Origin of the sequence: Nonomuraea mesophila, assembly GCF_004352805.1 — a bacterium.
Lineage (GTDB): Bacteria > Actinomycetota > Actinomycetes > Streptosporangiales > Streptosporangiaceae > Nonomuraea > Nonomuraea longispora.
This window is the reverse complement of the sequence record NZ_SMLD01000046.1, coordinates 1-54,489: the sequence shown is the minus strand read 5'-3', so window position 1 is coordinate 54,489 and position 54,489 is coordinate 1. Positions and strand designations below refer to the sequence as shown.

The following is a 54,489-nucleotide window of genomic DNA, read 5'->3' as shown; positions in this document are numbered from 1 at the left end:
CCGCCCCCCAGCGCCCGCCGAGCCGCCGCCCGAGCACCGCGACCAGCACGACCATCGCCACCATCATCGGCAGCGTGGACAGCCGGTAGACCAGCGTCACCGGCTCGATCCCGGTGACCCAGCTCGTGGCCGCCATGTCGGCGTAGACGAACCAGTGGTAGGAGAGCCGCTCGCCCAGCACCGACGGCAGCGTGGGCGGCACGTGGTGCCTGACCTCGCCGACCAGCGCCAGGTGGTAGGGCATGTCGACGTACGCGGTGGAGATCGGGTGGCGGTAGAGCGAGATCACGCACCACGCCACCAGGTAGCCGACCACCCCGGCGAGCGCCCAGGCACACCATCCCGGCATGCGCTCCCGGGCCGGCGCACCCCGCCAGTGCCGCCACAGGCGCGGCACGCAGAGGAACGTGCCCACCACGGCCACGGGCGGCGCCAGCACCAGCAGCGGCTGCCCTGCGGCGCGGGCCGGGATGTAGGCCAGCACCTCGATCGTGTAGCCCAGCGCCAGCCCGGCCGCGACGTCTTCAGCCGTCGTCCGCCCGCCTCCGGTCAGCGCCCGCCACAGCAGCGTGCCCGGCAGCGCCACGCCGGCGCCGACGTAGGCCGCGAAGGCCGCCAGGTCACGGGCGGGCACCCCGCACCACGACAGCGCGGCCACCGTGCCCGCGGCCACCAGCAGGGCCGGCACCCAGCCCAGGCCGGGCCCGCGCCCGGGCGACCCCGGAAGGCCGACGTGCGTGCTGCCGGGTCTCGCCAGCGTCATCGGGTCACGGTCACCAGACGGGTGAACTCGGCGGGCAGGTCGACGCCGTCCCACACCCGGTGGAAGCCGAGCGCGCCGCCGACGGGCACGATCCGGTCGACCCCGCGCCCGGCCAGCCCTCTGGCCAGCTCTTCCAGCTCGGTCCCCGCGAACCCGAAATGGGTCATCGTCTGGTCGCGCCGCTCGACCAGCGCGCCCAGCTCCGCCAGCGCGCCGATCCTGGCATGGGCGAACGTGCCCGCCCCCAGCCACCGCCTGGGCGGCGCGGCGCCCTCGGCCAGCGTCACGTCCGCCAGCGCGTTGCCCCGGAACTCCACCCGCTCCGCCACCCCGTCGGCGGCCAGCCCGTAGGCGGCGACCCGCTTCTCCACGGCCATCGCCGCATCGACCCCCCACCCGCGCTCGCCCAGCACCCGCGCGACGTGGTCGCCGAAGCCGGCCCGCGCCACCTCGCAGTCACCGGGCGTCCCCACCCAGAACACGGTGCCGGGGGACGAGCAGGCCGCCTGGTCGAACCAGTAGGCGTCGTTGACGAACCCCTCGGCCACCCTGACCCGCACCGGCTCGGGAGCGCCCGACCACGCCGCCGCCCGGATCACCGCGAACGACGACCGGTCGGGGAAGACCAGGTCACGGGCGTGCGGGGCGAGCGCGTGCCGGCGCAGCGCGTTGACGGTGGCGTCGCCGCCCCACACCACCCGCAGGTCGCAGGCGGCGCAGAGCGCGGCGGTCACGGTGTCGTCGCGGTCGTAGGAGACGATGCGCTGCGTGCCGGCGATCACCGGGTCGGCCTCGGCCAGCGCCTCGTGCAGGATGTCGAGGATGAGCCCGGCCACCGGGCCGGAGCGCGGCGACAGGCGCACGACGTTGCGGTTGCCCATCAGTGCGGACAACGCCCACGAGTAGACGAAGACGGTGTCGACGTTCGCGGGAGGGACGTGGAAGACCAGGCCGCGCGGGACGCGTACGTGCTCGCCCGCCAGCCCCTCGACCGTGCGGGCCAGCTCGCTGGGCCGCAGGAAGAAGCCGAGCGGGCCGAGCTCGGGATGCCGGCGTGCCGACGCCGGCCGCAGGAGCCGCCTGCCGAACGCGGCGAGGAACGTGCGCACCCGCTCGTCACCCGTCTCCAGCCGGCCCCGCACCTGGCCGAGCAGCACCTCGACGGGCACCCGCCCGGCGGCGGGGAACCTGACCGTCACCTCGGGGCCCGGCATCAGCCGCCCTGCCCGAACGTGTCGCTGCAACCCCGCGCCTCGGCCCGCGGCAACCGGCCCAGCACCTCGAACCTGCGCCCCGGCAGGCACCCGTCGTCGACGCCGCGCACGATGCCGACGTCCTCCGTCAGCAGGACATGCCCCGGATAGGACGTCGGCAGCGTGCTGACCACCTCGATCAGCCCCGGCACGCCGGGCGGCGCCTCCTGCCACGTCTCCGGGTCGCGGATCACGACGTCGGCGAAGTCGGGGCAGTAGAGCCCGTCGCCGTCCGGCCCCTCCAGGAACACGGTGCCGATCTGCTCGACCATGCCGTAGAAGTTGTGCACGCTGCGCAGCCCGCACTCCCGCGCCAGCCCTCGCCGGAACTCGGCGTTGCCGACCGCCTGCTCGGCCAGCCGCTTCCACCCGCCCGAGTGGATGAGCACCCCCTGCGACAGGTCGGCGCCGAGACCGCGCAGGTGGAGCCAGACCATGAACGTGAACCCGAAGACCAGGAAGCGCTCGCCGCCGTGCCGCGCCAGGAACCCCTTGACCGCCTCGGCGTCCACCCGGCCGTGCTCGTCGAGCACGAACGTGTGGTCTCTGCCGAAGGTCATCATGCCGAGCACCCCGGCGCCCCGGGCGCTCAGCGCCGGGTCGCGCACCACTGAGCGGCTGTCGACCACCAGCATCGGCAGCCGCCGCTCGCCCAGCACCCCCCTGAGCGTCGCCGCCAGCATCCGGGTCTGCGCGGCCGCCGCCTCGCGGTCGAGGAACACCCGGCTCGGCCGCTGCCCCGTCGTGCCGCTCGACGTCAGCACCCTGAACACCTGGTCCTCCGCCACGCTGCGCAACTCGTGCGTCTTGAACAGCCGCACGGGCAACCACGGCAGGTCGGCCACCCGCTCGTAGGGGGGCCGCGCACCGATCGCGTCGAGAATCCTCGCGTACGGGGGGCACGCCCGCCGGTGCCGCTCCGTCAGCGCCGCCAGGGCCGGCGCCAGCACCGCCTCCCGTTCGGCCGCGCCCAGCGTGAACACGCTCACCGGCCCCGTGGTGTCAGGGGACGTCATGCGAGGGACTCCAGCGCGCGATAGTCGATCTTGCCGTTGGCCAGGAGGGGAAGCCGGTCGACGCTGCGGACGTCGAACCCGCTCCAGTGCACGCGCAGCTCCGCGCCGAGCCGCCGGGCCAGCCGCGCGCAGCCTGCCGCGTCGAGCCCTTCCGTCCACACCGTGACCCGGTCGTCGCCGCTGGTGGCCGCCGCCGGGCCGGGGCCGGGCAGCAGGCGCTCGACGTCGTCGAGGTTGACCCGCACGCCGAAGATCTTGGCGATGCGCCTGAGCCGGCCGGTGACGTAGAGGAACCCCTCGCTGTCGAGCCGCCCGAGGTCGCCCGTGCGCAGCACCCCGCCGAGGTCGTCGCCCCTGGCCAGGTCGGCGGCGCTCTCCGCGTAGCCCATCATGACGTTGGGCCCGTGGTAGACGACCTGACCGTCGTCGATGGACAGCCGTCCGCCGGGGACGGCGAGCCCGGCCGAGCCGGGCCTGCCGGCCAGCCGGTCGGGAGGCATGACCGCGATGCGGGCCGTGGCCTCGGTCTGCCCGTACATGACGAAGAAGCGGTCGGCCTGGGCGGCGAACTCCTTGGTCAGCTCCTCGCTGAGCCGCCCGCCCGCCTGCGTCAGCGTGGCGAGCGCCGGGTGCTCGGCCCGGTCGTAGCGCAGCCGGCGCAACATTTCGTACTGGTAGGGGACGGCGGCCAGCGACGTGCAGCGGTGGGCGTCGAGGTCGGCCCAGAACGAGCGCTCCAGCAGCCCCGCCTCCGTCAGCACGACGCTCGCCCCGGCCAGCAGGTGGCTGTTGAGCACCGACAGGCCGTAGCTGTAGTGCAGCGGCAGGCTGGTCGGCGCCACCTCGGCGGGCTCGATGGACAGCGCCGTCGCGATGGCGGCGGCGTTGGCGAGCACGGCCCGGCGCGAGAGACGGACGAGCCTGGGGTTGCCGGTCGAGCCCGACGTGGCGAGGAGCACCGCCAGGTCGGGATGCGGCTGCGGCGCGCCGCCTCCACCGCGCGGCGACGCGGCGCGCGGTGACGAGCCGTCGGCCACGTGGGTGAACCCGAGCAGCGCGGCCGGCTGGAAGCGGCCCGCCAGGTCGGCCAGCACGCCGACGGGCAGGTCGGGGTCGAGCAGCGCGATCGGCCGGCCGCAGCGCCAGGCGGCGAGATAGCGCAGCACCGACGCGAGGTTGTTGCGCATCCCGCAGAACAGCGGACCCGGCCGCAGCCGGGCCAGGGCCTCGGCGGTGCGGTCGACGTGGTCGGCGAGCTTCCTGCCCGAGAGCCCCTCGGGGTCGCCCGCGACGACGAGCCGGGCCTGCGGATGCGGGAAGGGCGGCTCCGCGGAAGCGCAGCCGGCGGCCCACACGGCGAGCGAGCCCTCTCCGGCGGGAGGCGGCGGGTTCGGTGTGGTCGGCGGGTCCGGTGGGGCCGGCGGGTCTGTCGTGGTCACAGCACCAGCCCGCCGTCCACCCCGAGGACCTGGCCCGTGATGAAGCCGGCGTCGGAGGAGAGCAGGAACGCGGTGGCGCGGGCGACGTCGGCCGGCCGGCCGATGCGGCCGAGCGGGGTGGCCTCGACCGTGGCCGTGCGGCTGTGCTCGTCGAGCGTGGTGAGCATGTCGGTCTGGATGTAGCCGGGCGCCACGGCGTTGACGCGGATGCCCGTGGGACCCAGCTCCTTGGCGGCCGCCATGGTGAGGCCGATGATCGAGGCCTTGGTGGCGGAGTAGACCGCCTGGCCGGCGCCGCCGGCGCGGCCCATGATCGAGGAGACGAGCACCACGGCGGGGCTGGTGCCCCGGCGCAGCAGCCGGAGCGAGGCCTGCAGGGTGTGGGTGGCGCCGATCGCGTTGACCTCGAAGAGGCGGCCGATGGTGTCGTGGCGGACCATGCCGAGCAGGCCGGCCGCGTGCACGCCGGCATTGATCACCAGGGAGTCGAGCCGGCCGTGCCGCTGGTAGATGCGGCGCATCATGGCCGAGACGAGCCCTGGATCGGCCACGTCGCCGTGGACGGAGTCGGTCAGGCCGCCGGTCTCGGCGGCGACGTCGGCGGCGACCTTCGCGGCCCGCTCCTCGTCGCGGCCGTGCAGCACGACGTCGTGACCGGCGGCGGCCAGCGTGGTCGCGATGGCCCGGCCGATGCCCGTCGTCGAGCCCGTGACCAGGGCGACCCGGGCCTCAGCGGGCGGCAGCGCCGACGCCATGCTTCTCCAGCAGCTCGGCCGCCTTGGCGAACGAACTCATGTCGATCATCTCGTCGGTGTCGATCATGACGGAGAACTCGTCCTCCATCGCGGCGATCAACGCCATGTGGGCCAAGGAGTCCCACTGCGGGATGGCACGGTATTCGAGCCCGTCGACGTCGGTGCCGTCAGGCAGGTTGAGCGCCACGCGGAAGACGGCCCGCAGGCGATCGAGATGACTCATGATCACTCACTCTCTGTCCTCAAGGCGCGACCCAGTGTAGCCACGATCGACAGGTGAGGAGAAACCAAGACCCCGTGCCGGGTAATGGAAGCGTATAACGACACGTGGCGTGTGCGGGGGGCTGGGAATGTCTGCTGGGACACGCCAACCGTACGGGGGAAATGATGGACGAATCCAATCACTGGTACGGGCACTCCCGCATACTCGGCAAATATTGCGGCCTGCCGGATGGGATGCCGAAGCGCATCCAGGGTTTTCTCCAGCACGGATGGAACTATCTCCACGGATTTCCCCCGGATGACCATTGGTGCAGCCCCGGCTACCCGCGTTTCGTCTGGTCGGACACCCTGCGCCGCCGGGGCTGGTCGATGGGCCGCAGGGGGCACTATCTGATCGGGGCGCCCTGGATCTACCTTCTTCACCTCGAGCCGGACTTGGGCGTGGTTCCCGAACGGGAGGGTACGATCTGGTATCCCTTTCATGGATGGGAGAAGTATTCCGTCAGCGGCGACCACGGTCGACTGGCCGATGAAATACGCGATGTCGAGATTGGCCCGGTCACCGTCTGCCTTTACTGGCTAGAGTTCGCAAATCCGGACATTCGGCGGGCGTACGAGTCGAGAGGTTTCCGGGTCATCTGCCATGGCGAGCGCGGATCCCGCTGGGACGGGAAGGGGCGTGACTTCCTGCGCAAGCAGCTGGTCCAGCTGCGGCGGCACCGCAGGGTGGCCTCCAACAGGCTCGGCAGCGCGCTGTTCTACGGCGCGTCCGTGGGGTGCGAGATCGCCGTCTACGGCGATCCGATGCAGTACGAGGACGAACGGCCTGAGTACGGCGGCACGGCCCGCCGCATGAGGCTCTGGCCCGAGCTGCACGGCACGGCCGTCGACCCCGGGCCGGCGGCGGAGGCGGCACGGCAGGAGCTGGGATTCGACTATCAGGCGACACCGGAGGAGCTACGGCGGATGTTCGGATGGAAACGGGTGCGCTGCGGGTCCCCGGCGACCGGGCACGGAGCGAGGGCATGAGCACGCGCATGGACGAGGCACCCGAGAACGTCCGGCTCATCGGCGGGGAGATGCTGCTGTGGTCCGACATGTCCAACATGGGGGGCATCACGGACTGGCGCGGCGCGGCACTGGAACTGATCAGGCGGATGATCCCGGCGAGCGGCCGGGTGCTGCTGGTCGGGCCGCATCCCCAGGCGCTGGTGGACGAGGTCGTCGAGCTGGCCCCCGAGGCGGCGGCGCTCGTGCGCTCCTACCCCGACGCGTGCGCGCTCGGCTCGCGGCACCCGGGGCTGGAGGTGTTCTGCGGGCGGCTGGAGCTGCTCGACTCCGGCGAGTCGTACGACCTGGTGGTCGCGATCGACGGGCTGGCGCGCACGCACTCCGCCGAGGCGCCGGCCTCCGGATGGCAGGAGTCGGTGGCCGCGCTCGCGGCGCTGATCGCGCCCGGCGGGCGGCTGGTGCTCGGCGTCCACAACGACCTGGGCATCGACCGCTTCATCGAGGCCAGGCCCGCCGACCGGGAGGGCGGCGACGACCAGTGGGCGCCGCACGGTTTCGACCCGACCTACCCCAGCGGGCCGCCGGCCGTCGACCGCGGCCTGGAGTGCGCGGGGCTGAGCGTGCTGCGCCGCTACGCGGCCTACCCCGGGCGCCAGGCGCCGCGCGCGCTGCTGGCCGGCGAGGCGCTGGCCGGTGACCTGCCCGACGCGCTCACGTTCCCGCTCAGCGCGCGCGGCGGTGACCGCCTGCTGGCGGCCGACCCGCTGCGGCTGACCCGCGTGGTGTTCCGCCACCGCCTGGGCGAGGAGCTGGCGCCCCTCTGGGTCGCCGTCGCCGCCCGTCCTCCCGTCGCACCCGGCGCCGAGGACGACCTGCCGCTGGGCCTGATCGAGGAGGGCCCGGCCCTGTACGAGTTCACCGGCACGGCCACCAGGCGGCTGCCCGACGGCGAGGAACGCCAGATCCCCACCGGCCGGGTCGTCGAGGAGATCCTCGTCGAGGCCTGCGCCCGCGAGGACGTCAAAGCCGTACGCGACCTGCTCACCCACCTGGCCGGCTGGCTGGAGGGCGGCGGCAGCGTCGTGGGGGCGGCCGACAGCCTCGTCCACGACGGCGTCCGCTTCGCCGCGATCAGCCCGCCGGCCGCGCCGTCCACGCAGCCCGAGCCGCGCGTCGTGCTCTGCCGGATCCTGTGGCGTTTCGCGGTCAGGTTGCTGGCGGCCGGGCACCACCATCCCTGGCCGTGGCCGCTGGAGGCCGACCAGCTCGCGCTGACCCTGTGCGGCATGGCCGGGCGGCCCTGCGACCGGGGCGACCTCGACCGGGCCAGGAAGTTCGACGCCGAGCTCGGCCAGCCCGCCGAACCGGCCGAGCAGGCCCCCACCTACCGCGACCTGCTCGGCGCCCGCGACCGCCTGGCCGACCAGCTGACCGCGGCCCTGGCCAGGATCGCCCGTCTGGAGACCAAGCTGACCTACCGCGAGCGCGAGCTGGTCAGGTCGAAGTCCCGCCTGCGCAGGACGCAGCGCAAGGCCACCGCCTACAGAAGATCCCTCGGATACCGCCTCTCCCGCCGCCTGGCCCGCCCTCGCAAGGTCGCCCGCCGAGTCATCCGCCTGTTGTCCGGTTGACGTAACGATGAGGAGTGCATGTGCCGGTCCTGTCGGTGATCGTGCCGTTCTACAACGTCGAGAAGTACATCGGACCCTGCCTGGACTCCATCGCCGCGCAGACCCTGCACGACCTCGAGGTGATCTGCGTCGACGACGGCAGCGAGGACGGCGGCCCGGCCCTCGTGAGGTCCAGGCAGGCCCGCGACGGCCGGATCCGCCTCATCAGGCAGGACAACCACGGCGTCGGCCGGGCCCGCAACGCCGGTGTGCGCCAGGCGAGCGGCCGTTACCTGGCCTTCGTCGACGGCGACGACACCGTGCCGCGCGACGCGTTCGGCCGCCTGGTGGCCTCGCTGGAGAGCACCGGCTCCGACCTGGCCTGCGGCAACGTCATGCGGCTGCACCGCAACCTGCTCGTGCCCTCGTGGGCGCACCGGCAGGCGTTCGCCAGGCCGCGCAAGGGCACCCACATCACCCGCCACCCGCTGCTGATCCGCGACCGCATGTTGTGGAACAAGGTCTACCGCCGCTCCTTCTGGGACGAGCTGGGCCTGAGCTTCCCGGAGCGCATGTACGAGGACCAGCCCGTCGCCATGGCCGCCCACGTCGGCGCCCGTTCCGTGGACGTGCTGGCCAGGGTCGTCTACCACTGGCGGCAGCGCGACGAGCCGGGCGCCTCGATCACCCAGCGCAGCCTGGAGCCGGGCAACCTGCGCGACCGCCTGCTGTCGGTGGTGCAGACGGCCGACCTGCTCGGCCGTGCGGCGCCGGGGCTCAAGCCCGCCTTCGACCGCGACACGATGGAGATCGACATGGGTGTCGCCGTCGAGGCCGTGGCGACGATGGGCCCGTCGACGGACCCCGGCCTGCTCGACCTGGCCTGCCGCTACCTCGACGGCGTGTCGCCGCAGGCCTGGCAGAGCATCCCGTTCGAGCGCCGCCTGCAGGTCCACCTGCTGCACCGGCGCCGCCTGGAGGAGCTGGCCGACGTGTTCGCCCAGGCCGGTGACAGGCGGCTGCTGCCCGAGGTCGGCCGGGCCGGGCTGCTGCGCAGGCGCTGGCACGGCCGCCACCCGGCGATGCCGGCCCGCCTGTCGGACGTCTCCGGAGAGCTGCGCCTGGCGGGCCGGCTGGTGAGCCTGGAGTGGCGCGACGGCGTGCTGCACGGCGTGGGCAGGGTCTCGCTGGGCAGGTTCGACGCCGCCCGGCTGCGCCGGGTGCGCCTGTGCGTGTGGCTGCAGGAGCGCGGGACGGGCGAGACCGTACGCCTGTCGGACGCGGTCAGCGCGCCCGTCTGGGAGGACTTCGAGCGCGACGACGGCGACCCGGTGGCCGAGCACACCTTCCCGTTCAGGTTCGCCTTCGACCCGCAGACGCTGACGCCCGCCCAGCTGGCCAGGCGCGGGCACTGGGACCTGCGCGCGCGGCTCAGGGGCCACGGGCTGAGACTCGAGGGGCGGGTGGCCGGTCCGCGCTGGTCACGGCCGCTCGTCCCTGAGCCGCTGCGGTTGCCGGGGGTGTGGGTGGTGCCGGTGCGCCTGCCCAAGGGCGCCTGGGGCCTGCGGTTGCGTACGCCCAAGGCGGTCATCGGATCGTGCCGCGTGGACGGCGGCGAGCTGGTGTGCGCCGGGAAGATCTCCGACGCCGGAGACGGCGAGCCCGTGCTGCGGCTGAGACGCAGGAGCGACGGCGAGGAGATGTACTTCCCCATCGCGCTGGAGGGCCGCGAGTTCCACGTCCGGGTGCCGCTGGCCGACATCGACGAGTGCGTCGGCGACGAGGCGTGGTGGGAGGTGCTCATCGACCAGGGCAAGCCGCTGCGCCCGCTGGTGCGTACGGCGGAGCGGCCGGTCGCGACCGTCGCCGACCGGCGCTTCCTCATCGACAGGGACGACGACGGAGGCCTGCTGCTCGCCGAACGCTGATCAGGACATGATGCCGGCCAGCGTCTCCGCGACCCGTTCCTGCTGCACGTCGGACAGGCAGGGGAACAACGGCAGCGACAGCTCCTCGGCGTAGTAGGCCTCGGCCACGGGGCAGAGCCCGCGCCGGTAGCCGAGGTCCTCGAACACCGGATGCAGGTAGGCCGGCAGGTAGTTGACCTGTACGCCGATGCCGGCCGCGCGCATGCGGTCGTAGACCTCCCGCCGGCGGCCGTCGCGCACCCTGATGGGGTAGAGGTGCCAGCTCGGCTCCACGTAGGCGCGCTGCGCGGGCAGGGCCAGGCCCGGCACGTCGCTCAGCATCAGGTGGTAGCGGGCGACCAGCTCGGCGCGGCGCGCGCGGAAGCGGCGCAACCGCCGCAGCTGGCTCAGGCCGAGCGCGCACAGCACGTCGGGCAGCCGGTAGTTCAGGCCGAACGTGTGCACCTCCTGGTGCCAGCCCCCCTCGCCGGGGTGACGCTGCTCGGCGGGGTCGCGTATCAAGCCGTGGTTCATGAACCGGGCGGCCCGCAGGAACCGCTCGGGGTCGGCCGCCGCCACCGCGCCGCCCTCCGCCGTGGTGACGGTCTTGGTCGGGAAGAAGGAGAACGTCGTCAGGTCAGCCAGCGACCCCACCGGCCGCCCCTTGTACGCCGACCCGATCGAGTGGGCCGCGTCGGCCATCAGCAGCGCCCCGGCCCCGTCGGTGACCGTGCGCAGCTCGTCGTAGTCGGCGGGATGGCCCGCGTAGTCGACCGCCGTGACCACCCGCGTGCGCGGCGTGACCAGCGCGGCGGCGCTGCCGGGGTCGAGGTTGCCCGTGTCGGGCTGTACGTCGGCGAAGACCACCCGCGCTCCCAGCATCGCGGCCGTGGCGGCGGTGGCCACGAACGTCAGCGGCGAGGTGACCACCTCGTCGCCCGGCCCCACCCTCGCCGCGGCGTAGGCGACGTGCAGCGCCGCGGTGCCGGACGTCACCGCCACGCACGGCACGCCGCCGGTCCAGCGGGCCAGCTCGGACTCGAACGCGCCGACCGCGGGACCCTTGGTCAGCCAGTCGCCGCGCAGCACCTCCGTGACCGCCTCCACGTCGGACTCGGCGATCGACTGGCGTCCGTAGGGCAACATCAGCCGGTCACCATGCCGCGCAGGTCGTCGACCGACAGCCACTGGTCGTTGGTGTCGGAGCGGTAGGCGAACCCCTCGGGCAGCACCTCGCCCGCCTGCGGGGGCCGGTAGCCCCAGGTCGCGATCGTCGGCTGGAGCACGTAGCGGTCGGCCAGCCGCAGTGTCCTGCGCCCGTCGTCGGGCCCGATCATCTCCTCGTGCAGCTTCTCGCCGGGCCGTATGCCGATCTCGTAGATCGGGCTGTGCGGGGCCAGCGCCTCGGCCAGGTCGGTGATGCGCATGCTGGGGATGCGCGGGACGTAGAGCTCGCCGCCCTGCATGAGGTCGAACGAGTCGACCACGAACCTGACGGCCTGGTCGAGCGTGATCCAGAACCTCGTCATGCGTTTGTCGGTGATCGGCAGGGAATCGCCCTGCCCGGCCAGCCGCTGGAAGAGCGGCACGACCGAGCCGCGGCTGCCGACGACGTTGCCGTAGCGGACGACGGAGAAGCGGGTCTCGTGGGCGGCGGCGTAGTGGTTGGCGGAGACGAACAGCTTGTCGGCGACCAGCTTCGTGGCGCCGTAGAGGTTGATCGGGCCGGACGCCTTGTCGGTGGAGAGGGCGACGACCTTGCGCACGCCGCAGTCGATGGCGGCCTCGACGACGTTCTGGGAGCCGGAGACGTTGGTGCGGACGTATTCGAACGGGTTGTACTCGGCGGTGTCGACCTGCTTGAGTGCCGCCGCGTGGATGACGTGCTCGACGCCGTGCATGGCGCGGGTCAGCCGGTCGCGGTCGCGTACGTCGCCGAGGAACCAGCGCAGCCGCTCGTCGTCGAAGAGCTGCTTGAGCTCGTACTGCTTGAGCTCGTCGCGGGAGAACACGACCAGCCGCCGGACCCCGAGCGAGTCGAGCGCGTGGCGGATGAACGCCTTGCCGAAAGACCCCGTGCCTCCGGTGATCAAGATCGACGATCCGCTGAGAATGCTCACGTGGCCCCCTGAAATCGCGTTTACGCGCTGTCGTCGTATGAGCAGCCGGTAGCATAGCGCGATCGATCGGAGACTCACTGTCACACGGGGGAATGGGGCTTCGGTGCGCATTGTCGGAATTGTCCAGGCTCGGATGGGCTCCACGCGCCTGCCCGGGAAGGTGCTGCGCGACCTGGGAGGCCGCTCGGTGCTGGCCTGGGTCGTACGCGCCGCGCGCGAGGCGGGCGCACTCGACGACCTCGTCGTCGCCACCACGATCGAGCAGGCGGACGACGCCGTGGTCGCCGAGTGCCGCGAGCTCGGCGTGGCCTGCCACCGAGGGCCGGTCGACGACGTGCTGACCAGGTTCGTGCACGCGATGGCGGGGCGGCGGGCCGACGCGGTCATGCGGTTCACGGCCGACTGCCCGCTGCTCGACCCGGCCGTGATCAGGGAGGCGGCGCTGGTCTACCGGGCCGTGCCCGGCCTCGACTACCTGAGCACGAGCCTGGTGCGCACGCTGCCGCGCGGGCTCGACGTGGAGGTCGTGGGCAGGGCGGCGCTGGAGCGGGCCGACCGCGAGGCCGCCGCCTTCCACCGCACCCACGTCACCTCCTACGTCTACGAGCATCCCGGCGACGCGCGGCTGCTCGGGCTGACCTACCGGCCCGCCGCCGACGATCTGCGCGTCACGCTCGACACCGAGGACGACTGGAAGCTGATCTCCCGCGTGGTGGCCGGGTTCGGCGACCGCTACGTGCCGGTCAAGGCGCTGGTGAGCTGGTTGCGGGCCCGGCCCGAGGTGTGCGGGCTCAACGCCCACGTGCGGCAGAAGGCATTGCAGGACGCGTGAGCGGCCGCCTCAGGGTGGGCCTGCGCTGCGACGCCGGGGTGAGCAGCGGGGTCGGCCACCTGGTGCGCTGCGTGGCGCTGGCCGAGGAACTGCGCGCCCGTGGCGTCGAGGTGATCTTCCTCGGGCAGGTGCGCGGCTCGGCGTGGGCGCGGGCGCAGCTCGACGAGCGCGGGCTGCCGCTGTCCGACGCGCCTTCCGACCCCGGCCGCCTGGCGGCCTTGGCCCGCGAGCTGCGGCTGGCCGCCGTCGTGCTCGACTCGTACGCGCTGCCTGCGGCCACGGGGGCGGCGCTCAGGCGGGCCGGCCTGGCGGTGCTGGCCATCGCCGACGGCGACCCCATGGGCCAGCAGGCCGACCTCTATCTCGACCAGAACCTCGGCGCCGAACACCGCCACCTTCAGGGCGAGGGCACGAGCGGGCGGTGGCTGGCGGGAGCACGTTACGTGCTGCTGCGCGACTGCGTGCTTCGGTGCGCGCGCACCCCACGGCCCGGCCGGGTGCCGCACGTGCTCTGCTTCTTCGGCGGCACCGACAGCGCCGGCGTCGCGCCCGCGTGGGCGCGGGCCCTCCTGGCGACCGGCGAGCGGTTCCAGGGCACGGTGGTCAGCCCGGCGCCGTTCGACGCGGGCGGCCCGATCACCGTGATCCCGCCGACGGACCGCCTGCCCGAGCTGATGGCCGGGGCCGACCTCGTGGTCACCGCTGCGGGCTCGGCCGTCTGGGAACTGCTCTACCTCGGCGTGCCCGCGGCGCTCACCTGGGTGGCGGACAACCAGCTCATCGGTTATGAGGAGCTGGTCGGCAGGGGCGTCGCCGCCGGGCTGGGCGGCGAGCCCGGCGAGCGGGCCGTGGCCGCGCTCGCCGGGCTGCTCGCCGACCCCGCCGCCCGCGAGGAACACGGCAGGCGGGGGAGCGGCCTGATCGACGGCAGGGGCAGGAAGCGCGCCGCCGACGCCCTGCTCGCCCTGCTCTAGACGTGGTCCCAGGTCAGCGGCGTGCCGAACGCCACGTCACGGGTGAAACGCCGGCCCATGACCTGCGCGGCGGCCTCGGGAGGCAGCCCGCCCGCCGGCCGGATCGAGCGTACGTTGCCGGGGGTCACCTGCTCGCCGGCCCGCACATCGCGTACGACGTGCAGGGACCGGCGAAAACGCAGCCCCTCGCGCTCGGACGGGCGCGGCCCGATCACCGGGTCGCCCAGCGACCGCCAGGCCCGCTCGCTCTCCACCACCAGCGCCAGCAGCTCGCCCGGCTCCAGCGAGAAGGCCGCGTCGACCCCGCCCTCGGCTCTGGACGTCGTGACGTGCTTCTCGATCAGGCAGGCCCCCAGCGCCACCGCGGCCAGCGCGGCGCCGAGCCCCGGCGTGTGGTCGGAGACGCCGACGACCTCCCCGGTGAGCGCGGCCAGCAGCGGCAGCGCGCGCAGGTTGCTCTCGGCGGGCGAGGCCGGGTAGGACGCCGTGCACGACAACACCGCCAGCTGCGCGCAGCCCGCCTCGCGGGCGGCCGTCACCGCCGCCTCGATCTCCCCGGCCGACGCCATGCCCGTGGAGATGATCAGCGGCTTGCCCGTGCTCGCCGCGAGCCTGATCAACGGCAGGTCCACGATCTCCGAAGAAGCGATCTTGTACGCCGGTGTGCCCAGCTTCTCCAGCAGTTCGACGGCCGTGGGGTCGAAGGGCGAGGAGAAGGCGGTGAGCCCGTGCTCGCGGGCCCGCTCGAAGATCGGCTCGTGCCACTCCCACGGCGTGTGGGCACGCTCGTAGAGCTGGTAGAGGTGCTCGCCGCCCCACAACTCGTGCCCTTCGCCGATCCGGAACGCGGGCCCGTCGCAGTCGACGGTGAGTGTGTCGGCCCGGTAGGTCTGCAGCTTCAGCGCGTGCGCGCCGCTGGCCGCCACCGCGTCCACGATGGCCAGCGCCTGCGCCAGGCTGCCGTTGTGGTTGCCGGACATCTCGGCCACGACGTAAGGAGGATGCCCGCTCCCGATCGGCCGCCCCGCGATGGAGATCATGCCTGCCCCTTCCTGAGCTGGATGGCCACGACGTCGCGCGGCACGCCGTCGACGTCGCGCTGGTAGGAGTCCACCTCGGTGAACCCGAACCGCCGGTGCAGCAGCCTGACCGGCGCGTTGTCGGCCAGCACCTCGCCGCGCAGCGCGCTCTGCCCGAGCGGCCCGAAGGCGTGCGCGATGGCCGCCTTCTCCAGCCCGATCCAGGCCCGCAGCAGGTCACCGGAGCGTTCCAGCCCGTCGAGGTCGAGGTAGAAGCCCCAGGAGGCCGGGCCGGACGGCAGGCCGGCGTAGGTCACCACGCCCGCGGGGACCCCGTGGTGGTCGTAGATCAGCACGCACCTGGCCGGGTCGGCGCGGACCGCCTCCCACCAGCGCAGGTGCTCCTCCTCCGCGATCTCGTGCGTCGCGAAGCTGGCCGCGCGCACCCGCGGATGGTTGCGCCATCGGCGCATGACGGGCAGATCGTGGTCACGGACGCTCCTCAGCATCGATGCCCCTAACTCTCAGCGCGGACTCAACTGCACAACGTAGCCGATTGTGCGTCAGGTAAAGAGCTCATCAGGGATGCGGATCCGGCGCGGCCGTCACGGCATGCTGCCCTCGACCTGTCCTTTCGAGCCAGGTCCAGGAAGCAAGGAGCAATCGTCATGATCCCCCTGCTCAGCGTCGTCGTCCCGTTTCATGACGTGGAGGCGTACATCACCGAGTGCCTCAAGTCGCTGGCCGCCCAGACGCTCGAAGACATCGAAGTGATCCTGGTCGACGACGGCTCCCAGGACGGAAGCCGGCGCGTGGCCGAGGACTTCGCCGCGCGCGACGAACGGTTCGTCATCGTCACCCAGCGCAACCTGGGGCCGGGGCCGGCGCGCAACGCGGGCATCCGGCACGCCCGCGGCACGTATCTCGCCTTCGCCGACAGCGACGACGTCGTGCCGCCGAACGCGTACGAACTGCTCGTCGGAAGCCTGGCCGAGACCGCGTCCGACCTCGCGTGCGGCGCGGTCGGGCGGCTCGTGGACGGCCGGCTGGAGGAGTCGACGCTGCACGAGAAGGTGTTCAGGCGGCCGCAGCTGTGCACCCACATCACCGACAGGCCGGTGCTCATCAGGGACCGCACCGTGTGGAACAAGGTCTACCGGCGCTCCTTCTGGGAGCGCTGCGGCCTGGCCTTCCCCGACGGGATCTACGAGGACGTGCCCGTCGCCATGCAGGCGCACGTCCTGGCCACCAGCGTGGACATGGTGGGCGAGGTGGTCTACCACTGGCGCAGGCGCGAGTCGGGGACGACGTCGATCACGCAGCGCAGGACCGAACCGGACAACCTGTACGAGCGGCTCGCGGCGATCCGCGCGGTCCGCGCCTTCCTCGACGAGCGCGCGCCCGACCTGCTCGACGGCTTCGACGCGCTGGTGCTGGAGAAGGACATCCTGTTCCTGTTCCAGGCGCTGGAGAGCTGCGACGACTGCGAACCGGTGCTGGAGCTGGCCCACGCCTGGCTGGACGAGCTGAGCGTGCGGGCGCTGGCCACTGCGCCCTCGCTGCGCCGCCTGGAGTTGCACCTGGTCAGGCACGGGTTCGTACGGGAACTGCGCAAGGTGCGCGCCTTCCGCAGGGCGCGCGAGGGCGGCACCCGCATCGTGCCGCGCGGCTGGCGCGTCACCAACTGGTACGGCGACTACCCCTTCTTCCGCAACCGCCGGCTCCGCATCCCCGACGAGGTGTTCGATGCCCGCGACGAGCTCAAGCTGGTCGCCAGGGTCGAGGATTGCGAGTGGACCGGCGAGGAGTACCTGCTGCGCGGGCACGTGTCGTTCCACCGCGTCGACAGGAAGCTGGCCAGGGTCGGTCTGTGGTTGTGCGACGGACGCCGCCGCGTGCCCCTGGAGGTGCGGCGCTCGGGCCGGCACGGCGTGGTCGCCGCCATCGACCCCCGCAGGCTCGGCGGCGGCAGGAACTGGAAACTGCAGGTGCGCGCCGAACTGCGCGGCCTGGTCATGACCGGCTGGTGCAGGGACGGCGACACCGGACCCACGTGGCGGTTTTCCGTGCCGGGACGGTCAAGAACAGGCATGGAAACCACCCAGTAGTTCCAGAGAGTAATCGATCCGGCGCGTTGCGTGGCCATGCTGGAGTCCATGAGGACCTATTCGCTCGATGACGTCCACGAGACACGCAAGCGGAGAGATTCCTGGTGGACTGTGTACTTCGTGGACCCGGCCGCCTGCCGGGTCGCGCTGGCCGTGGCCAACCGCACCCGGCTGACGCCCAACGCGCTCACGGTGTTCTCTCTGGTCCTCGGCGCGGTGTCGGCCGCCTGCTTCGCGATGAACCAGCTCGTGGCGGGCGCCCTCGCGTTCTATCTGAGCTTCATGATCGACTGTGTGGACGGCAAGGTCGCCCGGCTCAAGGGCACCGGCACGCCCTTCGGGCTCTGGCTCGACTACGTGGGTGACCGCGTCCGGGTGATCCTGTGCGCCGGGGGGCTGGCGTACGGGCAGTACGCGCTGACGGGCGATGTGCGCTTCATCGTCCTGGGCGCGGCGGTGGCCGTGCTCGACCTGTTCAGGTACGTCAACGCGCCGCAGATGAAGCGGGTGCGCGAGGCGGTCAGAGAGGGGCGGCATGAGCCCGGCGACGAGCATGAGCCCTTCGACCAGGATCCCTTCGACCAGGAGGCGCAGGAGCCGCAGGAGCGGGTGGCGCTGGGGCGGGGGCCCCGGCGGCGCAGCTTCCCGAGGCGGCTCAACAGGTTCCTGGCCCGCCACCGGGTGCGCTCGCACCTGATCAGCGGCATCGAGTTCCACGCGGCGGTGTTCGTGGTCGCGCCTCTTGCGGGGGCATGGGCGCTCATCCCGCTCGCCGCGATGTCGGGGGTCCTGCTGCTGGCCAACGAGGTCTTCCTCGTCTACCGGCTGTGGCTCTTCACGCGCAGGCACGGCGCGGCCTCCTCTCAGGAGAGCCGAGAGCACGTTCTCGTCTAAGTTTTCGGGGGTTACAACGCAATGTCCGACCGACCAGTCTTCGTCATCGGATGCCCGCGGTCTGGCACCACGATGCTCCAGCTCATGCTCCATTCGCACCCGCGCATGGCGGTGCCTCCGGAGACGCGCTTCCTCGTACCCGCCTACCACCGCCGGCGCACGTGGGGCGACCTGCGGGTCACCCAGCGCCGCCGCGCGTTCGCCCAGTGGATCGCCACCGAACGCAGCACGAAGTTCCGCGAGCTCAAGATCGACAAGGACGAGTTCATCCGGCAGTGCGTGGAAGGGCCCGGCTCGCTCGGGTCGGTGCTCGGCACGGCCTTCCGCATGTACGCCGACCGGTTCGACAAGCCGCGCTGGGGCGACAAGCGGCCGAGCTACGTCAAGCAGGTCGACATGCTGCTGCGCCTCTTCCCCGACGCCCAGTTCATCCACCTCATCAGGGACGGCCGCGACTGCGTGTCCTCGCTGAAGGAGATGCCCTGGTACAACCTGGACTCCTTCCACGCCGTGTCCACCTGGGCCGAGGCCATCGACGCGGGCGGCCGGCTGCGCCGGACCCTGCCCGAGGACACGTACTACGAGCTGCGCTACGAGGACCTCACCGACGACCCGGCGACCGAGCTGAAGAAGCTCTGCCACTTCCTGGAGGAGGACTTCGCCCCGTCGATGGTCTCCCCGCGCGAGGCCGCCCAGGTGGCGGTGCCGCAGCACAAGGTCTGGCACAGCAACACGCACAGCGACGTCCTGCGCAGCCGCGTGGGCAGCTGGGCGAACCGGCTGGAGGACTGGGAGATCTCGCTGTGCGAGCACATGCTCGGCGACCGCCTGGAATCCATGGGGTACGAGCTCACGGGCGCGCCGAAGCCCTCGAAGGAGCACGTGGTCGCCTGCCAGAAGACGATGCAGAAGCGTAAGGCCAGCCGCATGCGCAAGGCCATGCGCGACCGGCTGAACCGCCTGCGCGAGCCCAGCCCGGTGGCCGCGCTGCTCACCTCGGGCCAGTGCGCGCTCGCGGGCGTGCCCCACCACCGCCCAGAGGTGAGCGAACCGGCGGTGTGACTGGGGCCGGCGCCCCGGGATCAGCGGTCGATGTGGGTGAACATCGACTCCCAGCGGTCGAGGACGTGGCCGAGGCGGAAGGCCGCGGCCCGGGTGCGGGCCGCGGCCCCGAGGCGCCGCCGTTCCCCGGCGGAACGGACGAGCCGGCCCAGCGCGCCCGCGAAGGCGGTGACGTCGCCGGGCGCCACCGCCACGGGCCCGGCCGAGCGTACGCCTCCCGACACGTCGAACGCGACCGAGGGCACCCCGTGCGCCGCCGACTCCAGCAGCACCACGGGCAGGCCCTCGTGCTCGCTGGTCAGGCCGAGCACCGAGGCGGCGAGGTATTCGGCGGGCATGCGCGCCGCGGGCACCCGCCCACGGAAGACGACCCGGTCGCCGACGCCTTCCCTGGCCGCGTGCTCGCGCAGTCGCGCCAGCTCGCCGCCGTCGCCGATCAGGTGCAGCTCCCACGGCGGCGGCGCGTCCGACCTGGCGAACGCGCTGATCAGCCGGTCGAACCGTTTGACCCCTTCGAGCCTGCCCACGCCCAGCACCCGCGGCGAGTCGAGCGGGGACGTCTCCTCCGGCCAGGTGGCCAGAGGGTTCGGCAGGCTCCACGTGTTGGGCAGCAGCGCGTGTTCGGAGAAGCGCCAGGCGTCGTCCTCGCTGAGGAACACCGCCTGGTCGAGCGCGGGATAGTGCTTCCTGATCGAGGCGAGGTGCCAGGTGTCGCGGGCGTGGTCGTACGAGCCGTGATACTGCCCGATCGCGCGGAACGCCTTCGGCAGGAGGCCCGCCATCCTGGCGACCGCCGAGGGAGAGGTCATCACGGCGTACCCTGGTCTGATCCCTTCGAGCAGGCGCTGCAGTCTCCCGTCGGCCCGGCTGCGGGCCAGGCGGCCTGTCGTGTCCAGGGGGCGTCGGCTGATGACGTGGTGGTGGTAGAGCGGCCGGTCGACGTACCGGAAGGGGGCGGGGGAGCCGTGCAGGCCGATGACGTGCACCTCGTGGCCCCGCCCGGCCAGTCCCTGGGCGATGGTGTGCGTGACCTGCTGGACGCCGCCGAGGGAGTCGGCGTCCAGGCAGGCGAGGACGACGCTCAACGGGCGCCTTCGAAGAAGTCGGCCACGATCCTGGCGGCGGCGTCGCCGTGCTCGTCGGCGCACCAGAGGTCGCGGAAGGCGGCGTAGCGCCCGGCGCAGGCGGCGTGCCGGGCGGGCAGGTCCCTGAGGGCGGCGATCAGCTCCTCGGTGCTCGTCACGCACGGCCCCGGCGCGATGGCCGGGAGGTCGTGGTAGACGCCGCGCTCGGAGAGCCGGTAGTCGTCCCAGTCGTCGATGAGGAACAGCATCGGCTTGCCCGTGAGCGCGTAGTCGCACATCACCGAGGAGTAGTCCGTCAGCAGCGCGTCGGAGGCGGGCATGAGGTCGTTGATCTCCGGGTACGCCCCGGCGGTGCGGACGAAGTGCAGCAGGTGCTCGGGCACGCGATAGCGCTCGACGGGGTGAGTGCGCAGGATGACGACCCACTCACCGGCCAGCTCGTCGGCCATGAGCTCCAGGTCCGCGCGCACCGAACGGCCGCTGCCCTTGGCCCGGTCGCGGTAGGTGGGCGCGTACAGCAGGATCTTCCTGCCGGGCGGGATCTCCAGCCGCTCCCGCACGTCGGGTGCTCCCTCCCCGCGTACGAGGGCGTCGCAGCGGGGTGTCCCGCAGCGGTAGACCTTGCCCGTGTAGCCGTTGGACGGCAGGAACACCCGCGAGAACTCCGCGCTCGGCGACACCAGCGCGTCCCACCGGGCGACCGCGGCCCGCCACCGCGCCCGCGGCTTGTCGAAGTCGCCGCGCAGGTCGGGCGCGTCGAAGCCGATCGACTTGATGCCCTGCCCGTGCCAGGTCTGCAGGTAACGGGTGCCCCGAGGCTTCGGATAGTCGAGCGGGAACCCGTGGCTGTCCACCCAGATCCCCGCGCGGGCCATCGTCCAGACGTAACGCCAGCTGCCCCTGCGCACCCGCCGTACGCCGGGAGGGAACCCGCCGCGTCCCTTGGCCGCCGACCAGACGACCTCGATCGGCAGCCCGCGCCGCCGTACCTCCTCGTGCAGGGCCCGGGGGCTGCCGCTGTAGCCCTTGCCGACGTCCGACTCGAACAGCGCGAGGTCCCTGCGCCGCGGCAGCACGCGGATCAGCACCTTGTACGCCCGCAGCTTGTTCCTCGGCGTGCTGTACCGCTTGATCAGGCGTCGCTTGACCCGCTGCCACACGGGCCGGGGCCCGGCGACGGGACGTACGCACAGGTACGCGGCGTGGCCCTCGGCCTTCACCGTGCGGCCGGGCAACCGGACGGGCTTCATGTGCGGGTCGACGATGATCCGGTCGGTCGTGGAGTGCCCGTCGGAGACCCTGGTGAAGCCGATGCGCGGATCGCACCTGCCGGTGGGCGTGAAGACGACCTCGCTGACGTATCCGCCGTCACCGGACGGGCGCGGCGTGATGGGTACCCGTCTGCCGCCGAGCTGCAGGAACGCCTTCCACTCCAGCGGCAGCTTGCCGAACGGGTCGTAGCTGCGCACGGTCATCCGCACGCGCTCGCCGTCGGAGGAGACGGCCGTGGCCTCGTGCCGCAGCCTGGACTTCGAGAAGGGCAGCTCCGCGAGCCGCATCCGGGTGATGTCCATGCCGGGCGAGATCGACGTGCCCCAGTACGTATGCCCGTCGCGCTGCACGGCGGCCCTGGGCGCGGCCCTCGGCCCGGTGAGCTGGCCGGCCGCGACGCGCAGGTCCTCGATGCGGTCGTCCAGGACGAGCCGGCAGCAGACCCGGTCGAGCGGCGCCAGCTCGTCCAGCGCGTCCGCGGGGATCTCCTCCAGGTAGGGCCGCACGATGGAGGCGAACTCCTTGGTCCACACCAGGTCGCGCGAGGGCAGCGGGTTGAGGTAGACGCGCAGGTCCTGGCGGAGGAACCGGCGCTGGCGGTGCGGCACCAGGTCACCGGCCCCGTGCCGGCGCAGGGCGTCGTCGCTCATCCTGGCGGCGGTGACCCGCTGGCGTACGTTGTCCAGGTCGTCGATGCTCAGCGAGATCGACGTGTTCGACGGCGCCCGGTGCCAGTGGTAGACCGTCCACGGCACGACGGCGAATCTGCGCGAGAGCGCGTACAGTTCGGCGGCGAAGACGTGGTCCTCGTAGTGGATGTCCTCGGGGAACCGCAGGCCGGCGGCGCGCAGCCGGCTCAGGTCGTAGAGCTTGTTGGTGGTGAAGCTGTCGAGGAACAACGCGGGTTCCTCGCGGATGCCCTCGACGACCCGCCGCCGGGCGAACAGCGACGGATAGTACGGCTGGAGGCGTCCGGTCCGCTCGTACAGCCGGGAGATCTGCCCCGAGACGAAGTCGGCGCCGGTGCGCTCGATCTCGGTGAGCAGGCTCTTGCACGCGTGCCGGGGCAGCTCGTCGTCGCTGTCGAGGAACATGACGTACGGCGCGGTCGCGGCGTCGATGCCGTCGTTGCGCGGGGCCCCGCACCCGCCGCTGTTGCGCTGCCTGCGCAGGTAGCGGACCCGGTGATCGCCGGCCATGAGGCGGGCCGCCACCTGCGGGGTGGCGTCGGTGCTGGCGTCGTCGGAGACGATCACCTCCAGGTCGCGCAGCGACTGCCCGAGCACGGAGTGTACGGCCCTGGGCAGGCGGTCCGCGTCGTTGTACGTGATGACGACGACGGTGCAGTCCGGCATGCCACGTCCCCCCAGTAGTCGTCTGGGGAATGGGCTGCCCCTGCCGGAAGGAAAGCGTCAGCACTTGGCTGGATATTTGCCTAAAAATCAGCGCGTAAGCCGACGAATCACCCAGACGATGACCAGCAGCGCCGCGACCGCGCCCGCGATGGGCGCCAGCCGCTTGAGCAACGGTTGCCCGGCGATCTCCAGCAGGTCGAGCGCCTCCTCGTCGGCCGTGCGCGAGGTGCGCAGCGAGCCCACGGGCCGCACCTCCTCCCGGACCTCCTCGGGCTCCCCGGGCTCGGGCACCGCCGCGACAGGCCGGTCGTCGGCATGCGCGGAGGCCGGCTCGACGGTCGACTCGGACAGCAGCTCGGCGAGGTTCTCGGCGAACCTGTCGATGAGCTTGGCGCCCACCTCGGCCATCACGCCGCGTCCGAATTGGGCCGGGCGGCCGGTCACGTTGAACGTCGTCTCCACGGCCACCGCCGTGGCCCCTTCGCGCGGCGTCATCCGCGCCTTGACCGTGGCCGAGGCCGTGCCCGACCCCCTCGCCTCCTTGCCCGAAGCCTTGATCGTCAGCGTGTGGGAGTCTTTGTCCACTTCCTCGAACGCGGCCGACCCCTTGTACGTCACCGTGATCGGGCCGACCTTGACCTTCATCCTGCCGGTGAACTCGTCGCCCTCGAAGACGTCAAGGCTCGCCCCCGGCAGGCACGGAGCGACCCGCTCGACGTCGAGCAGCACCGCCCAGGCCTGCTCGACCGGAACCGGAACCGTGAACTCGTGTTCGAACCGCATCGCCATCGATCCGCTCCTCCTCCGATGGTTGCGACACTACGCCGGGGCGGGGGCACCCCGGAAGGGGTGCCCCCTTCGGGTCAGGGCGATCCGGCCGCCGTGCGTACCGCGCGGTGGGTCAGCACCCTGGCCAGGTGCCGCCGGTAGTCGGGCTGCGCGTGCAGGTCGGTCGGCGGAGAGGTGTCCGCGGCAGCCTCCTCGCACGCCAGGCGCACCTGGTCGCCGAGTTCCACGCCCCGCAGGGCCGCCTCGGTGGCGCGGGCCCGCAGCGGCTTCTCACCCATGTTCGTCAGGCCGATCCTGGCCTCCGTGATCGCGCCGTTCGAGCGCTTGACCGCCGCCGCCACCCCGACGATCGCCCACGACTGCGCGGTCCTGTGGAACTTCTCGTAGTGGAAGCCCCAGCCCGCGCCCAGCTTCGGGATCTTCACGCCGGTCAGGATCTCGCCCGGCTCCAGCGCCGACTCCAGATAGTCGACGAAGAAGCCGGCGGCCGGGATCTCCCGCTCACCGTTCGCCGACCTGGCCACCAGCACGCCGTCCAGCGCCAGCACCACGGCCGGCAGGTCGCCCGCCGGGTCGGCGTGCGCCAGCGAACCGCCGAACGTGCCCCGGTGCCGGATCGCCCGGTCGGCCACCATGGCCGTGGCCAGCGCCACCAGCGGGCAGCCGGCGGTGACCACCTCGGAGCGTACGACCTCGTCGTGCGTGGTCATCGCGCCGATGAAGACGTGGTCGCCCCGGTCGTGCACACCCCTCAGATCGGGCAGCCGGCCGACGTCCACCAGCGTCGACGGGTAGGCCAGCCGCATCCGCAGCAGCGGCAGCAGCGACTGCCCGCCCGCCAGCACCTTGGCGTCCTCGTCCGAGGCGAGCGCCTGGCAGGCCTCGTCCAGCGAGGCGGGCCTGGCGTAGTCGAACTGCGCGGGAATCATGACCGCACTCCTTCGTTGAGGGCCCGCCAGACCCGCTCCGGCGTGCACGGCATCCGTACGTCGTGCACCCCGCGCGGGCGCAGGGCGTCCACGACGGCGTTCACCACGGCCGGCGTCGAGGCGATCGTGCCCGCCTCACCGACGCCCTTGACGCCCAGCGGGTTGCTGGTCGCCGGCGTCTCGGTGCGGTCGAGGGTGAACCCCGGCAGGTCGGCCGCCGACGGCAGCAGGTAGTCGGCCATCGTGGCGGTCAGCAGGTTGCCGTCGGCGTCGTAGACGGCCTCTTCGAACAGCGCCTGCGCGATGCCCTGCGCGATGCCGCCGTGCACCTGGCCCTCCACGATCAGCGGGTTGACGACCTTGCCCACGTCGTCGACCGCCACGTACGAGCGGATCTTCACCATGCCCGTCTCCGTGTCCACCTCCACCGCGCACAGGTGGGTGCCGTGCGGGAAGGAGTAGTTCTCCGGGTCGAACGTGGCCTCGGAGTCGAGCCGCGCCTCCACCCCGTCGGGCAGGTCGTGCGCCGTGAACGCGGCCAGGGCCAGCTCCTGGATCGTCTTGCGCGACTCGGTGCCGCGCACCTTGAACGCCCCGGACTCGAACTCCAGGTCGTCCGGCGAGCACTCCAGCACGTGCGCGGCCAGCTTGCGGGCCTTGTCCTTGACCTTGTCGCACGCCTTCAGCACCGCGACGCCGCCGATGACCAGCGAACGTGAGCCGTAGGTGTCCATGCCCTTGTGGGCGATCGCCGTGTCGCCGTGCAACACCGTGACGTCCTCGAACGGCACGCCGAGCGCGTCGGCGGCGATCTGGCTCCACGACGTCACATGGCCCTGCCCGTGCGGGGAGGTGCCGGTGATGACCTCGACCTTGCCCGTGGGCAGCATGCGCACCGCGCCGTGCTCCCAGCCGCCCGCGCCGTAGTTGGCCTCGCCGAGCATCCGCGACGGCGCCAGGCCGCACATCTCCGTGTACGTGCTGACGCCGATGCCGAGCTGCACCGGGTCGCCCCTGTCACGCCGGTCGGACTGTTCGGCCCGCAGCTTGTCGTAGCCGAACAACGCCAGCGCCTTGTCCGTGGCCGCCTCGTAGTTGCCCGAGTCGTACGTCAGGCCCGAGATCGTGGTGTACGGGAACTCCTCGTGCTTGATCCAGTTGCGCCTGCGTACCTCCACCGGGTCCAGGTTCAGCTCGGCGGCCAGCTCGTCCATCATGCGCTCGATGGCGAACGTCGCCTCGGGGCGGCCCGCGCCCCGGTAGGCGTCCGTGGGCATCTTGGTGGTGAACACGCCCGTGCACGCGAACTCGTACGCGTCCATCTTGTAGATCGCGTTGAACATCGACGCTCCCAGCATGGGAATGCCCGGCGTCACCAGCATCAGGTAGGCGCCCATGTCGGCCAGCAGGTTCACCTGCAGCCCGCGGATGCGCCCGTCGGCGTCGGCGGCCAGCCTGACGTGCTGGAGCTGGTCGCGGCCGTGGTGCACGGTGAGATTGCCCTCGGTGCGGGACTCGGTCCACTTGACCGGCTTGCCCAGCTTGCGCGTGAGCAGCAGGCCCAGCACCTCTTCCGCGGTGACCTGCAGCTTCGAGCCGAACCCGCCGCCCACGTCGGGCGCGATCACGCGGATGCGGTGCTCGGGCACGCCGGTCACCATGGCCAGCATGACCCGCAGGACGTGCGGGATCTGCGTGGACGTCCACAGCGTGAACGACTCGCCGTCCGTGTCGGCCAGCACCGCCCGGGGCTCCATCGCGCTCGGGATCAGACGCTGCTGCACGTACGTGCGGTCGATGACGACGGGTGCGCCCTCGAACGCGGCGTCGAGGTCACCCGACGTGAGCTTCGCGCTGAACGCCTGGTTGCCCGCCTCGTGCACCTTCGGGCTGCCCTCGGCGAGGGCCTCGGTCATGTCGAGCACGGCGGGCAGCGGCTCGTAGTCGACCTCGATGGCGTCGAGCGCGTCGGCGGCTCGGTAGCGGTCCGTCGCGACGACGCAGGCCACCGCCTCGCCGACGTAACGTACCTCGGACACGGCCATCGGCGGGTGGTCGGGGATGACGATGTCGTCGCTCACCGGCCAGGCGCACGGCAGGCTGCCCTGCTCCGCCGCGAGGTCCTCCCCGCTGAACGCCGCCACGACCCCCGGCAGGTCACGCGCCCCCGACACGTCGACCCTGGTGATCCTGGCGTGCGCCATCGGGCTGCGCAGATACATCACGTGCAGCATGCCGGGGCGCGTGAGGTTGTCCGTCCACTGCGTCCGCCCCGTGAGCAGCCTCGTGTCCTCCTTGCGTCGCCGCGGCCTGCCGACCTCCGACCGGCCGGTCGGCTCGTTGAGCTGGTCGCTCTGCGCGATCTGCTCGCCCACCAGGCCGGCGTCCATCTCGGTCATGACGAGCTCACCGCCTGCCCCATCTCCTGTGCGCCCCTGCGTACGGCGCGGACGATGTTGCAGTAGCCGGTGCAGCGGCACAGGTTGCCCTCGAGGCCCTCCCTGATCGTCTCCTCGGACGGGTCGGGGTCGTCTCTGAGCAGGTCGATCGCGGCCATGACCATGCCGGGCGTGCAGTAGCCGCACTGCAGCGCGTGCTCTTCGTGGAAGGCCCGCTGCATCGGGTGCATCGACCCGTCGGCGCCGAGGCCCTCGATGGTGACGACGTCGGCGCCGTCGGCCTGCACGGCCAGTACCGAGCAGCTCTTCACGCTCTGGCCGTCGAGCATGACCGTGCAGGCGCCGCAGTTGCTGGTGTCGCAGCCGACCGGCGTACCGGTCTTGCCGAGGCGTTCTCTCAGCAGGTGGACGAGCAGGAGCCGCGGTTCGACGTCCTCCTCGTAGGTGATCCCGTCGACGGTGACGGTGATTCGGGGCATACGTCCTCCCTCAGGAGCAGGGGGAAAGGCGGACACTCCGAACGTACGCCGGTGTTATTCCCGGTCAAGGTCTACTTCCTGCGAAGGCCCCTGGCGATGATCGCCACCAGCCCCGCGAACGCCAATCCCAGCACCATCACACCCCAGAGGACCAGCCAATCCGTGATCGCCCTTGTCACCACCAAAATACCCAGAACGAGAAAAAGCACGCCGCTGAGCAGGGCCATCCAGTCCGTTCTGTGCAGGCGGCGGGGCCGCTCGACCTCACGCGGCACGTCGCACCTCGATGTCACCGAGGCCGCTGCGCAGCTCGAGCACGACAGTGGCGGGCTCGCCCTTCGGCCGCACCTCGGGAGGCAGCACCTCACGCACCCGCACGTCCACTCCGCTCTGCACCGACTGATCCAGCGTGATGTCACCGACCTTGCTCGACGCGCGTACCTCCACTCTCGCCGTCGGCGGCACGATCACCACCAGCTCGCCCGCCTTGACCGACGCGGTGAACGTCGTCGTCGACCCCGGCTCCAGCGTCAGCTCCGACAGGTCCAGCCTGCCGTCGCCCAGCCCGGCGTCGAAATGCCTGCTCGCCTCGGCCACGCTCCTCGGCACCCACTCCGACGAGCCGACGTTGCTCGGCACACCGCCCAGCATCAGCCCCGTGCCCACGAGCAGCGTGACGAACGTGCCCGCCGCCACCAGCCCGGCGCCGCGCCCCCACCAGGCGGCGATCAGCAGCCCGGCGCCGATGGTGATGAGCATGGCGCCGCCGACGATGGTCGGGCTCACGCCAGCGGCCGTCCTGGCCTGGGCCGCCATGACGATCCCTCCAATGATGAAAGCGAGCAACACGGTGAGGACGCCGATGAACGACCTCGGGCGGCGCCGGCGCGGCGGGGCCTGCACGGGGGCCGGGCGGGTGTACAGCGCGGGGTCGTACGGCGAGTAGCCGCCTCTCCTCGCCGGGTCGAGTGGCTGGTAGGGGCCATGGGGGGCGAACGGGTCGCCGTAGCCGCTGTGTCCGGAGGGCGTCGTCTGCGACCGCCGGGGACCGCCGGCACCCGTCCCGTACGGCTCGGACTGCTGGTACTGCTCGGACGGCTGGTACGGCTTGGACGGTTTGTACGGCTCGGACGGCTCGGACGGCTGGTACGGCGGCACGGCGTGCTCCGCCGTCACCGCGTCACCGGGAGCCGGGTCACCGAGGGCCGGGTCACCGAGAGCCGGGTCCGGCCCGCCGGCGTCGTGCGCCCGGTCGGTCCCGGCGGCAGCCGGCTCCTGCGGGTTCTCGCTCACCGGCCGGGTGAACTCCCGGGTCGGCTCGCTGACCGGCGGCTGACTCGTCGTTCCCGGCACCGCCTCCGGAACCGGATGGCCGGTCGTCTCCTGCACGGGATCCCGTCCCGGCAGGCGGGTGGTCTCCTGCGCCGCCTCGTGGGACGGGTGGCGGGTGGTGTCCTGCGCCGGCCCCTGGGACGGGTGGTGGGTCGTCCCCGGGGCGGGGTCGCCGGACGGGTCCTGGAGCGGAGGGCCGGCCGCCCGCTGACCCTGCACCTGCTCGGGCGTCGCCGACCCGGCCGGACCTGACCCGGCCGGACCCGGCACGGGCGTCTCCTGCGAGGGCGACGACGGCTGCGCGGTCTCGCCCAGGCCCGTACGAGCGGACTGCGGCCCCACCGGAGGCGTCGTCCGCGGCGTCGTGTACGACGGCGCCTGCCGCCCGCCGTCCGTCCTGCACCTGCTGAGCCGCTCGGGCATCGACCGGGCCAGTCCCAGCAGGTCGACCCCGCTCGCGTGCGCTGCCAGCAGCGACACCGCCAGGAACACGCCCACGACGAGCGTGCCCACGTCGAGCCACACCGTCGCCAGGTTGAGCCCCAGGCCGCACGCCAGGACCGCGGCCATCAGCGCCATCACGGTGTCGGCGTCGAAGTCGCGGCCGGTCCACTGTTCGATGAGGCCTGGTTTGCCGTTCGGCTCCTTCATCAGCAGGAACGCCGAGAGGTAGAGGAACAGGCCGATGCCCGAGCCGAACATCAGCACCGCGAAGCCGACGCGGAACACCACGGGATCGATGCCGGTGTGCCGCCCGAGGCCCGCGCAGACTCCCATGAGGAAGCGCCCCTCGCTGCTGCGTCGCAGCACACGGTGGGGGGCGGCCGGTTCCCTGGGCGGAGCTTCTGTCATGTCACCATCGTGTACCTTGGCGCCGGGTGCCCGCATCCGGGACACCCCTGACCTGACCCGGGGGTCGTTCCCTGATGCCTCGATGCCCGGGACGTGTGACTATGGCCATGTTATGGCTGACCAGAAGACACTCGCGGAGCCCAAGGGCGAAACGCCTTACCGGCGGATGATGCGCCCCATGGAGGGCCGCCTGATCGGCGGCGTGGCCCAAGGGCTGGCGACGCAGCTCTCGCTTGATCCGGTGGTGATCAGGCTGATGTTCGTGCTGCTCACCGCGGTCAACGGGGTCGGCATGGTCGCGTACGCGGTGCTGTGGATGATCGCGCCGAAGCAGCCGTACCAAGGGGCTGCTCCGCCGCAGCGTGACTGGAGCCAGCTCGCCGCGTTCAGCGCGATCGGGGTGGCGCTGTTCGCGTTCGGCTGGCTGACGGGCGCGTCCCAGGGCGGCATCGGCATGCTGCCCTTCGCCGTGGGCGGGATCGGCGCCCTGATTCTCTGGCAGCAGGCCGACCCGGAACGCCGCAAGAACTGGATGAGCGGCGCGGCGCTCAGCATGCGGAAGAACCGGGTGCGCTCGCTGCTCGGCGTCGCGCTCGTCGTGATCGGCGGGGCCGGGTTCCTGGCGGCCCAGGGCGAGCTGGCCCAGGCCAGCCAGGGGCTGCTGTTCACCGCCGTCGTGGTCGGCGGTCTGGCCGTCATCGCCGCTCCGTGGCTGGCGGGCCTGTGGAAGGAACTGCAGCTCGAACGGCGCGAGCGCATCAGGCAGGAGGAGCGCGCCGAGGTCGCCGCCATGGTGCACGACTCGGTGCTCCACACGCTCACGCTGATCCAGCGGGTCGCCCACGACCAGCGCGAGGTCACCCGCCTGGCCCGCGCGCAGGAACGCGACCTGCGCAACTGGCTCTACCAGCCGGCCCAGGACGCCGACGCCACGGTGGCGGCCGCCGTACGCAGGATCGCCGCCGAGGAGGAGGACGCGCACGGCGTGCCCATCGAGGTGGTCTGCGTCGGAGACATCGACCTCGACTCGGCGGGCAAGCTGGCCGCCATGCTGAAGGCGTCCCGGCAGGCGATGGTCAACGCCGCCAAATACTCTGGCAGTCCGTCCATTTCCGTCTATGCGGAAGTAGAGGGTGAAGAGGTCACGATTTTCGTGAAGGATCGTGGCAAGGGGTTCGACCTTGAGGCCGTCCCCCTCGACAGGATGGGGATCAGGGAGTCCATCATCGGCAGAATGGAACGTCACGGAGGCGCGGCCAGAGTGCGCACCGAGCCCGGTGAGGGCACGGAAGTGATGTTGACCATGAAGGTGGAGAAGGCATGACACGAGTGTTGATCGTCGATGATCACCGGCTGTTCCGTTCCGGCGTGCGCGCCGAACTCGGCGACTCGATCGAGGTGGTGGGCGAGGCCGAGGACGTGGACTCCGCGGTCAAGGCGATCGCCGAGCAGCAACCCGACGTGGTGCTGCTCGACGTGCACATGCCCGGAGGCGGCGGCCAGGAGGTGCTGCGCCGCGTCCTCGGCTCCGGCTCCCAGGTGCGTTTCCTCGCCCTGTCCGTCTCCGACGCCGCCGAGGACGTCATCGGCGTCATCCGGGGCGGCGCCAGGGGCTACGTCACCAAGAACATCAGCGGTAAGGAACTGACCGACGCCATCCGCAGGGTGTCGGAGGGCGACGCCGTCTTCTCGCCACGGCTGGCCGGTTTCGTGCTGGACGCGTTCGCCTCGTCGGAGGCGCCCTCGATCGACCCGGAGCTCGACTCGCTGACGCAGCGCGAGCGCGAGGTGCTGCGGTTGATCGCGCGCGGTTACGCGTACAAGGAGATCGCGAAGGAGCTGTTCATCTCCGTCAAGACCGTGGAGACGCACGTCTCGTCGGTGCTGCGCAAGCTCCAGCTCTCCAACCGCCACGAGCTGTCACGCTGGGCCACCGCCCGCCGCCTGGTCTGAACGCCCCGTGCGGCGGGCGGGCCGGCTCACAACTTCTCAAGCGGTGCGTACGCCAGCAGCAACGTCTTCTCCCCGCCACCGCCGAAGTCGATCTTGACCTTGGTCTTCTCCGCGACCCCGTCCACGGCCACCACCGTGCCGAGCCCGAAAGCGTCATGGGTGACCCGGTCGCCCGGCGCCAGCGACGGCACGGTGCGCCCGCCGCTCTTCGCCGGGGCGGGCCGGGCGGCCGGCTCGCGCCGCGTGGCGGCGTTCCAGGCGGACTTCTCCGGGTCGGTGCGCCAGTCGATGAGCTGCCCCGGCACCTCGCCGACGAAGCGGGAGGCGGGATTGAACGACGGCGCCCCCCAGGAGCTGCGCACGGCCGCCCGCGTGAGGTAGAGCCGCTGCCGGGCCCGGGTGATGCCGACGTAGGCCAGCCGTCGCTCCTCCTCCAGCTCCTTGGGCTCGCTCAGCGACCTGATGTGCGGGAACACGCCGTCCTCCATCGCCGTCAGGAAGACGACGGGGAACTCAAGGCCCTTGGCGGTGTGCAGGGTCATCAGCGTGACGACGCCCTGGCCGCCGTCGGCGTCGGGAATCTGGTCGGCGTCGGCCACCAGCGACACCTGCTCGAGGAACTCGACCAGCGTGCCCTCGGGGTTGGCCTCCTCGAACTCGGAGGCGACGGAGATGAGCTCGTTGAGGTTCTCCAGGCGCGACTCGTCCTGCGGATCTTCCGAGGCCTCCAGCTCGGCGCGGTAGCCGGTGGCCACCAGCACCTCCTCGGCCAGCGCGGACGGCGGCACGCCCTCGGCCTTGCCGACCAGCTCCTCGATCATCGCGACGAACTCGCGCACCGCGTTGAGCGAGCGGGTGGCCATGCCGTGCGCCTCGTCGGCCCGGCGCAGCGCGTCCCAGAACGAGATGCGCTCGCGCGACGACAGCGCCTCGATCATGGCCTCGGCCCGGTCGCCGATGCCGCGCTTGGGCACGTTGAGGATGCGCCGCAGCGACACGACGTCGGCCGGGTTGGCCAGCACCCGCAGGTAGGCCAGCAGGTCCTTGACCTCCTTGCGCTCGTAGAAGCGCACGCCCCCGACCACCTTGTAGGGCAGGCCGGTGCGGATGAAGATCTCCTCGAAGACGCGGGAGGCGGCGTTGGTGCGGTAGAAGACCGCGACGTCACCCGCCCTGACGTCCTCCTCGTCGCTGAGCCGGTCGACCTCCTGGGCCACGAACATGGCCTCGTCGTGCTCGTTGTCGGCGACGTAGCCCACGATCTTGGGGCCGTCGCCCTGGTCGGACCAGAGGTTCTTCGGCTTGCGCGACTCGTTGCGCGCGATGACGGCGTTGGCGGCGGCCAGGATGTTCTGGGTGGAGCGGTAGTTCTGCTCCAGCAGGATCGTGCGCGCGTCGGGATAGTCGCGCTCGAACTCCAGGATGTTGCGGATCGTCGCGCCGCGGAAGGCGTAGATCGACTGGTCGGCGTCGCCCACCACGCACAGCTCCGACTGGCCCGTCCCCGACCGCACCAGGTCGCCGTCGGCGGTGCGCAGCTCCGGATGCCCGACCAGCTCCCTGATCAGGATGTATTGGGCGTGGTTGGTGTCCTGGTATTCGTCGACCAGCACGTGCCTGAAGCGCATCCGGTAGTGCTCGGCCACCTCGGGGAAGAGCTGGAACAACGTCACCGTGTTCATGATGATGTCGTCGAAGTCCATCGCGCCGGCCTCGGTCAGCTTGAGCTGATAGGCCTTGTACGCCTGCGCGAGCGTCTTCTCCAGGTGCGAGCCGGCCTTGTCGAGCGCGGTCTCGTAGTCGATCAGCTCGTTCTTGAAGTTGCTGACCTGGGCGGAGAACGAGCGCGGCGGATAACGCTTCGGGTCGAGCTCCATCTCCCTGCAGACCATCGCCATGAGCCGCTGCGAATCGGCCTGGTCGTAGATCGAGAAGCTGGACGGGAAGCCCAGCCGCTTGGCCTCCCGGCGCAGGATGCGCATGCAGGCGCTGTGGAACGTCATCACCCACATGGCCTTGGAACGCGGCCCGACCAGCTGGTCGATGCGCTCCTTCATCTCCTTGGCGGCCTTGTTGGTGAAGGTGATGGCGAGGATCTCGCCCGGATGGGCCTCGCGCTCGGCCAGCAGGTAGGCGATGCGGTGTGTCAGCACCCGCGTCTTGCCCGACCCCGCGCCCGCGACGATGAGCAGCGGACTGCCATGATGGATCACGGCCTCGCGCTGCTGCGGGTTGAGGCCATCGAGCAAGGGGTGGTCAACAGAGACTTGGGTCGGCACCCACCCAGAGTAGGACGCCCCACCGACAAACGTGGAATGGAATGCGATCGCCGGGGCTCCGGTTGTGCTCGACGGAAGGCGCCGAAAGGGGAAGCATGCTGCCGGACAGCGAGATCAACCGGGTTCTTGTCGTGACCGCCCATCCGGACGACGCCGATTTCGGCGCGGCCGGGAGCGTGGCGCTGCTCGCCGACCGGGGTGTGGAGGTCACCTACCTGCTGGTCACCGACGGTGACGCGGGCGGCAACGAACGCACCTTGGACAACTCGGGCATGGCCGAGCTGCGCAGGACCGAGCAGCGGGCCGCGGCCAAGGCGGTCGGTGTCACGGATCTGCGGTTCCTCGGTCATCCGGACGGGCGGGTGGTGCCGTCGCTGGAGCTTCGGCGCGACATCGCCCGGGTGATCCGCCAGGTCAGGCCCGACCTGGTCATCACCCACCACCCCGACCGCAACTACGCGTTCGTCGCGCCCAGCCATCCTGACCATCGCGCGGTGGGCGGCGCCGCCCTCGACGCCGTCTACCCCGACGCCCGCAACCCCTACGCCTTCCCCGAACTGGCGCGGGACGAGGGCCTGGAGGCGTGGACCGTGCGCGAGGTGTGGCTGATCGGCGGCCCCGCACCCGACCACTGGGTGGACGTCACCAGCGCCATGGACCGCAAGCTCGCGGCCTTGCAGTCACATGTGAGCCAGGTCGCCCACGTGGAGGGCTTCGCCGACTTCGTCAGGAGCCGTTTCGCGGCCTGGGGCGAGGAGGCCGGCTTCGGCGAGGGCCGCTACGCGGAGGGCTTCCAGGTCGTCTCGACGGCCTGACCTCCGCCTCGCGGTGCTACGGCACCGATCCGGGCGGCACCACCCAGAGCGCGGGCTGCCCCGTGACCTCGGAGATGACGTCGAAGTCGCGGTCGTAGTGCAGGACCGTCGCCCCGTGCACCTCGGCACAGGCGGCGATCAGTAGATCGTTCGGTCCGATGCCGCGGTGCTGAGAGATCGCTACGAGCTGTTTCTGCACGTCCAGGGCCCGTGCCTGCACCTCCTGGTCCATCGGGAGCAGCACGCACTCGCGCTGGGCCTGAAGGATGCGTTGGTAGTGGGCGATGTCGCGGGCGCTATAGAGCACTTCGAGATCGATGATGCTGCAGGTCGCCACGGCCCGAGCCGCGTAGAGCGGATGGAGCGCCTTCGCGACCGCGTCGCTGGTGCGGATGCGCGCCAGCGCGCTCTTGTCCAGCAGATACATCAGTCCTGCCGTCGCCACGCATTCTTCATGATCTCCGGGTCGAGCAGATCCGGGCTCCCCTCCGTGCGCCAGAACTCGAAGGCCTCTATTGCGCTGGCCCTCTCCGCGTCTCTGTCGATGACCACCTGCAGTGCGATGTGGACCGTCTCCTTCATGGTCGGCGTCCCTAGCTTCTGCTGGGCCTCCTCCAGGAGCTCCTTGTCGATGTCGATCACTGTACGCATGCAACACCACCTCCGTACCTCCAGCGTATATCAGAACATGCGATCTTGATATACGCCCTTCCCGAGGAGGAGCGATTTCCCGGGAAGGGCGCCTCGCAGACGTTAGAGCATCGAGGTAGGGGTTTTGTGGAACGATCCAGAAGGCGCCGGAGGGATCTTCACTCTCGGGTGGAGAACCTTCATTCCCGGACGGGTAGATGATCTGCCGCGGGACTCCAGAGGCGGTCACCGTACGTGGTCAAAACGGGGTGAGCGGGAAATCTCAGACTGAGGCGGGAGGGCTTGGCTTTCGCTTGGCGGCGAGGCGGGCGAAGAGGTAGCCGAAGGAGTTGGTGGCCAGATGCAGCATCACGGGGGTCAGCAGGCCGCCCCGGCGGCGTAGCTCGCAGAACAGCACGCCCGCCGCCGCCGTGGACACCACGCTGCCCGCCACCACGCGGGCAGTGTCGAGGCGCCCGGGGGCTTCGTCGGCGACCAGGGCGCCGAGCGCGGGGTTGGCGCGGGCCATGTCGATGGCCGGGAGGATGTGCCAGAGGCCGAACAGGGCAGAGGAGACCCCGGTGGCGGCGACCGCGCCGTGCCGCCGGCGCAGCATCGCGTGGAGCGCGCCTCTGAAGCCCACCTCCTCCAGCAGGACCGTGCCGAAGGGAACCTGGATCAGGGCCTCCTCCCAGGCACGGGCGCGCGAGAGCGACAGGGCGCGGTCGTCGTGGAAGAGCGGCCTGGTGCGCGGCATCGAGATGCCGGCCGTATAGACGGCGGCCACCCCCGCGGCCAGGGCGCCGCCCGCGATCGCGCCGCGGCGGCCGTGCTCGAAGCCGAGCTCCTTCCACGACAGACCCGACCTGCGGGCCATCGCCACCAGGGCGGCCGTCGCCGCGGCGGACGTCAGCGGGCCCAGCCTGGGGGCGATCTTGTTATTCATGATGTTGGCGGCGGCGAGGATCGCGATCGAGCGAAGCAGCACCCCTGCAGGCTACGTCGCCCGCGCGGTCACGACGCGGCGGGACGGCGCCAGCCCGCGGGAAAGCGGGTGCGGCGGCGTTCCTCCGGCGTGAGGCCGCCCCAGATGCCCTCCGCCTCGCCCGCGCTCAGCGCGTAGGAACGGCATTCCTCGATGACCTGGCAGCCGGCGCAGACCGCTTTGGCCCGCGCCTCCTGCAACGGGGTGGGGGCGAGAGGGAAGAAGAGGTCAGGGTCGCTGAACTTGCACGCGCCCCTGCGCAGCCAGCCGATCTCCTCCAGTGACATGGGTCAACGGTAGAGCGTGGACATGATCAGACACATCATCCTCTCGGTTGACGCGCGCATACATCCCTGGGATTCAGAACTCCTAACAAAAAGGATCTTGGAATCAAGATCATCTCCGCTGTTGATCACAGCGTGAGGAAGGGGCAACAGCCTCCGTGGATCGTGCCGTTACTGCCGGTAGTGCGCCGGCGAGCCGACCATCCTGGCTGGCCGAACTGCACGCCGCCGGGGCGCTGGACTGGTCGAAGGCGGTGATGAACGGCTCCCACATCCGAACGCTCAAAGGCGGCCCAAAACTGGACCGAGCCCGGTCGACCGTGCCCGAGCAGGCTCCAAGCACCATCTGATCACCGAAGCGCACTCCCGCTGGCCGTCATCCTGACCGGCGGTAACCGCAACGACGTCACCCAGCTCCTGCCTCTGATCCAGGCCGTCCCGCCGGTACGCCGCCGGCGAGGGGTGACCCCGGCAACGTCCCGACACGCTCCACGCCGACCGCGGCTACGACCACGACAAGTATCACAAGCAGGTCCGAGCAGCCGGGATCACCCCGATCATCGCCCGCCGCGGAACCGCACACGGCTCCGGCCTGGGCGTGCACCGCTGGGTCGTGGAGCAGAGCTTCGCACCACTGCACTGGTTCCGACGACTGCGCATCTGCTGGGAGATCCGCGACGACATCCACGAAGCCTTCCTCAGCCTCGCCTGCGGCATCATCTGCTGGCGCCGACTGATCAACCTCCACCTTCGTTAGGAGTTGTTAGAACCGGTAACGGTCGATCGCGGTGAACTTCCTGGCCAGCGCCGGGCTGAGACCGATGAGCCGGTTGGTCAGGCGGTAGACCATCGGCGTCCCCGGCGGTGCGGGGAGCCGGGCGGCCAGCATCTCTTCGACCAGTTCCAGATCGGGGTCCCAGCGCTCGGGCTCGTGCGGGTCATCGAAGCCGCCGTGGCGCACCAGGGCGCCGAGGGCCCGGGTGCTGCGCATCCGCTTGAGAATCCGTACGGCGTAGCGCGGGTAGTTGTTGAACGCCACCTCTCCGCGGGGGAAGTGGCCGGTCAACCGGTTGAGCAGGGCCGTGAACTCGGCCTCGGTGAGGAAGGGGAGCAGCCCGTCGCAGACGATGACGGCGGCCCGGTCGCGGGGGAGCGGGTCGAGCCATCCCGGATCGGTCACGTCGGCGGCGACGGCGTGCACGTTCGCGCGGTGCGGTAGGACCTGCTCACGTACCTTCACGACCCCGGGCAGGTCGACGTCGTACCAGTCCACGGTCTCCGGAGGGGCGACGCGGACGACCCTCGTGTCCAGCCCGGCGCCCAGGTCCAGCACTACCGCGTCTGGATTCCGGGCGATGAACCCGCGCACCACGTCGTCCAGCATCTTGGACCGCATCGCCACGTCCGCCGCCTTGGCGCGCGGCACCACGATGTCGTCCGGGTTGTAGCCGATCTCCAGGGCGATCTCGTCGGACAGGGTGTCGCCGAGGATGGAAAAGCGGGAGCGGCTGTCGAGCGCCCTGCCGGCCAGCGTCACGTACAGGGTCTCTTCCACTGGTGTTAAGGCCGGGAGAACGGTTGCCATGGTGTGATCCTTCGTCATCCGTGCGCGCGACCGATGTTTTCGGCCGCGTGAAACAGTGTTGTGTTTCACCTTACGTCAAGCGAAGGTGCTACTGCGATGCTTATTTACGCTGGTAATACGACTGATTCGTTGCAATGACTGTAGGGTATCCTGCGGGCGTAAAGACGGCTAATGTTGCAATGAGGAACGACGGGAGCGCGCATGCCAGGAACCCGGCTGACCCATGAGGAGCGGCGGCGGATCGCCGACGGACTGGCCGAGGGGCTCGGTTACGCGGAGATCGCCAGGCGGCTGGCGCGGCCGACCTCGACGATCAGCCGCGAGGTCGGCCGCAACGGCGGTCCCGACGGCTATCGCGCAGACCCCGCGCAGAGGGCGACCGGGGAACGCGCCCGCCGGGTCAGGAAGACCGTGCCCGAGCCCGCCACCGTCCGCGCCTTCGAGGAGGAGTTCGCCGCGATGATGGTGCGGACCGGCCTGCCACGGATGCCCGCCAGAGTGCTGGCCGGCCTGCTCACCAGCGAGCACGGCGCGCTGACCGCCGCCGAACTGGTTCACCGCCTCCAGGTCAGCCCGGCGTCGGTGTCCAAGGCGGTCACCTATCTGGAAGGCATCCGGCTGCTCAGGCGCGAGAAGTCGGGGCAGCGCGAGCTCTACAGCACCGACGATGGCGTCTGGTACGAGGCGTGCTTAGGAGTGACGCAGGTCTGCGAGGTCTGGGCAGGCTCGGCCCGGCGCGGGGCCGCGCTGTTCGGCGGCACTCCGGCCGGGCGCCGCCTGGACGAGGTGGGCCGCTACTTCGAATGCGTCGGCGCCGACATGAACGAGGCGGCCGAACGCTGGCGCCAGGTTTTCACGGCTCGGCGCACCCCGGGGAACCTGCTCCCACGCGCTCAGGGTGGCCCCCGGCCTGGCCCTCGAACGTGAGAACCACCAGTGGGGCGAGTGAGCCCTCGCCGTCCCGGAAAGCCGCACGGCCACGTCCGGGGATGCCGCCGGGCAACACCACCGGTCGGGCCCGTACGACATCAGCAGGCGCTCACCCCGTCCCGGTATCCCGCCGCGAACGACGCCTGACGTTGCTCCGCCGTGCCGTGCGCCGAGGGGTCGAGCCAGTCGTCCGTGGGGTCGCCGGCCGCCTCCAGGCTGTAGAGCAGCTCCTCCTCGTCGCCCTCCTCCGCCCGCAACGCGCCCGAGCGCACCAGGGCCGACAGGGTGCCGCCCGCGTAGCAGTCGGCCTGGAGCTCCACCTGCACGTTGAACTGGAAACCGGTCCGGAGCTGCGCCTGCACGGCGTGCCCGATCTCATGCGGGATGATGACGTACACCGATCCGTCGCCCATCTCCGTCCACAACATCTCCATCCAGTCCCGGTCATAGGCGATGAAGTGGCCGATCGGGCAGTAGAAGGCGTTGTTCGGGACCGCGGATTCGTTGCCGCAGGCCGGGCCGGAGCGCCCCGAGTAGGGGACGACGTCGGTCAGCGGCCGGTAGTTCTCGCCTAACTGCTCGAACTGCTGTTTCCAGAACGCCTCCGACAACGTGTACGCGGTGCGGACGTCCTCCTCGAAGGAGTCGGCGCCCTCGGTGTCCATCGACGTCGGCCGCATGATGCCGCACGCGCCGGCCAGCAGGACCAGGACGAGGAGCAGAGCTCGTTTCACGGACTTCACGCATCCCAAGTGTGCACGGGTTCGTTGCAGTGCATGCGCTCGATGTACGCCAGCGTCATGGCACGCAGCGCCTCGTGCCGGTCGCCGCCGTGCGCGTTCACGCGCTCCACCTGCCAGCTCGCCCCCGTACGGCCGGAGACGCAGCGTCCCTCGATGATGCCGAGCAGCCGGTCGGCGACCGGGTCGTCCACGCCCCACTCGGCCAGTCCTTCACGCGCCAGGGGCAGCAGGCGGCGCAGGATCAGCTCGGCCGCGGGCACCTCGCCCACCCCCGGCCAGTACAGGCGCGCGTCCAGCCCGTGCCGGGCCGCGGCGGCGAGGTTGTCGGCCGCCGCCTGGAACGACATCCGGCTCCAGAGCGGCCGCTCGGCGTACGGCAGGACGCGCATCAACCCGTAGTAGAAGGCGGCGTTGGCGGCGACGTCGGCCACGGAGGGCCCGGCGGGCAGCACCCTGTTCTCGATGCGCAGGTGCGGGACCCCGTTCACCACCGCGTACACCGGCCGGTTCCAGCGGTAGATCGTGCCGTTGTGCAGGGTGAGCTCGTGCAGTTCCGGCACGCGGCCCTGTTCGAGCTCCGCGCGCGGGTCCTCGCTCTCGCAGAGCGGCAGCAGGGCGGGGAAGTAACTGACGTTCTCCTCGAACAGGTCGAACACGCTCGTGATCCACCGCTCGCCGAACCAGACCCTCGGCCGTACGCCCTGCGTCTTCAGCTCCGCCGGCCGCGTGTCCGTGGCCTGCTCGAACAGCGCCATCCTGGTCTCGCGGTGCAACTCCTTGCCGAACAGGTACGGCGAGTTGGCCGCCACCGCGACCTGAGGAGCGGCGATGATCTGGGCCGCGTTCCAATGGGCGGCGAACGCCTCGGGGCTGACCTGGAGATGGAGCTGCACGCTGGTGCAGGCGGCCTCGGGCGTGATGCTGTCCGCGTGCGTGTCGAGGCGTTCGACGCCGTCGATGGCCAGGTGCAGGTCCTCGCCACGGGCCGCGAAGATCTGCTCGTTGAGCAGGCGGTAGCGGGGGTTCGCCGAGAGCGTGCCCTCGCCGATGTCCTGCTCGCGCAGCGTGGGCAGGATGCCGATCAGGACCAGGTGGGCGTCCTGCGAACGGGCGCGCTCCTCGGCGTGGTTGAGCCGGGCCCTGACGTCGTTCTCCAGGCGGAGCGCGCCGTCCCCGCCCAGGTCCTGGGGATCGATGTTGATCTCGATGTTGAACTGGCCCAGCTCCGTCGCCCAGTCCGGCCGCTCGATGGCGTCGAGCACCTGGGCGTTGCGCATGGCGGCCTCACCGTGGGCGTCCACGATGTTGAGCTCGATCTCCAGGCCGGCGAGCGGGCGTTCGAAGTCGAAACGGGACTCGCGCAACATCTGGGCGAAGACGTCGAGACACCGCCGCACCTTTTCCCGATATTTCCGGCGGTCGTCCCGGCTGAAGACGACGACTGGAACGTCCCTCCCCATACCACGAAATGTCGCACGCCCACGCCGCCAAAACCAGAGCGCAGCCCAGTCTTTACCCCGCACAGAGCCCGGAATGAACCCCACCACAACCCACCCGCACAACCACCACTCACCACCGGAAACGTCCACAGGAAACGTCCGATGGAGGCGTCCGGCGGGAAGCTGCCCGACCGCTAAAGCGCCCCGGCACCCGGTGTACCCGAGTACCGCCGTGCCCGAGCGCGAAGTGGTGCCGAGCGGGAAGTGCGGTGGCGGAGTGTCCAGCGCCCCAGCGCCCCAGCGGAGGTGCCACCCGTCTCCGAGCGCTTGAGCGGGAAATGCCCGAGCGCCTTGAACAGGGAGTCTCGCCGTGCTTGAGCGCCCGATCAGGGAGTTGTCACCGTGCCTCAGCCCCCGAAGCGGAGTGCCCGCGCCCCTGAGCGCCCGAGTTGGGAGTGCCCGGGCGCCCAGTGGGGGTGTCGAGCCGGGTGCGGGGCGTCCAGGGGGCCGGTCGCCGTATGGGTGCCGTCCCGGAGACGTTACAGCGTGCTCCGGCGGGTGCGGTCGACGATGTGGAGCGGTACGTCCTGCTCGATCCGGCTGAGGACCGTCAGGGCGTTGCCGCCCCGGGCAGCGGCGTACTCCGCCTCCGTCAGCGCGGCGATCTGCAGGAACGTCACGCTGCCGTTCGGGGTTTCGATGGTGCCCAGGTCGGGGTCGACGGCGAAGGCGAGGGCCGCGAGTTCGGTGGGGGTGTTCTCGGCCTGGCCCGGACGGTCGTTGAAGATGCCGGAGGCGACGTGGATGGTGTGTCCGGGGGCGAACGGGCGCTCGGCGATCACGTAGCGGGCCAGTTGCTGGAGCAGGACGGCCGCCCATATCGGGGGGCCGGCGTCTTCGGTGTCCCTGGCCACGCGCAGGCTGAACTCGATGCCCCAACCCGACAAATCCGGAATGTCGCTGGTCTTGTCGTACAACTCCGACAGGCCGCAGCCGACCATGTGCCAGTGAGGGCGCGGCTCATCGTGGTCGTAGTTGCGGATGGCGTCCAGCGGGTCAGGCCCGCCCAGGTTGTACGGGCGCTGCGTCGCCCAGTCAGGCCAGCGGCTGTCGCGGCCGTAGTGCTCACGGAGCGCGGCGTTGATGGCGTCCCAGCCGTTCGTCGGTTGCGCGGTTTCGATCATCGACCGCACATTAGCGTCCTGTCCGGGGACATGCGCGCGGTAAGGGCGCCCGGCCGGGGCGGACGGCCGCCGCTGAGATCTGGCCCGCTCCACATACCGACAGGCACCGTGCCGCCACAGGCCGGGTGCGGGCCCCTCGGGCCAGGCGACGTCGTCGATCGCGAGGAACGGCGGGCAGGAGCTTGTGAACGGCGGGCACGTCGATCGAGCACGTTTCCACGGGCCGGCGCATGACCACGGACCACGGCCCACAGGGCGCGCCGTTGCGGCGGCGCGCCACTGAAGGGTCAGAAAGCGTTGCCCTGGAAGGTCCTCAGCCGACGTGCGGCGGGTGGCCTCACCGGGGCGCAGCCGTAAAGGATGGGGGTCGCAACGCCCGCACGAGCGAGGCTGAGGATGGCGGTCTTAAAGCCCGCACCAGCGAGGCCAGGGTGCTGAGATGCGTGTACTGATTACTGGCGGGGCGGGTTATATCGGCAGCACGGTCGCGTCGGCGTGCCTGGACGCCGGCATCACGCCCCGTGATTCTGGACAGCCTGATGACGGGGCGCGGGGAGTTCGCGCAGGGGCGGGTCTTGTATGAGGGAGATATCGGCGATGGCCCACTGATTGACAAGATATTCGCCGAGAATCCGGATATTGAGGCTGTCGTTCACTCGCGGCGCGCATCGTGGTGCCGGATTCTGTGGCCGACCCCGTCGGCTATTACCGCGCGAACGTCGCCAAGAGCCTCGAACTCGTCGACCACCTGCTCCGCAACGGCTGCGAGCGGATGTTTTTCAGCACTTCCGCCTCTACCCGACCGCTGGTCAGCGTCAAGCGCTGGCGCGGGCGTTCGGATGTGCGCGCACGGTGTTCAACGACGAGCTGCGCGCACGGCGGGAGGCTCGCGAGCAGGGACGCCGTACGTCTCGGACGCTGAGCTGTCCAGGCGGGTCATCACGCAGGCGAAGCAGACCTCGCAGCGGGCCTGGCTTTCCGGGGTGTCGGCGGTGGTGCTGCAGCAGGCGCTGGCCGATTTGAACACCGCCTACCGCACCTTCTTCGCCTCCCTGTCCGGCAAGCGTAAGGGGCCGAAGGTCTCCCCGCCCCGGTTCCGGTCCCGACCGGCGGCAGGCGATCCGGTTCACCAAGAACTCCCGGTGATCGGTCACGGCGGGCGGGAAGCTGCGCCTGCCGAAGATCGGACAGGTGCCGGTGCGCTGGTCGTGCCCGGCGCCTACACGCGCAGCGACCGGGGCCCGCCGCCTGCTGGACCGGCAGGCCCGCCACTCCATCGACGAGGGCATCAGGCACTCGCTTGAATGGGCGGCACTCCGGGAGTCCAGACTGGGCTGAGCCCGGCCGCCCCTCTCCCGCGCGGCCGCGCCCGTCCCGCCCGGTCGTTCCCGTCCCGTGGGTGATGCCTGCCCTGTCCGGTGGTGCCTGTACTGCCCGTGGTGATGGTCACGTCCGGTGGTGCCTGTCCTGGCCCGAGGGTGCCTGTCCCGTCCGGTGGTGATGGTCACGTCCGGTGATTGCCACGTCCGGTGGTGCCTGTCGCGCCCGGTACGCGCCTCTCCCGTCCTGGGCGGGCGGGAGAGGCGCGGACGGTCAGCAGGTCAGCCGGTGACGGCGTATGCGCCGAGGGGGATCTCGGTCAGGCGGGAGATGTCCTCCCGGCTCTCCTCCAACGAGGACGCGACGTCCTTCGCCGGCGGCGCCTTGATCGACACGGCCTTGCCCCAGCCGGTGTATCGCGTGTCCACGGTCACGGAGCCCATGCTGCCGAGGCCGTACGCCGCGGTCGAGGACGTCGTCACGAGGCGTGTCGGCAGGCCGGCCGCGTTCACGGTGAGCCTCCACTTGAGCGGGCTCTTCAGCGCCTTGGCGTCCGGCACGCTGAGCGAAGCGGCGCGCAGCGAGGGCGAGACCTTCCGCAGTGCGCCCAGCTTGATCGTGCCCGTGTAACCGTAGCTGGTGGCCTTGGCGCCCTTGAACAGGGTCTTGAGCGTGGAGTGCTCGCCGAGGTTGATGACCTGGCCGAACGCGCTGGTGATGCCGCCGGCCGGGCCCTTCGGCATCTTCATCCAGGTCTTGCCCTCGGGCAACACGGTCGTCCACATGTTGCCGGAGAGGTAGGACGTGGTGCCGACCCTGATCGTGCGCTCAGGCTTGGCGATTGCCTTGAGGATCTCGCCGAACTCGTCGTCCGGCACCTCGCCCAGGTCCTTGGACGTGATGTTGATCTTGGAGGTGATGTCGGAGGCGGCGATGCCCCTCTTGCTGAACTGCAGGGTGCCGCTGCGCCGGAGGAACACCTCGCGCTTGCCGCCCTGGCTGATCGTCGTACGCTCGGTGAAGCTCACCCCCTTGCCGGGGGCCATCCGCTTCTTGATGGCCGCCACGGGGTCCTTGGGGGCGGCCATCGCCGGGGTGGCGGTCACCAGTGCGGCGGTCGTGGCTAACGCCACGCCGGTAAGGATTCGCCTCATGCGGATTTCCTTCGTCAAGTCGTGATGTGGAAGTCAAGGCAGATGTCCGGCCTTGTGGAGCGGCCCGGCGGGCCGGACATTACGGAATGCCGCCGAGCGAGTTCAGTGCGTGGTACAGGTCTTCCTCAAGGACCCCGCATGCCCCCCCGCGGGCGCGGCCCTGGTCACCGCCGGGCTCGCGACAAATCCATTCATACGAGTTTCCTCTGGTTCCAAAAGGAAGAGAAGGAGATCCTGCCAATCGAAGATCACGACCGTATATCGAGAACTAGGGCGTATGCCATCGAATCGGTGCAAAATTCGTGCAGGTGCCGTCGTGGAGAAGTGAGATCACCGTCACATAGCGCGAGAACCCCCACCCGATGACCTGGTCAGGTCAAGCTTCGGGCTAGGCTTCACTGGCGGAAACGCCCGGCACGCACCCTGAGCGCTGGAGCTCGCCGTGAGAGGGCAAGGCACGATGCCAACGAGCGGCGCAGTGGATGCGACCGTAAGTGCAGGTGCGCGGGCCGCCGAACATCAGTCGGACAAGCGTCGAACATTCAGTCGGATAAGCAAGGAGCGAACCCGACGTAGCGAGCGGAGTGGAGGGCCGGCGCAAAAGGCACTCCACGGAGCGAGTGAGGAGGGTGAGCGACACATGGGAAGAGGACGGACCCCTCGTGGACCTGTTCGAACATCAGGCGAAGGAACTCTTCGCTGACTACGGCATCCCGGTGCCACGCGGCATCGTCGCCCACACCGTGGAGGAGGTGCGGTCGGCGGCCGAGGAGCTGACAGGCCGCGTTGTCGTCAAGGCTCAGGTCAAGACCGGTGGCCGTGGCAAGGCCGGCGGCGTGAAAGTGGCGGCCGACGCCGCCGACGCCGTCGAGAAGGCCACCGCCATCCTGGGCATGGACATCAAGGGCCACACGGTCCACAAAGTGCTCGTGGAGGAGGCCAGCGCGATCGCGGAGGAATACTACTTCTCCTTCCTGCTCGACCGCGCCAACCGCACCTTTCTCGCGATCTGCTCCGCCGCCGGCGGCATGGACATCGAAGAGGTCGCCCACACCGCGCCGGAGAAGGTCGCCAAGGTGCCGGTCTCGGCACTGACCGGCATCGACCGCGCCAAGGCCCGCGAGATCGCGGTGGCCGGCGGCCTGCCGGACAAGGCGCTCGACGGCGCCGCCGAGCTCATCGAGAAGCTGTGGTGCTGCTTCGTCGACGAGGACGCCACCCTCGTCGAGGTCAACCCGATGATCCTGTCGGCCGACGGCCAGGTGAAGGCCCTCGACGGCAAGGTCACCCTCGACGACAACGCCGTGTTCCGCCAGCCCGACCACGAGGGGCTCGCCGACAAGGCGGCCGAGGACCCGCTCGAGGCCAAGGCCAAGGAGAAGGACCTCAACTACGTCAAGCTCGACGGCGACGTCGGCATCATCGGCAACGGCGCCGGCCTGGTCATGTCCACGCTCGACGTGGTGGCCTACGCGGGCGAGCAGTTCCCCGGCAAGCCGTCGCCCGCCAACTTCCTCGACATCGGCGGCGGCGCCTCGGCCGAGGTCATGGCGGCGGGCCTGGAGATCATTCTCTCCGACCCGAGCGTCAAGTCGATCTTCGTGAACGTCTTCGGCGGCATCACCGCCTGCGACGCCGTCGCCAACGGCATCGTCTCGGCGTTCAAGCTGCTGGAAAGCCGTGGCGAGGCCGTGACCCACCCGCTGGTGGTCCGCCTCGACGGCAACAACGCCCAGCTCGGGCGGCAGATCCTCGCCGACGCCGCGCTCCCGCGGGTCGAGCTGGTAGACACGATGGACGACGCGGCCAAGCGGGCCGCCGAGCTCGCTGCGGCAGGTGTGTGACCCATGGCCATCTGGTTGACTGACAACAGCAAGATCATCGTTCAGGGCATGACGGGCGGCGAGGGCACCAAGCACACCCGCCGCATGCTCGCCTCAGGCGCCCGCGTGGTCGGCGGCGTCAACGCCCGTAAGGCGGGCACCACGCACGAGGGCCTGCCCGTGTTCGGCACGGTCAAGGAGGCGATGGAGCAGACCGGCGCCGACGTGTCCGTCGTGTTCGTCCCGCCGGCGTTCACCAAGGACGCGGTCAAGGAGGCCATCGACGCCGAGATGCCGCTCTGCGTCGTGATCACCGAGGGCGTGCCGGTGCACGACTCGACCGAGTTCTGGGCCTACGCGGTGGCCAAGGGCAACAAGACCCGCATCATCGGTCCCAACTGCCCGGGCATCGCCTCTCCCGGCGCCTCCAACGCCGGCATCATCCCCGCCGACATCACCACCGCCGGCCGCATCGGCCTGGTCTCGAAGTCCGGCACGCTGACCTACCAGCTGATGTACGAACTGCGCGACTTCGGCTTCTCCACCGCCGTGGGCATCGGCGGAGACCCGGTCATCGGCACCACCCACATCGACGCACTCCAGGCGTTCCAGGAAGACCCCGCCACCGACGCGATCGTGATGATCGGCGAGATCGGGGGCGACGCCGAGGAGCGGGCCGCCGCCTACATCGAGCAGCACGTCAGCAAGCCGGTCGTGGCGTACGTCGCCGGGTTCACCGCACCCGAGGGCAAGACGATGGGCCACGCGGGCGCCATCGTGTCCGGCTCGGCCGGCACCGCCCAGGCGAAGAAGGAGGCCCTGGAGAAGGTCGGCGTCCGCGTCGGCAAGACCCCCTCCGAGACGGCCCGCCTGATGCGCGAGATCATGCAGGCTCGCTGAGCGCCGCCTCCCCTGACAGCCCCGCACGGGTTTCCGTGCGGGGCTTCGCGTTGCCGTCCTGTGCGCACGGGTTCCGGTACGTGGCCAGGTCCCGGGCACACCTCGACCACGGAACACGGCCGGCGGGGCGCCGTAACGGTGGCGCGCCACTGACCGGTTCAGAGGCGTCTCCCTGGACAGACCCCGGGCACGGTCGGCGGGTGGGGGGAGGGTGGCGGTGCCGTACGGGATGGGCGAGGTCAGGCGTCGCGCGGCGGGACGTCGCGCGACGGACGGTCGCGAAGCGAAATGAGGTGGCGTAGGTGGGGGACGCCGCGCGATGGACGGGTTGCGAAGCGGAGTGAGGTGGCGTAGGCGGGGGACGCCGCGCGATGGACGGTTGCGAAGCGAAATGACGTGGCGCGGGCGGCGGCGAAGCGGGGCGGCGGGCACAAAGTAGGGACGGGCGGCGCGTCAACCAAGCGCTGGTCGGGAAAGCTTGAGAAAATCGCCTACTGTGACGGCGATTCTCGACCAGCTACGTGCCGCCCCCCGGTCGGTGCTCGGCCGACTGCCAGGGGTCTCGAGCGACGATGACGAGACCAGGCGGCCGCTGCCCGTGTCGGGGATGCTGGCGGCCGCCGCCACGCTCGGCGTCGGGCTGGCGGCGCTCACCACACTCACCCTCGTCGGCTGGATCGCGGCCCCGAGCGGGACGCTGGGGGCGGGGTTGCCCGGTGTGTTCCGTACGGCGGCGCAGCTCTGGCTGGCCGCGCACCACGCCGGGTTCGCGATCCCCGGCGGGCGGGTCGGCCTGCTGCCGCTGGGGTTGATGCTGCTGCCCGCCGTGCTGCTCTACCGCGCGGCGCGGTGGATGGCCCGTGACGCCGACCTGCGGCTGCGCCTGCCCGCCCGGCTGCCGAAGAACAGCCCCAAGGCGCAGGCGAGCGCCCGGCGGCGGGCCCAGCTGGTGCTGGTGGTGCAGGCGGGGGTGTCGCTGGCGGCCCCTTACGCGCTGCTCGCCGGGCTGATCGCGCTCGTCGCGCGTAACGAGATCACGCAGCCGTTCCTGGGCGAGACGCTGCTCAGCCACTTCGTGCTGGCGTTCCTGGCGGGTTCGCTGGCCACGGCCCGGATGATCGGGCCCTGGCGGGTGATGTTGCGGCTGCTGCCCGAGCGGGTGCGCGCGCTGACCGTCGGTACGGCCGTCGCCACGGCGGTGCTGTTCGTTGCCGGGCTCGCGCTCCTGCTCGTCGCCATCGTGCTGAACTTCGGGCAGATCAAGGAGCTGTCCAGCGTGCTCTCGCCCGGGTTCGTGGGCGGGGTGCTGCTGGTGCTGCTGCAACTGCTCTACGCGCTCAACGCCGTCGTCTGGGCGCTGTCCTACATCGCGGGGCCGGGGTTCGCGATCGGCGCCGACACCCTGGTCGCGCCCACCGGGGTGCAGCTCGGCACCGTGCCGAGCCTGCCGCTGCTGGGGGTGCTGCCGGACAGCGGCACCGTGCCCGCGTGGATGATGGCGGTGGTCGCGCTGCCGTTCGCGGCCGGGGCGGTGGCGGGCGTGATGGTGGCCAGGATCTCGCCGTCGCCGTCCTATGAGGCGGCGCCCCTGTGGGGGTTCCTCAGCGGGGTGTCGACGGGTGTCGTGGCCGGCGTGCTGGCGGCGCTGTCCGGTGGGCCGATCGGCGGGGGCAGGCTGGCCACGGTCGGGCCGTCCCCCTGGGAGGTGGCGCTGTCGGTGGCACTCGAGGTGGGCGTGGCCGCGGGCATCTCCGCCGGCGTGACCAACGTGCTGCTGCTCAACAAACGTGCCCGTACGCCGCTGGACAAGGCGGCCGCTCCCGTGCGCAGGGCAGGTGCGGCGCTGGCCAAGGCGGCCAGCAAGGTGGGGCTCGCCGAGTCGGACCCGCGCCCGCTGCCCGGCCACTGGATGGACGCGACGGAGGCCGACACCCAGGAGATCCCCGTCATCAGGGACGACTGGCAGGACGAGCACGCGTCGGCGGCGGCCGAGACGCTGGCCCAGTCCCGTTCACGCGCGCCGGAGCCGAGGCAGGGGGGCGCCCGCCCGCCGCGCAAGGACATCGTCGACGAGTCGGACGACCGGGGCGGCCACGTCATCTACGTCGACCCCTACGCGTGGGACCGCGACTGACCGGCCACGCGCCGCGGGCCCGCACGGCTGGACGTGGAGGCTGATCGCCGCACGGTTGTTCGCGCGTGGCGTAGCCGACGACGGCACCGCGAGGCCCGTCCGGTTCGTACGGAAGCCCTTGAAGCGCAGGACGGCTACGGCTGCATGGCGCCGAGCAGTTCGAGCACGTCGGCCGGGAGCTTGCGCTGCGCCGCCTCCCTGAACTGCGTGAAGCACTCACCCTGGGACGACACCGTCCCCGCGCCCTTCATGCACTCCTGGTAGGCGGAGTATTCGTCCATGAGGTAGAGCTGCATCCCGGAGGCCATCGTGGACAGCGCCAGCGCGATCGCAGAGACGGTGATGCCACCCACGACGACACCGGTGGGTTTGCCTTCGCCCTTGAGCAGCGGCAGCGCCTTGATGCCGGCCATGAGCGCGAACAACGCCATGACCAGGCCTGCGAGCGGCAACATGAACGTCATGGCCAGCGCTGCGATGGACAACCAGATCGCTCGGCGGCCCGCCGATTCAGCGGGCTGCTGGCCTGCCGGTGCCTTCACCGGTGTCGACACCTGACCTCCTCTGCGTCGCCGGGCGAGGAACAGATACTCTGACAGCCCCACCCTGTAACCACTTGGGAGAGTGTGCGTGTCTAAGGTTGGGCGGCTCGTCGTCCTCGTCTCCGGCTCTGGAACCAACCTACAGGCCCTGCTGGACGCTTCTGCCGACCCGTCCTACGGCGCTCGCGTGGTAGCGGTCGGCGCCGACAGGGAGGGGATAGAGGGGCTGGTCAGGGCCTCGAAGGCAGGAATCCCGACTTTTGTGGAAAAAGTGAGCGATTACGCGACACGGGCGGAATGGGATATGGCCGTCGCGGCCAGGATCTCCTCGTACGCGCCTGACCTGGTCGTGTCGGCGGGTTTCATGAAAATTCTCGGCAAGCCCACCCTCCAGGCGGCACCTCTGCTCAACACCCATCCCGCGCTCCTGCCGTCGTTCCCCGGTGCCCACGGCGTGCGCGACGCGCTGGCCCACGGGGTCAAAGTGACCGGCTGCACGGTCATGCTGGCCGACGAGGGCGTCGACACCGGGCCGATCGTCGCCCAGGAGGCGGTCCCCGTGCTCCCCGACGACGACGACGCCGTACTGCACGAGCGCATCAAGACCGTCGAGCGCCGCCTGCTCGTCGAGATCGTCGGCCGGATGGCTCGCGAGGGCTGGACGGTCAGCGGACGCAGCGTCCGCATCGGCAACCACACAGGAGGGGAATCCACGTGACTCGCATCGCCATCCGGCGCGCGTTGATCGCTGTTTACGACAAGTCCGGGCTCGAAGAGCTGGCGAGAGCCCTCGACGACGCCGGTGTGGAGATCGTCTCGACCGGGGGCACGGCCGCCGCGATCTCGTCCTTCGGGATCCCGGTGACGAAGGTGGAGCAGCTGACCGGGTTCCCCGAGTGTCTCGACGGACGGGTCAAGACCCTGCACCCGCGCGTGCACGCCGGGCTGCTGGCCGACGTCACCAAGCCGCACCACGTGACCCAGCTGGAGGAGCTGGAGATCGACCCGTTCCAGCTCGTGGTGGTCAACCTCTATCCGTTCCAGGAGACGGTGGCCTCGGGGGCGTCCGCCGAGGAGTGCGTCGAGCAGATCGACATCGGCGGGCCCGCCATGATCCGTGGCGCGGCCAAGAACCACAACACCTGCGCCGTCGTGGTCGACCCCGGCTCCTACGGCGACGTGCTCACCGCCGTGGCCGAGGGCGGCTTCACGCTGGCCGAGCGCCGGCGCCTGGCCGGCATCGCCTACGCCCACACGGCCTCGTACGACGTGGCCGTGGCCAACTGGTTCGCCGGCACGTACGGCGAGGAGGGTGATTTCCCGTCGTTCACCGGCGGCACCTACCAGCGCAAGGCCACCCTGCGCTACGGCGAGAACCCGCACCAGGGCGCCGCGCTCTACACGGGCGGCACGGGCGGTCTCGCCAACGCCGAGCAACTGCACGGCAAGGAGATGTCCTACAACAACTACCTCGACTCCGACGCCGCCTGGCGGGCCGCGTGGGACGTCTCCGAGCCCTGCGTGGCCATCATCAAGCACCAGAACCCGTGCGGCATCGCGGTCGGCTCCGACGCGGCCGAGGCACACCGCAAGGCGCACGCGTGCGACCCCGTGTCCGCCTACGGCGGGGTGATCGCCGTCAACCGTGAGGTCACGGCCGAACTGGCCGGCCAGATCGCCGACGTCTTCACCGAGGTCGTCATCGCCCCCTCCTACACCGCCGAGGCGCTGGAGACGCTGCGCGTCAAGAAGAGCCTGCGCCTGCTGGTGTGCGAGCAGGGCCCGTCACGGCGTACCGAACTGCGCGAGATCGACGGCGGCCTGCTGGTGCAGTCGGTCGACAAGGTGGACGCGCCCGGCGACTCGGCCGCCCAGTGGGAGCTCAAGACCGGTACGCCGGCCACGCCCGAGCAGCTGGCCGACCTGGAGTTCGCCTGGCGGGCCTGCCGCTCGGTCAAGTCGAACGCCATCCTGCTCGCCGCCGACGGAGCGACCGTGGGCGTCGGCATGGGCCAGGTCAACCGGGTCGACTCCTGCCGGTTGGCGGTCAGCAGGGCGGGTGAGCGCGCCGCCGGCTCTGTGGCGGCCTCCGACGCGTTCTTCCCGTTCCCCGACGGTCCGCAGGTGCTGATCGAGGCGGGCGTACGAGCGATCGTCGAACCCGGCGGCTCCATCCGCGACCAGGAGGTCATCGACGCGGCCGAGAAGGCGGGCATCACCCTCTACTTCACCGGCACGCGCCACTTCTTCCACTGATCATCCCCAAAGGGCGACATGACCGATCATGTCGCCCTTTGGCTGTTTTGCGGCGAGCATCCCGTGTCTCCGGTTAACCTGATGCCTTCTCCAGTTCGCTCGTTCCCCGGAGTCTGTCTTGCTTGACGCGATCCTCCAGGCCTTCGTCACCATGAACGGCCTCGCCACCAGCCCGTTCGTCCTCCTGGTGCTCGCCTTCATCGGTGCCTATCTGGGCACCCGCGTCGTTGAGGTCATCCCGTTCACCCGCCGCATCATCGAACGCCGCGAGGCCCGGCTGACCGAGCCCGAGTAAGGGTCCCCGCTTCCCACCCCGGCGCGTCGGCCCAGGTCCGCACGCTTCCACCCCGCTCGCAGACCCCACCCTGAGTCCTCCTGGTACGAGAGCCGCCCCGCCGCGACATCCCGGCCAAACCGCGCACCAGGGGCCGGGGCGCGTCACGGCGTACCGGCTGCGGCGAAGAACGTGCGGCGGTGAGCCTCGCACGGCGGGTACCGCCGGGAGCACGGTCGGTTGGACGACCGCCGGGAGCACGGTCGGTTGGACGACCGCAGGACAGCGACGGCCGCGCAAGAAGTCACAGCCATGCAAGAAGTGACGGCTACGCAAGAAGTCACGGTCATACATGAAGTGACGGCCGCACGGAGGCGCGCTCGTCCGGCCGACACGGGCGCGAGCGTGACCGGCCGCGCGGGACGGACGCATCGAAGGAGGAGCGGTACGGACGCACCGAAAGCGGAGCGGTGGGAACGGCGGGCCGTGCGGGACGGGCGGCGGTGGTGCCGCCCATCGCACTATGGTGGTGCCGCCCGTCGCACTATGACGATGGTGAATGGTCCAGCGCGAGCTTGGCCGCCCCCGCCAGAGAAGCCCGGACCCCCAGTACGGAGGGCACGACCCGGACGGCCCTGACGAAGGCGAGGCCCGCGACGTCGTCGAGCGCCCGTGCCAGAGGCTCGAACAGCACCTTGCCCGCCATCGACACGCCACCACCGACCACCACCTTCGTGGTTTCGGTCGCAGCCGTCACCGAGGCGATCATCCCCGCCAGCGCCCTGGCCCCGCGCTCGAACGCCGCCAGCGCGACCGCGTCGCCCGCCGCCGCGTTCTCGGCCAGAGTGCGGGCGTCGGCCGGCTCGCCTTTCCAGCCGTTATCGACGGCCCAGCGGACCAGGTTGGGCCCGCTGGAGTAGCGCTCCACGCACCCCAGGCCGCCGCACTCGCAACGCTCACCGTTCGGATCCACGGACATGTGCCCCACATGCCCGGCGTTACCCGTAGGGCCGAGCAGGGGCGAGCCATTGATCACCAGACCGCCGCCGATGCCCGTGGAGACCACGATGCCGAGCAGCGCGTCGCTGCCCTGACCTGCGCCCAGCCAGTGCTCCCCGAGGGCGAAGCACTGCGCGTCGCCCGCCAGCATGGTGGGCAGACCGGTCAGCCTGCGTACTTCCTCGCGCAGCGGGAACTCCCGCCAGCTCGGCATGTTGACCGGGCTCACGGTTCCGGTGGCGAGGTCGATGGGGCCCGCGCAACCGATGCCGGCGGCCACGGGCGGCGGGCCACCCGTGGTCACCTCCGCGACGAGAGCCGCCAGCGCGTTCATGACGTCCGCACGCGGTGTGGGCCGGGTGGCGGATCGCAGGATCGAACCCGTCTCGTCCACCAGCGCGGCGGCGAGCTTGGTTCCTCCGATGTCGATGGCGAGTACGCAGGTCATCAATGTTTGTGATGGTTGTCGGGCTGGCGGGGGTCGCCAGGATGCTCAAAGCCGGGAACGAGCTTCACCTTCTTGGCACGTAGGTCGTCGAGCCACCGCGCGAACGCCTGCCGCTGCGCCGCCCCCAAGAGGTATGGATCTTGAGGCGATGCATGGGACATCCGATGCGATTGTTGCTCCTCCAGGGCGGATCCTCCCATAAACCGCCTCGCAGTCGCTCTCGGGGGCATGGTTGCGGATGTTTCCAAAGGTGAGAGTGAAACCGTATCGGGCACCAGGTGCGAGGCCGGGTCCAGACCCATGGCTGTCTCTTATATACATCTGACGCTGACTAC

At 71.0% G+C, this 54,489-nt stretch carries 49 protein-coding genes and 2 pseudogenes; 21 read left to right on the top strand and 30 right to left on the bottom strand.

Annotation, left to right across the window (positions count from 1 at the left end):
- The 6 genes from E1295_RS19305 to E1295_RS19280 form a co-directional block, all read right to left on the bottom strand.
- A partial coding sequence (locus E1295_RS19305) for a hypothetical protein (RefSeq protein ID WP_220448793.1) occupies window positions 1-763 on the bottom strand: 763 nt, incomplete at its 3' end.
- Window positions 760-1,977, bottom strand: a complete 1,218-nt coding sequence (locus E1295_RS19300) for an acyl-CoA reductase (protein ID WP_132631716.1) — start codon at window positions 1,975-1,977, stop codon at window positions 760-762. The genes E1295_RS19305 and E1295_RS19300, both read right to left, overlap by 4 nt.
- Window positions 1,977-3,032 (bottom strand): LuxE/PaaK family acyltransferase, encoded by a 1,056-nt coding sequence (locus E1295_RS19295; RefSeq protein ID WP_132631715.1) that lies wholly within the window; start codon window positions 3,030-3,032, stop codon window positions 1,977-1,979. Before E1295_RS19295 ends, E1295_RS19300 begins: the two co-directional genes overlap by 1 nt.
- Entirely contained in the window at window positions 3,029-4,471 is a 1,443-nt protein-coding gene (locus E1295_RS19290) for an AMP-binding protein (RefSeq protein WP_246080140.1), read from the bottom strand. The genes E1295_RS19295 and E1295_RS19290 overlap by 4 nt, the downstream gene beginning before the upstream one ends.
- The gene (locus E1295_RS19285; RefSeq protein ID WP_132631714.1) at window positions 4,468-5,226 is read right to left on the bottom strand and encodes an SDR family NAD(P)-dependent oxidoreductase; all 759 of its coding nucleotides are present in this window, start codon (window positions 5,224-5,226) and stop codon (window positions 4,468-4,470) included. Before E1295_RS19285 ends, E1295_RS19290 begins: the two co-directional genes overlap by 4 nt.
- Complete coding sequence (locus E1295_RS19280) at window positions 5,201-5,449, bottom strand: acyl carrier protein (RefSeq protein ID WP_132631713.1); 249 nt, start codon at window positions 5,447-5,449, stop codon at window positions 5,201-5,203. The genes E1295_RS19285 and E1295_RS19280 overlap by 26 nt, the downstream gene beginning before the upstream one ends.
- Window positions 5,450-5,610: 161 nt before the next feature.
- Between E1295_RS19280 and E1295_RS19275 the strand changes: the two genes are divergently transcribed.
- The 3 genes from E1295_RS19275 to E1295_RS19265 are packed head-to-tail and all read left to right on the top strand — an operon-like array spanning window position 5,611 to window position 9,997.
- Complete coding sequence (locus tag E1295_RS19275) at window positions 5,611-6,477, top strand: hypothetical protein (protein WP_246080139.1); 867 nt, start codon at window positions 5,611-5,613, stop codon at window positions 6,475-6,477.
- Window positions 6,474-8,090, top strand: a complete 1,617-nt coding sequence (locus E1295_RS19270; protein ID WP_132631712.1) for a class I SAM-dependent methyltransferase — start codon at window positions 6,474-6,476, stop codon at window positions 8,088-8,090. The genes E1295_RS19275 and E1295_RS19270 overlap by 4 nt, the downstream gene beginning before the upstream one ends.
- Before the next feature lie 20 nt (window positions 8,091-8,110).
- Window positions 8,111-9,997: a glycosyltransferase family 2 protein gene (locus tag E1295_RS19265; RefSeq protein WP_166427305.1), complete on the top strand. Its 1,887-nt coding sequence runs from the start codon at window positions 8,111-8,113 to the stop codon at window positions 9,995-9,997.
- On the opposite strand, the gene E1295_RS19260 is transcribed toward E1295_RS19265, so the two are convergent.
- Window positions 9,998-11,122: a DegT/DnrJ/EryC1/StrS family aminotransferase gene (locus E1295_RS19260; RefSeq protein WP_132631710.1), complete on the bottom strand. Its 1,125-nt coding sequence runs from the start codon at window positions 11,120-11,122 to the stop codon at window positions 9,998-10,000.
- Window positions 11,122-12,096 carry a UDP-N-acetylglucosamine 4,6-dehydratase (inverting) gene (gene pseB, locus E1295_RS19255; RefSeq protein WP_132631709.1) on the bottom strand — a complete coding sequence of 325 codons (975 nt, stop codon included), beginning with the start codon at window positions 12,094-12,096 and terminating at the stop codon, window positions 11,122-11,124. The genes E1295_RS19260 and pseB overlap by 1 nt, the downstream gene beginning before the upstream one ends.
- A 103-nt stretch (window positions 12,097-12,199) precedes the next feature.
- On the opposite strand from pseB, the gene E1295_RS19250 reads away from it, so the two are divergent.
- Together E1295_RS19250 and E1295_RS19245 are read left to right on the top strand one after the other, a co-directional pair.
- Window positions 12,200-12,928, top strand: a complete 729-nt coding sequence (locus tag E1295_RS19250) for a cytidylyltransferase domain-containing protein (protein ID WP_132631708.1) — start codon at window positions 12,200-12,202, stop codon at window positions 12,926-12,928.
- Window positions 12,925-13,902, top strand: coding sequence for a PseG/SpsG family protein (locus tag E1295_RS19245; RefSeq protein ID WP_132631707.1), 978 nt, complete (start codon window positions 12,925-12,927; stop codon window positions 13,900-13,902). Before E1295_RS19250 ends, E1295_RS19245 begins: the two co-directional genes overlap by 4 nt.
- Here the strand turns inward: E1295_RS19245 and pseI are convergent.
- Both pseI and E1295_RS19235 read right to left on the bottom strand, forming a co-directional pair.
- A complete protein-coding gene (gene pseI / locus E1295_RS19240) occupies window positions 13,899-14,942 on the bottom strand; it encodes a pseudaminic acid synthase (RefSeq protein WP_132631706.1) in 1,044 nt (347 codons plus the stop codon). The two genes, E1295_RS19245 and pseI, sit on opposite strands and share 4 nt — an antisense overlap.
- Window positions 14,939-15,430 (bottom strand): GNAT family N-acetyltransferase, encoded by a 492-nt coding sequence (locus tag E1295_RS19235; protein WP_132631705.1) that lies wholly within the window; start codon window positions 15,428-15,430, stop codon window positions 14,939-14,941. The genes pseI and E1295_RS19235 overlap by 4 nt, the downstream gene beginning before the upstream one ends.
- Window positions 15,431-15,589: 159 nt before the next feature.
- Here E1295_RS19235 and E1295_RS19230 point away from each other — a divergent pair, with 159 nt between their 5' ends.
- The 3 genes from E1295_RS19230 to E1295_RS19220 are packed head-to-tail and all read left to right on the top strand — an operon-like array spanning window position 15,590 to window position 18,985.
- Window positions 15,590-17,029 (top strand): glycosyltransferase family 2 protein, encoded by a 1,440-nt coding sequence (locus tag E1295_RS19230; protein WP_132631704.1) that lies wholly within the window; start codon window positions 15,590-15,592, stop codon window positions 17,027-17,029.
- 48 nt (window positions 17,030-17,077) lie between these two features.
- Window positions 17,078-17,923, top strand: a complete 846-nt coding sequence (locus E1295_RS19225) for a CDP-alcohol phosphatidyltransferase family protein (RefSeq protein ID WP_246080138.1) — start codon at window positions 17,078-17,080, stop codon at window positions 17,921-17,923.
- Window positions 17,924-17,944: 21 nt separating this feature from the next.
- Entirely contained in the window at window positions 17,945-18,985 is a 1,041-nt protein-coding gene (locus tag E1295_RS19220; protein ID WP_132631703.1) for a sulfotransferase family protein, read from the top strand.
- A 20-nt stretch (window positions 18,986-19,005) separates the two neighbouring features.
- Here the strand turns inward: E1295_RS19220 and E1295_RS19215 are convergent, their stop codons facing one another.
- From E1295_RS19215 to E1295_RS19180, 8 genes are all read right to left on the bottom strand, one after another.
- Complete coding sequence (locus E1295_RS19215) at window positions 19,006-20,070, bottom strand: glycosyltransferase (protein ID WP_132631702.1); 1,065 nt, start codon at window positions 20,068-20,070, stop codon at window positions 19,006-19,008.
- Entirely contained in the window at window positions 20,067-22,697 is a 2,631-nt protein-coding gene (locus E1295_RS19210; protein ID WP_132631701.1) for a bifunctional glycosyltransferase/CDP-glycerol:glycerophosphate glycerophosphotransferase, read from the bottom strand. The genes E1295_RS19215 and E1295_RS19210 overlap by 4 nt, the downstream gene beginning before the upstream one ends.
- Window positions 22,698-22,784: 87 nt before the next feature.
- Window positions 22,785-23,486, bottom strand: coding sequence for an SRPBCC family protein (locus tag E1295_RS19205; RefSeq protein WP_132631700.1), 702 nt, complete (start codon window positions 23,484-23,486; stop codon window positions 22,785-22,787).
- Window positions 23,487-23,560: 74 nt separating this feature from the next.
- Window positions 23,561-24,415 carry an FAD binding domain-containing protein gene (locus E1295_RS19200; RefSeq protein ID WP_132631699.1) on the bottom strand — a complete coding sequence of 285 codons (855 nt, stop codon included), beginning with the start codon at window positions 24,413-24,415 and terminating at the stop codon, window positions 23,561-23,563.
- The gene (locus E1295_RS19195; RefSeq protein ID WP_132631698.1) at window positions 24,412-26,814 is read right to left on the bottom strand and encodes a xanthine dehydrogenase family protein molybdopterin-binding subunit; all 2,403 of its coding nucleotides are present in this window, start codon (window positions 26,812-26,814) and stop codon (window positions 24,412-24,414) included. The genes E1295_RS19200 and E1295_RS19195 overlap by 4 nt, the downstream gene beginning before the upstream one ends.
- On the bottom strand, window positions 26,811-27,293 hold the full coding sequence (locus E1295_RS19190) for a (2Fe-2S)-binding protein (protein ID WP_132336100.1): 483 nt from the start codon (window positions 27,291-27,293) through the stop codon (window positions 26,811-26,813). Before E1295_RS19190 ends, E1295_RS19195 begins: the two co-directional genes overlap by 4 nt.
- Window positions 27,294-27,364: 71 nt before the next feature.
- A complete protein-coding gene (locus E1295_RS19185; RefSeq protein WP_246080137.1) occupies window positions 27,365-27,568 on the bottom strand; it encodes a hypothetical protein in 204 nt (67 codons plus the stop codon).
- The gene (locus E1295_RS19180; RefSeq protein ID WP_166427303.1) at window positions 27,558-29,477 is read right to left on the bottom strand and encodes a PspC domain-containing protein; all 1,920 of its coding nucleotides are present in this window, start codon (window positions 29,475-29,477) and stop codon (window positions 27,558-27,560) included. The genes E1295_RS19185 and E1295_RS19180 overlap by 11 nt, the downstream gene beginning before the upstream one ends.
- 112 nt (window positions 29,478-29,589) lie before the next feature.
- On the opposite strand from E1295_RS19180, the gene E1295_RS19175 reads away from it, so the two are divergent.
- Both E1295_RS19175 and E1295_RS19170 read left to right on the top strand, forming a co-directional pair.
- On the top strand, window positions 29,590-30,801 hold the full coding sequence (locus E1295_RS19175; RefSeq protein ID WP_132631695.1) for an ATP-binding protein: 1,212 nt from the start codon (window positions 29,590-29,592) through the stop codon (window positions 30,799-30,801).
- A complete protein-coding gene (locus E1295_RS19170) occupies window positions 30,798-31,430 on the top strand; it encodes a response regulator (protein WP_132335036.1) in 633 nt (210 codons plus the stop codon). The genes E1295_RS19175 and E1295_RS19170 overlap by 4 nt, the downstream gene beginning before the upstream one ends.
- A gap of 26 nt (window positions 31,431-31,456) precedes the next feature.
- Here the strand turns inward: E1295_RS19170 and pcrA are convergent, their stop codons facing one another.
- Window positions 31,457-33,679, bottom strand: a complete 2,223-nt coding sequence (gene pcrA / locus E1295_RS19165; protein WP_132631719.1) for a DNA helicase PcrA — start codon at window positions 33,677-33,679, stop codon at window positions 31,457-31,459.
- A 125-nt stretch (window positions 33,680-33,804) separates the two neighbouring features.
- Between pcrA and E1295_RS19160 the strand changes: the two genes are divergently transcribed.
- On the top strand, window positions 33,805-34,524 hold the full coding sequence (locus tag E1295_RS19160; RefSeq protein WP_132631694.1) for a PIG-L deacetylase family protein: 720 nt from the start codon (window positions 33,805-33,807) through the stop codon (window positions 34,522-34,524).
- Window positions 34,525-34,540: 16 nt separating this feature from the next.
- Here the strand turns inward: E1295_RS19160 and E1295_RS19155 are convergent, their stop codons facing one another.
- From E1295_RS19155 to E1295_RS19140, 4 genes are all read right to left on the bottom strand, one after another.
- Window positions 34,541-34,951 (bottom strand): PIN domain nuclease, encoded by a 411-nt coding sequence (locus tag E1295_RS19155; RefSeq protein ID WP_201761323.1) that lies wholly within the window; start codon window positions 34,949-34,951, stop codon window positions 34,541-34,543.
- A complete protein-coding gene (locus E1295_RS19150) occupies window positions 34,951-35,175 on the bottom strand; it encodes a type II toxin-antitoxin system VapB family antitoxin (protein ID WP_132631692.1) in 225 nt (74 codons plus the stop codon). The genes E1295_RS19155 and E1295_RS19150 overlap by 1 nt, the downstream gene beginning before the upstream one ends.
- A gap of 262 nt (window positions 35,176-35,437) precedes the next feature.
- Window positions 35,438-36,142, bottom strand: coding sequence for a CPBP family intramembrane glutamic endopeptidase (locus tag E1295_RS19145; protein ID WP_132631691.1), 705 nt, complete (start codon window positions 36,140-36,142; stop codon window positions 35,438-35,440).
- Window positions 36,143-36,168: 26 nt separating this feature from the next.
- A complete protein-coding gene (locus E1295_RS19140) occupies window positions 36,169-36,426 on the bottom strand; it encodes a WhiB family transcriptional regulator (protein WP_132631690.1) in 258 nt (85 codons plus the stop codon).
- 173 nt (window positions 36,427-36,599) lie between these two features.
- Here E1295_RS19140 and E1295_RS51010 point away from each other — a divergent pair.
- Window positions 36,600-37,180 (top strand): annotated as a pseudogene (locus E1295_RS51010) (IS5 family transposase); the annotation flags it as partial.
- A 6-nt stretch (window positions 37,181-37,186) separates the two neighbouring features.
- Here the strand turns inward: E1295_RS51010 and E1295_RS19130 are convergent.
- Complete coding sequence (locus tag E1295_RS19130) at window positions 37,187-38,008, bottom strand: class I SAM-dependent methyltransferase (RefSeq protein ID WP_166427302.1); 822 nt, start codon at window positions 38,006-38,008, stop codon at window positions 37,187-37,189.
- Window positions 38,009-38,209: 201 nt separating this feature from the next.
- Here E1295_RS19130 and E1295_RS51895 point away from each other — a divergent pair, with 201 nt between their 5' ends.
- On the top strand, window positions 38,210-38,935 hold the full coding sequence (locus tag E1295_RS51895; RefSeq protein ID WP_132631688.1) for a GbsR/MarR family transcriptional regulator: 726 nt from the start codon (window positions 38,210-38,212) through the stop codon (window positions 38,933-38,935).
- A 101-nt stretch (window positions 38,936-39,036) separates the two neighbouring features.
- Here E1295_RS51895 and E1295_RS19120 read toward each other — a convergent pair whose 3' ends face one another.
- The 3 genes from E1295_RS19120 to E1295_RS19110 form a co-directional block, all read right to left on the bottom strand.
- Window positions 39,037-39,681: a neutral zinc metallopeptidase gene (locus E1295_RS19120; protein WP_246080136.1), complete on the bottom strand. Its 645-nt coding sequence runs from the start codon at window positions 39,679-39,681 to the stop codon at window positions 39,037-39,039.
- Entirely contained in the window at window positions 39,678-41,141 is a 1,464-nt protein-coding gene (locus E1295_RS19115; protein WP_132631687.1) for a glutamate-cysteine ligase family protein, read from the bottom strand. The genes E1295_RS19120 and E1295_RS19115 overlap by 4 nt, the downstream gene beginning before the upstream one ends.
- 518 nt (window positions 41,142-41,659) lie before the next feature.
- Entirely contained in the window at window positions 41,660-42,304 is a 645-nt protein-coding gene (locus tag E1295_RS19110) for a suppressor of fused domain protein (protein WP_132631686.1), read from the bottom strand.
- Window positions 42,305-42,974: 670 nt separating this feature from the next.
- Here E1295_RS19110 and E1295_RS52480 point away from each other — a divergent pair.
- Both E1295_RS52480 and E1295_RS52475 read left to right on the top strand, forming a co-directional pair.
- Window positions 42,975-43,043: pseudogene (locus E1295_RS52480) on the top strand (hypothetical protein); the annotation flags it as partial.
- A 23-nt stretch (window positions 43,044-43,066) separates the two neighbouring features.
- Window positions 43,067-43,327 carry a helix-turn-helix domain-containing protein gene (locus E1295_RS52475; protein WP_425465352.1) on the top strand — a complete coding sequence of 87 codons (261 nt, stop codon included), beginning with the start codon at window positions 43,067-43,069 and terminating at the stop codon, window positions 43,325-43,327.
- A gap of 578 nt (window positions 43,328-43,905) precedes the next feature.
- Here E1295_RS52475 and E1295_RS19095 read toward each other — a convergent pair.
- Entirely contained in the window at window positions 43,906-44,778 is an 873-nt protein-coding gene (locus tag E1295_RS19095) for a hypothetical protein (RefSeq protein ID WP_132631685.1), read from the bottom strand.
- Between the two features lie 662 nt (window positions 44,779-45,440).
- On the opposite strand from E1295_RS19095, the gene sucC reads away from it, so the two are divergent.
- From sucC to E1295_RS19080, 3 genes are all read left to right on the top strand, one after another.
- Window positions 45,441-46,622 carry an ADP-forming succinate--CoA ligase subunit beta gene (gene sucC / locus E1295_RS19090; RefSeq protein WP_132631717.1) on the top strand — a complete coding sequence of 394 codons (1,182 nt, stop codon included), beginning with the start codon at window positions 45,441-45,443 and terminating at the stop codon, window positions 46,620-46,622.
- 3 nt (window positions 46,623-46,625) lie between these two features.
- The gene (gene sucD / locus E1295_RS19085) at window positions 46,626-47,501 is read left to right on the top strand and encodes a succinate--CoA ligase subunit alpha (RefSeq protein ID WP_132631684.1); all 876 of its coding nucleotides are present in this window, start codon (window positions 46,626-46,628) and stop codon (window positions 47,499-47,501) included.
- 496 nt (window positions 47,502-47,997) lie between these two features.
- The gene (locus E1295_RS19080; protein WP_132631683.1) at window positions 47,998-49,635 is read left to right on the top strand and encodes a cell division protein PerM; all 1,638 of its coding nucleotides are present in this window, start codon (window positions 47,998-48,000) and stop codon (window positions 49,633-49,635) included.
- A 134-nt stretch (window positions 49,636-49,769) separates the two neighbouring features.
- Here E1295_RS19080 and E1295_RS19075 read toward each other — a convergent pair whose 3' ends face one another.
- Window positions 49,770-50,189 carry a hypothetical protein gene (locus tag E1295_RS19075; RefSeq protein WP_246064189.1) on the bottom strand — a complete coding sequence of 140 codons (420 nt, stop codon included), beginning with the start codon at window positions 50,187-50,189 and terminating at the stop codon, window positions 49,770-49,772.
- A 76-nt stretch (window positions 50,190-50,265) separates the two neighbouring features.
- Here E1295_RS19075 and purN point away from each other — a divergent pair, with 76 nt between their 5' ends.
- The 3 genes from purN to E1295_RS48775 all read left to right on the top strand — a co-directional run bounded on the left by purN (window position 50,266) and on the right by E1295_RS48775 (window position 52,728).
- Entirely contained in the window at window positions 50,266-50,895 is a 630-nt protein-coding gene (purN, locus tag E1295_RS19070; RefSeq protein ID WP_220448790.1) for a phosphoribosylglycinamide formyltransferase, read from the top strand.
- Window positions 50,892-52,433 (top strand): bifunctional phosphoribosylaminoimidazolecarboxamide formyltransferase/IMP cyclohydrolase, encoded by a 1,542-nt coding sequence (gene purH / locus E1295_RS19065; protein WP_132631681.1) that lies wholly within the window; start codon window positions 50,892-50,894, stop codon window positions 52,431-52,433. Before purN ends, purH begins: the two co-directional genes overlap by 4 nt.
- 118 nt (window positions 52,434-52,551) lie before the next feature.
- Window positions 52,552-52,728 carry a hypothetical protein gene (locus tag E1295_RS48775; protein WP_166427301.1) on the top strand — a complete coding sequence of 59 codons (177 nt, stop codon included), beginning with the start codon at window positions 52,552-52,554 and terminating at the stop codon, window positions 52,726-52,728.
- A 523-nt stretch (window positions 52,729-53,251) separates the two neighbouring features.
- Here E1295_RS48775 and E1295_RS19060 read toward each other — a convergent pair.
- Window positions 53,252-54,154 carry an ROK family protein gene (locus tag E1295_RS19060; RefSeq protein ID WP_132631680.1) on the bottom strand — a complete coding sequence of 301 codons (903 nt, stop codon included), beginning with the start codon at window positions 54,152-54,154 and terminating at the stop codon, window positions 53,252-53,254.
- Window positions 54,155-54,489: the final 335 nt, after the last annotated feature.

What these genes read in the sequence shown, in the direction of transcription:
- E1295_RS19300 (WP_132631716.1), bottom strand. Translation starts at nt 1,977, where the DNA reads ATGCCGGGCCCCGAGGTGACGGTCAGGTTCCCCGCCGCCGGGCGGGTG.
- E1295_RS19295 (WP_132631715.1), bottom strand. Translation starts at nt 3,032, where the DNA reads ATGACGTCCCCTGACACCACGGGGCCGGTGAGCGTGTTCACGCTGGGC.
- E1295_RS19285 (WP_132631714.1), bottom strand. Translation starts at nt 5,226, where the DNA reads ATGGCGTCGGCGCTGCCGCCCGCTGAGGCCCGGGTCGCCCTGGTCACG.
- E1295_RS19280 (WP_132631713.1), bottom strand. Translation starts at nt 5,449, where the DNA reads ATGAGTCATCTCGATCGCCTGCGGGCCGTCTTCCGCGTGGCGCTCAAC.
- E1295_RS19275 (WP_246080139.1), top strand. Translation starts at nt 5,611, where the DNA reads ATGATGGACGAATCCAATCACTGGTACGGGCACTCCCGCATACTCGGC.
- E1295_RS19270 (WP_132631712.1), top strand. Translation starts at nt 6,474, where the DNA reads ATGAGCACGCGCATGGACGAGGCACCCGAGAACGTCCGGCTCATCGGC.
- E1295_RS19260 (WP_132631710.1), bottom strand. Translation starts at nt 11,122, where the DNA reads ATGTTGCCCTACGGACGCCAGTCGATCGCCGAGTCCGACGTGGAGGCG.
- pseI (WP_132631706.1), bottom strand. Translation starts at nt 14,942, where the DNA reads ATGATCTCCATCGCGGGGCGGCCGATCGGGAGCGGGCATCCTCCTTAC.
- E1295_RS19235 (WP_132631705.1), bottom strand. Translation starts at nt 15,430, where the DNA reads ATGCTGAGGAGCGTCCGTGACCACGATCTGCCCGTCATGCGCCGATGG.
- E1295_RS19230 (WP_132631704.1), top strand. Translation starts at nt 15,590, where the DNA reads ATGATCCCCCTGCTCAGCGTCGTCGTCCCGTTTCATGACGTGGAGGCG.
- E1295_RS19225 (WP_246080138.1), top strand. Translation starts at nt 17,078, where the DNA reads ATGAGGACCTATTCGCTCGATGACGTCCACGAGACACGCAAGCGGAGA.
- E1295_RS19220 (WP_132631703.1), top strand. Translation starts at nt 17,945, where the DNA reads ATGTCCGACCGACCAGTCTTCGTCATCGGATGCCCGCGGTCTGGCACC.
- E1295_RS19210 (WP_132631701.1), bottom strand. Translation starts at nt 22,697, where the DNA reads ATGCCGGACTGCACCGTCGTCGTCATCACGTACAACGACGCGGACCGC.
- E1295_RS19205 (WP_132631700.1), bottom strand. Translation starts at nt 23,486, where the DNA reads ATGGCGATGCGGTTCGAACACGAGTTCACGGTTCCGGTTCCGGTCGAG.
- E1295_RS19200 (WP_132631699.1), bottom strand. Translation starts at nt 24,415, where the DNA reads ATGATTCCCGCGCAGTTCGACTACGCCAGGCCCGCCTCGCTGGACGAG.
- E1295_RS19195 (WP_132631698.1), bottom strand. Translation starts at nt 26,814, where the DNA reads ATGACCGAGATGGACGCCGGCCTGGTGGGCGAGCAGATCGCGCAGAGC.
- E1295_RS19190 (WP_132336100.1), bottom strand. Translation starts at nt 27,293, where the DNA reads ATGCCCCGAATCACCGTCACCGTCGACGGGATCACCTACGAGGAGGAC.
- E1295_RS19180 (WP_166427303.1), bottom strand. Translation starts at nt 29,477, where the DNA reads ATGACAGAAGCTCCGCCCAGGGAACCGGCCGCCCCCCACCGTGTGCTG.
- E1295_RS19175 (WP_132631695.1), top strand. Translation starts at nt 29,590, where the DNA reads ATGGCTGACCAGAAGACACTCGCGGAGCCCAAGGGCGAAACGCCTTAC.
- E1295_RS19170 (WP_132335036.1), top strand. Translation starts at nt 30,798, where the DNA reads ATGACACGAGTGTTGATCGTCGATGATCACCGGCTGTTCCGTTCCGGC.
- E1295_RS19160 (WP_132631694.1), top strand. Translation starts at nt 33,805, where the DNA reads ATGCTGCCGGACAGCGAGATCAACCGGGTTCTTGTCGTGACCGCCCAT.
- E1295_RS19155 (WP_201761323.1), bottom strand. Translation starts at nt 34,951, where the DNA reads ATGTATCTGCTGGACAAGAGCGCGCTGGCGCGCATCCGCACCAGCGAC.
- E1295_RS19150 (WP_132631692.1), bottom strand. Translation starts at nt 35,175, where the DNA reads ATGCGTACAGTGATCGACATCGACAAGGAGCTCCTGGAGGAGGCCCAG.
- E1295_RS19140 (WP_132631690.1), bottom strand. Translation starts at nt 36,426, where the DNA reads ATGTCACTGGAGGAGATCGGCTGGCTGCGCAGGGGCGCGTGCAAGTTC.
- E1295_RS19130 (WP_166427302.1), bottom strand. Translation starts at nt 38,008, where the DNA reads ATGGCAACCGTTCTCCCGGCCTTAACACCAGTGGAAGAGACCCTGTAC.
- E1295_RS51895 (WP_132631688.1), top strand. Translation starts at nt 38,210, where the DNA reads ATGCCAGGAACCCGGCTGACCCATGAGGAGCGGCGGCGGATCGCCGAC.
- E1295_RS19115 (WP_132631687.1), bottom strand. Translation starts at nt 41,141, where the DNA reads ATGGGGAGGGACGTTCCAGTCGTCGTCTTCAGCCGGGACGACCGCCGG.
- E1295_RS19110 (WP_132631686.1), bottom strand. Translation starts at nt 42,304, where the DNA reads ATGATCGAAACCGCGCAACCGACGAACGGCTGGGACGCCATCAACGCC.
- E1295_RS19095 (WP_132631685.1), bottom strand. Translation starts at nt 44,778, where the DNA reads ATGAGGCGAATCCTTACCGGCGTGGCGTTAGCCACGACCGCCGCACTG.
- sucD (WP_132631684.1), top strand. Translation starts at nt 46,626, where the DNA reads ATGGCCATCTGGTTGACTGACAACAGCAAGATCATCGTTCAGGGCATG.
- E1295_RS19060 (WP_132631680.1), bottom strand. Translation starts at nt 54,154, where the DNA reads ATGACCTGCGTACTCGCCATCGACATCGGAGGAACCAAGCTCGCCGCC.